Below are 55233 nucleotides of genomic sequence, written 5' to 3' on the forward strand. Positions count from 1 at the left end.
AGGGACTGAGCTCATGCCTCCCATCCCGGAAACCGCTGACGAGCATACGCCCAGTTGAACGGGCGGGGATAAGTTTCCCGACCCGGCCCCACGCACCGTCATCCTGACGAAAGTCAGGACCCAGATCGCAAAGGGAGATTTGGGCTGGAGGGCCTCAGATCGTACTGCGCCATCATGGGGGATAAGTGCGTATTCGCGACCACCCAGCCCTGTGAACTGGGCCCTGACCTTCGTCAGGGTGACGGTGTTTGGTGGAGCGTTGGTACCTTCTCTTCCAACTCTCTCTATTTTTCCCGGACGGAGGCCTGCGCAGGCAGGCCGCAGATCCGGGACCGACCGAAGATCATTTCAAGCGATGCGCTTCCCGCAGATCCCGGCACTCCGCCCGGCTCAGGGCCGGGCATTCGACCGGGAAAAACGGAGGGGAATTCAAAGAGAGGGGCGGCCGAGGAGCGGCCTACTCAAGATTCTTTGCAGCGCTGCCGCGCGCCCCTCATCCGCCCTGCGGGCACCTTCTCCCCGGTCGGGGAGAAGGAAGGCGGCTCTCAGGACAGGCCTTGGATCAGCCGATCCCCAGCTCGCTCCACATCGCGTCGACCCTTGCCTTGGTCGCGTCGTCCATGTCGAGCTTTTCGCCCCATTCGCGATTGGTCTCGCCGTCCATCTTGTTGGTGGCGTCCAGGCCGATTTTCGAACCCAGGCCGGAGACGGGGGAGGCGAAGTCGAGATAGTCGATCGGCGTATTCTCGACAGTGACGATATCGCGGGCCGGGTCCATGCGGGTGGAGACCGCCCACATCACATCCTTCCAGTCACGCGCGTCGATATCGTCGTCCACGACGATGATCCACTTGGTGTACATGAACTGGCGCAGATAGGACCAGGCGCCCATCATCACGCGCTTGGCATGACCGGCATAGGCCTTCTTCATCGAGATCACGGCGATGCGGTAGGAACAGCCTTCCGGCGGCAGCCAGAAGTCGGCGATCTCGGGGAATTGCTGCTGGATCAGCGGGATGAAGACCTCGTTCAGCGCCTCGCCCAGCACGGCGGGTTCGTCCGGCGGCCGGCCGGTATAGGTGGTCAGGTAGATCGGGTCTTTCCGCATGGTGATGGCGGAGATCTCGAAGACCGGGAATTGCTCGACGGAATTGTAATAGCCCGTGTGGTCGCCATAGGGGCCTTCCGGACCGTATTCGTCCAGGAGGACGTGGCCTTCCAGTACGATCTCGGCTTCCGCCGGCACTTTCAGCGGCACGGTCTTGCAGTCGACGAGTTCAGCCTTCCGGCCGCGCAATATGCCGGCGAACTGGTATTCCGACAGCGTGTCGGGCACGGGCGTAACGGCGGCGAGAATGGTGCCCGGATCGGCGCCGAGTACGACGGCGGCGGGCAGGGGTTCCGGGCGTTCCTTCTTCCAGCGTTGATAGTGCTGGGCGCCGCCGCGATGCTTCAGCCAGCGCATCAGCGTGCGCGTCTTGCCCAGCTTCTGCATGCGGTAGATGCCGAGATTGAAATCGTCCTGCTTGTCGTCGGACGGGCCCTTGGTGACGACCAGCGGCCAGGTGATGAGCGGCGCGGGCTCGCCGGGCCAGCAGGTCTGGATGGGCAGGCGATCAAGATCGATCTGGTCCCCGGTCAGCACCACGTCCTGGCAGGGGGCCTTCTTTACCGTCTTCGGCCGCATCGACATCACGGTCCTGGCCAGGGGCAGCATGTCGAGCGCATCCTTGACGCCGCGCGGCGGTTCCGGCTGGCGCAGGAAGGCGAGCAATTCACCGACCTCGCGCAGTTCCGCACCGGTCGTGCGGGCCTCGCCACCCAGCGTGACTGCTTGGGCGACGCGTTTCACCGTGCCGAACAGATTGACGAGGCAGGGCATCTCGCTCTTCTCGCCTTTTTCATTGACCACATTCTCGAACAGCAGGGCCGGACCGCCGGCGTGCAGGGTGCGGCGGTGGATCTCCGTCATTTCGCGATCCGTCGAGACGGGCGTGGTGATGCGCACGAGGTCGCCCTCGGCTTCCAACTGGTCGATGAAGTCGCGCAAGGATTTGTAGGCCATGCGGGTCTCGCTCCGGTGATATCGAATGACCGAAACTGCAACTTCACGGGCGAAAGTCCAGCGTCTGCTGCGTCGCACCTGCAGGCGAGCCGTGCTGGAGGGTATTTGAGTCAAGTTCGACTCGAATTTTGCGACACGTCTTGAGTCTTGCTTCAGACGCGGCTGCTAGAGCCCGCGGCCCGCTGGATGGAAGGTTGTCCGCATGCTTCACAGAATGGTTCTTGTCGCCCGCGCCCGTGTCGATCTCGGCGAAGGCGCGCTCAATGGCGATCTGGGACTGATGCTGGCAGCACACATGAAGGCAAGCGTGGAGCGGGAGATGACCGGCGGACTGGTCTGGCTCGACGGCTACTTCCTGGAAGTGCTGGAAGGCGATCGCGAGGCTTTGCGCGGCTTTTTCCTGGCGATTGCCGCGGATCCGCGGATCTCGGACCTGCGCAGCGAGGAGTTCCTGCCGATAGCCCGCCGTCAGTATGCGCGCTGGTCCGTCGCCCGGGGCGATGCGGCGATCTATGATACCTCCGCGTTGCGGGCATTGCGCGGGGGGCGTGCCAGCGCGGCGCAGGCGAGCGAGCTTGTCGCCCAGTGCCTGCGCAGCGCCACGCTGGCCGAAACGCCGCCGCTGGTCGCGGCCTAGCTGTTGGCCGCAGCCGCCTCGCCGACGGTGCGGAACTGCTGCAGGAACCAGCGCCAGCCCCAGGGATAGTCGGAGATGTCGACGGTGCGCGTGAAGCCGTCATGGACCAGATCGACCCGTGTTCCGGCACCGTCCTCGCTGAGCAGCCAGGTCACGCGCTGATGGGGAACGTCCGGATCGCCCCGCCAGTCCCGCCACTCCATCACCAGGCGCTCCGGTTCGGCGATCTCGAGCAATTGCATCGGCGGCACGACGACCTCCCGGCCGTTTTCCTCGTAGCGCCATCCGAAATCGAGCGTGCCGGCCGCAAGATCGATCACGGCCGCCTTGGTCAGCCATTGGTCGAGCAGGGCCGGGTCTGTCAGCGTACGCCAGACCGCCGCGCGCGGGGCATCGACATGGATGGAGAGTCTGACCTGCGGATGCGGGTCGGCGAAGTCGGGAAGCGTGACGGGCTGGCCGGACAGATGCGTGCCCAGGGCGCCCAGATGCATGCGCCAGAGATCGTCGACCAGCTCCCGGGCCCGTCCGATCGCGGGACTGTCGGCCAGCACGTGCCGTGCCGTGATTGCCGTGCCCTCATCCTTCGGTGCCAGGCTCAGCGTGACGCGGCCGGCCTGGCCTTCCAGCGGCCAGTCGAAGGCAATCTCCCGATCCGGCTCGAAAGTGTGCAGGCGGGTCTGGACCCCGGGGTGAGCCGGAGTGCCGTAGGTGTGGCGTCCCCAGAAGCTGAAGCCGCCGCCGGGGCGCGCATCGATCGCCACGCCCTCGGCAAACCAGACCGTCAGGTCGGCAGGGTCGGTCAGCGCCCGGAAGACGCGATCGGGCGGTGCGGCGATGGTGTGGGTGTAGCTGACATCGAGTGCAGTCATGAGCCGGTCTCCTCGTCCGGTAGCGATTCCGCGATCTGTTTGAGTCCCGTCAGGCGCGCGGACCAGTAAAGCCGGTAGGGCGCGATCCAGCGGTCGATCGCCGCCAGGCCCGCCGGGTCGAGCGCATAGATCCGGGCGCGTGACTCCCGGCGCTCGCGCACCAGGCCGGCGCGTTTGAGCACACCGACATGGCGGGCAATGGCCGGCCGGCTGACGGGGAAGTTTTCGGCAATGGCCCCGGCCTGCATCTCGCCCTGGCGGAGCAGGTCGAGAATCGCCCGTCGCGTCGGGTCGGCGATGGCGTGAAAGCCGGGATGATCTGTCTGGACTTTATCCGTAACCATACTGTTACGAATAAAGCGTGACGTGATTCAAGACAAGCCCGATCCTTCCCGGCGCCGGGGCACCGGGTTCGCAAAGGCGGTCATCGGATGTGTCAGCCTGGAGTGCCGATGTGCGGGGCGGGGCGGTCGCGCAGGGCTGCGGCGACGCCGGCCGCGAGTTCGCCGGCGCCGGAGGCAACCCGGTTGGTCGCGCCGAAGCGGACAATGACCAGGTCCTGCTGCGGCATGATATAGGCCAGCTGGGACTGGAAGCCGCGCATCATGAAGGTGCCGTCCGGCAGGTTCTCATGATCCTCCGGCAGCCAGAAGCCCATGCCATAGGCCCCGTCCGAGCCTTCCGTCGGCAGGCGGACCAGATCGACCCAGTCCTCGGGCAGGAGGCGCTGTCCGCCAACGATCCCGTCTTCGGCGTAGAGCCGGGCCAGCCGGGCCCAGTCATGCGCCGTGGCATACATGTAGGACGAGCCCTGGAACGTCCCGCTTTCGTCGGGTTCCAGGATGGCGGAGCGGATGCCCAGCGGTTCGAACAGGCGGGCGCGCAGCTCGGTGACCTGCTCGGGCAGGGTGTCGCCGAGTTGCTGCTGCATGGCGTGCGTCGCGAGGATCGTATTGCCGCTCATATACTGCCAGTGCTCGCCCGGCCCGTAGAGCCGTTCGCGCGTGGCGGCGAAGTGCGGCATGTCGGACTGGGTCATCAGCATCTGCGAGTTGGGGTCCCAGCCGTCATTGCGCTCGGCAATCGCCAGCCCGCCTGCCATGCGCAGCAGGTCCTCGATGGTGATGTCGGTCAGGCTGTCATCGATGGCGGCGAGCGCGGGAACCTCGCCCTCGGCCTCGATATCGATCAGTCCGTCGCGCTGCAGCACGCCGGCGAGCGTGGCCATCGTGCTCTTGGTCATCGACCAGCCGTGAAAGCGCGTCTCGCGGCTGGCGCCGGGCGCATAGCGTTCCGCGACCAGACGGCCCTGGTGCAGGACGGCGACGCCCAGCGTGTTGCGCAGATCGGTGTCCGGATCGCCGAAGGCACCGTCGACCGAGGCTTGCAGAGCGGTGACGTTGAAGTGCGTGTCGCGATGCTCCGTGTCGAGTTCCAGCGGTTCGAAGGGGGCAGCGAGGGGAACTTCCAGGTCCGGATCGAAATCGCCCCGGCCATGGACCAGCGTGCAGCCCAGACCCTCGCGATAGACGGCATGCTGGCGCCAGAACAGGCCGAACACGCCGGAGCGGACCTCGCGGGCCTCGGTGTCGATATCGTAGTGGATCAGGCTGCCGGCCCCGCCGAGCAGCGGGTCGATATAGATCGACTTGGCCAGATCGGTGTCGAGGCCGGACACGAAGGTCAGCGAACAGGTCTGCTTGGCGACAAGCCCGGTCCCCGACGGCAGGTAGCTGCGCCCGAGCGGCGAGAGATTGAGGGCGAGAAGCCCGCCTGCAACGACAATGGCTGCTGCACCGAGAAGAATACGTTTGGCCATGACGTCCCCCGTGATCCCGGTAGAAATCTAGAGCATTTTCAGCAAAAGTGGGCACCGGTTTTGCGGTTCGAAAATGCGACCACTCAAAAAGCCGCGCCGGGCGCCTTGTGCGAGTCCGGGGTGCCTCAGCCCAGCTTGTCGAAGTCCGGCGGACGCCGTTCCATGAAGGCGGCGGCGGCTTCGGCAAATTCCGGCGAGCGCAATTGTTCGGCGAACTGCCGGCCTTCCAGCGCGATCCGGTCGGGCAGCGGCTCCGGCGCGCGCCGCATCAGGGTCTTGGCCTTGGCCAGCGCGTCCGGTGCCTTGGCGGCAAGAATGCGGGCCGTGTTGCGCACGGTTTCCATCAGCGCATCCGGTGTGGTGACGGCGCCGACGAGGCCCGTCTGGACAGCCCGTTCCGCATTCCAGGTCGCACCCAGCAGCAGGAGTTCGGCTGCCACGACATGCCCGAAGGCGCGCGGCATGGTCTGGCTGGAGCCGTATTCCGGCGCCAGGGCCAGATCGACGAAGGGCGTCTTGAAGCTGGACCGGTCCGAACAATAGACGAGGTCGCAATGCATCAGCAGGGTGACGCCGATGCCGATGGCGAGCCCGTCGACGGCCGCGATCACCGGCTTTTTCGCATTCAGCAGCGCCTGCATGAAATGCTGGACCGGGGAGATCTCTTTCCCGTCCATCGCCGGCGGCTGTTCCATGAAGTCGACGATGTCATTGCCGGCGGTGAAGATGCCGCCTTCGCCGGTCAGGATGATGACCCGCACAGCCGGATCCCGGTCGCCATCCTCGATGGCTTCGGCAGCGGCGGAATACATGGCGCGTGTCAGCGCGTTCTTCTTGTCGGCGCGGTTGAAGGAAATCGTGCGGATACGCTCCGCGGTATCGACCAGAACCTGTTCGCTCACACGAGCCTCCCATGGATCGTTTTTCAGATGTTGTTGGCGGGCAGGTTAGAGCATCCGGTACGGTTATGGAAGGTCCGTTCCAGTTTACGTAAACGTCAAGAAGCATCAGCCGTCGCGGGTCACCAGACGGGTGAGTATGTCGTGCAGCCGGTCGGCATCGTCCGTTCCCAGCCAGGCCTCCAGCTCCAGATTGAGGTCGCGCAGCACATGGTCGGCGGCGTCGCCGACGGCGCGGCCCTTCTCGGTCAGGGATACGACGGCCGAGCGCTTGTCCGTCCGCGAGGCCGTCTTCACGACGAGGCCCAGGGCCTCCATGCGGTTGACCAGCCCGGTCACCGCCGGCGGGTTCAGTGACAGTGTCTCGCCGATATCGCCCATACGCCGCTCACCCTTGCGGGCCAGCAGGAACAGGACGGCGGTCTGGGCTGTTGTGACGCCGGCGGTTTTCTTCAGGCGCGCATCCGCATCCCGGTTCATCCGCCGGGCCGCGATTTCAAGCAGGAGGAAAAGCCGCCGGTCGACGGCACGCGCGCGAGCCATGACCCGAAAACTGCGCCGATTCTGAACTCGGGGGGAGATGAGTTGAAATACAATTTCAAATAGCATAATATGAAACTACACGAATAACATTCAGACTTCCCCCGTTTTTACGGGGGAAGTGGCCGACTCCGGCCCGCGGCCGGAGAAGGTCGAAGGGGGTGAGTCAAAAAATTGCGAGAGGACACGACAACATCACGCGCTCGGGCGCGCTCCATGAGGCGGTCAATGACCAAAGCGGAGCTCTGGCTTTGGCAGCGCCTGCGTGCCCGCCAGCTCTGCGGTCTCAAATTCAGGAGGCAGCACCCCATCGGGCCCTATATCGCCGATTTTGCATGTCTTCAGTGCCGGCTCGTCGTCGAGCTTGATGGCAACTCTCATTCAACCGACCAGGAAACTGCCCATGATCGAAGACGGACGGCATTCATGGAACGCGACGGCTGGCTCGTGCTCCGATTCTGGAACACCGACCTGTATGACGATATCGACGAGACATTGAACAGGATCGCGGAAGTCGCCAGCGCCCGGACGTCGTCTGCGCAGCGTGTGCGCTGAAGTTTCAAGCGCTGCTTCGCGCGCTCCCCCTCAGTCCGCTACGCGGACAGCTCCCCCGCAAGCGGGGTGAGCCCTTTCGGTGTGAAGCCGGGGGGTGGTGCCTGCGGTCAGGCGAAGCGCCAGACCTTTGCAAAGCGGTCTTCGCGGTCTTCCAGTTCGCGCTGGACGGGGACGGTGTAGCGGGCGACTTCCTCCAGCGCGCCCCTGGGCAGGAAGGCGCGGCCGGGATCGCCGATCAGCACGGTCGCGCCGCGCCGGTGCAGGGCGGCCAGCCAGTCACCGATGTGGATTGCGAGCTCGGCCTCGTAGAAGACATCGCCGGCAAGCACGACATCCCAGCCGTCATCCCGGCCGACAACATCTTCCAGCCGTGCCGTGACAATGACGTGGTTGGCGGCCGCATTGGCCTCGATCGCCGCGATGGCGAATGCGTCCAGCTCGCTGGCTTCGACCGCGCGGGCTCCGGCCTTGAGGGCCGCGATGCCGGTCAGGCCGCTGCCGGCGGCAAAGTCGAGGACATGCGCGCCGCGGACAATGTCCGGCTGATCCAGACAGTATCGTGCCAGCGCCTGGCCGCCGGCCCAGGCGAAGGCCCAGAAGGGGGGCGGCAGGCCCATTTCGCCGAGAGCCTCCTCGGTCTCCTGCCACAGCGCCACGGTTTCCACGGCAAGATGCAGCGGCACTTCCGGGACTAGTGGCGGTGGCATCAGGGCGGTGTGTTCGCGAACGAAGCGATGCGGGGCGCGGATAGCGGGGGTGTCGGCCACGGTTTTCCCTGTCACACTGGCTGCCGCGTCGATAGAGCGATGACAGGCCGGGGGGCAAGAATGACTGCGAAAATGACGGGCTGCACCTATGTGCTCGCTGTGCCGGATCTGGCACCGACCGCCCACTGGTGGACACAATGCATGGGGTTCCAGGCGTGGCTGGATGTGGAAGGCTGGGCCTTCCTGCGGCGCGACGGCTGTTATCTGCGCATCGGTGAATGTCCGGATGCGATCCCGCCCCGGGATCTGGGCGATCACCAATACTTTGCCTATGTCGAGCTGGACGATGTCGACGCCTATCACGCCGAGATCGCCGGACCGGGTGTGGACATCATCCATCCGCCCGAGGACCGCCCCTGGGGCATGCGCGAAATGGCGGTGCGCACACCGGACGGACACCGCATCATGTTTGCGACAGAGCTGTAAAAAAAGCGGCCGGACCCGAAAGGCCCGACCGCCAGCCATGGCAAATCCGTAGTCCGGTTATTCGCTGTCCGGTGTGATGATCCGTGCCCCTTCCAGTTCGGGCAGGGCCAGCACATCGGCCTGGATCGTTTCCAGATCGCCCACCAGCACCAGCGTCATCCGGTCCAGCGGCAGATAGGTGCGCGCCGTTTCCGAGATCTCTTCGTCGGACACCGCGAGGATGTTGGGCACATAGGCTTCCAGATAATCGTCCGGCAGTCCCCAGAAATCGCGCTGGGCGAGCTGGTTGATCAGCCCGCCGGTCGAGGCGTTCTGCAGGATGAAGATCCCGGCCAGCCAGTTGCGGATGCCCTGGGCTTCCTCATGCGGCGGCGTCTCGGTCTGCAGACGCTCGATTTCGTAGAAGGTCTCGCGCAGGGCGGCTGCCGTGTCGCCGGCGGTCACATCGGCATTGAAGGTCCACAGGCCGCCGTCCAGCATCCAGGTCTCACCGGAGCCGGGCGAGTAGGTATAGCCCTTGTCCTCGCGCAGATTGCGGGTGAGGCGCGATGTGAACGAACCGCCCAGAAGCGCATTCATGACTTCCATGGCGGGGGCGTCCGGATCGCCGATCGCAACACCGGGAAAGCCCAGGCGGATCGTGGTCTGCGGTGCACCGGGGCGGTCGATCAGCTGGACGACGGGGCCGGCTGACGCGGTCGCGCCTTCAACGCTGTCCGGCTCGCCGGTTTCCCAGTCACCGAAGGCCTCGCGCACGGCGGCTTCCATGGCGGCCTCGTCGAACCGGCCCGCGATATAGATCCGCGTCCGCCCTGCGCCGAAATGGTCGGCATAGAAGGCATTGACGTCTTCGATCGTGTAGCCGCGCAGCTGTTCTTCCGTCGGCAGGATATGGCCATAAGGGTGATCGCTGCCGAACAGCAGGTCACGGTAGGCCTCGTCGGCGATCGAGCCGGGCTGGGCGCGCGACACATCGACATCGCGCACGAGATTGGCGCGTACGCGCTCGAACTCGTCCGCATCGAGATTGGGATGGCGTACCACATCGGCCAGGAGTGCCACGGCGTCCGGTCCGTATTGCGACAGCACGCCGGTGGAGATGCCGGTCGTGTGTACGCCGACCTCGACATTGATATTGCCGCCCATGGAGGCAATCGTCTCGGCGAGCGCTTCCTTGGAACGGCCGCCGGCACCTTCTTCCATCATGGCGCCCGTCAGATCGGCGAGCCAGGTCTGGGCACCGTCATCGATATTGCCGGCCCGGACCTGCACCGAGATATCCACGGTCGGTGCTAGGCCGAAGGGGATGAAGGTGACCTCCAGCCCGTTATCCAGCGTGAAATGCCGGGTCTCCGGCAGTTCGAAGGCAACCGGTTCGCCGATCGGCGGCTGTTCGTGAATTTGTGCCTGCACCGTCGCTGCCGGCAGGAGGGCGAGGCTGGCCGCGGCCAGGGCCGCGCGGAGAGATGTCTTGGCCATGGGGCTCATTCCCTTTGCGATCCCGATCATTCTTCACCCTCCGGCGTGGTGCCGTCCGCGTCGGCGAGGCGCACTTCCAGAACGGTGCGGTTGCCCGGGCGCAGATATTCCTGGGCCGTCTGGCGGATCAGTTCCGGCGTGACCTGCTGGAAGCCTTCGGTGATGCGGTTGATCCGGCTCGGATCGTCGTCGAACAGCGCGAAGGAGGCGAGCAGGTCGACCAGGCCGAAGCGGGTCGAGGTGTCGACGGTGCCATAGAAGTCGGCCAGCAGCTTGGTGCGGGCGCGTTCCACATCGGCCTCCGAGACCGGTTCGGTGCGTATCTCCTCGATCGTGGCGTCCAGCGTCGTCATCACGTCGGACACGGTGAACTCGCTGTCGTGGATCAGGCCGACCGTCCACAGCATGGGGCCGTTATAGTTGAAGGCATTGCCCAAGAGGTTGATGCCGCCGAACACGCCGGACGCATAGCCTTCCTCATTGACGATGGCCTGGGTCAGACGGCTGTCATCGCCCTGGACCAGCAATTGGTCGATCACGGCCATGGCATAGTATTCCGGCGTACCGCGCGGGGGCATGTGATAGCCCACGGCGAGCGCCGGCTGGTTCGCCAGATCGTCCTCGATGAAGGCAAACTTCTCTTCGTCCTGGCGCGGTTCCGACGTGTCGATTTCGGGCAGGGGATCGCCGGCCGGAATGTGGCCGAACATCTCCTCGATCCAGCCCAGGGTCTCTTCGCGATCGAAATCGCCGGCCACGACGAGCACCGCATTGCTGGGGGCGTAGAACTGGTCGAAGAAGGTCTGGGCGTCCTCCAGGCTGGCGGCATCGAGATCCGACAGGTCGCCATAGAAATTATGCGCGTTGTGCCAGTTCTCGTTCGCCGCCATCGGCAGGTCGATCCAGATCCAGCCGCCATAGGGCTGGTTGATCACATTGACGAAGACCTCGTTGCGAACGACCTCGCGCTGATTGTTCAGCTGGTTCTCGTCGAGATCGGGAAAGGCCATCCGGTCGGCCTCGGCCCACAGCACAGCCTGCAGGGCATTGGACGGCACGACTTCGTAGTAGTTGGTGAAGTCGTAGCGCGTGGAGCCGTTATTCACGCCGCCGGATCCGTAGATCAGATTGTCGAATGCGCCGTGCGGCAGATTGCGCGAGCCCTGGAACATCAGATGCTCGAACAGGTGGGCAAAGCCGGTGCGGCCGCGCGGCTCGTTGCGGAAGCCGACGCCGTAATAGACGCCCACCGTCGCGGTCGGAACGGTGTGGTCCTGCGACAGCACGACACGCAGCCCGTTATCGAGCTGGTGATAGCTGACATCGACCGTGAAATCGGTCGAGACGCTGTTCGTCGTGCTGGAGCCGGTTTCGGCGGCGGCCGATGTATCGCCTGTTTCCGGCGGCGTGTCCGCAGGCTGGCAGGCTGCGAGAACGAGGGCGCCGATGCCGGCAGCCAGGCCTCGTTGGATGTCCATGATGTCCCCACCCGGTGCAATTGGTCCGAACGCATATCAGACGCTGCGGGGGCGTTCCGGTCAAACCGTCATGGAGAAGAATTAATCTTGGCCGCGGCTCAGATCAGTGCGCCCAGCGCCAGTGTCGCGACCAGCAGCAGGCCGCTGGTGCGGTTGGCCTTGAACAGGGCGAGACAGCGCGCGCCATCTTCGACGTCCAGCTTGCGGACCTGGTTGAACAGGTGCGCCGTATAGGCGGTGAACGGCAGGACCACCCAGGGCGAGGCGCCGCTCAGCCAGATCGCCAGGGCGACCAGAAGGGCATTGGCGCCGTAGAAGCCGGCCACCCAGTAGGGCGTGCTCTCGCCGAACAGGCGGGCGGTGGATTTCACACCGACCAAGGCGTCGTCCTCGACATCCTGGTGGGCGTAGATCGTGTCATAGCCGAGCGTCCAGAAGATCGCCGCGGCATAGAGCGCGATCATGGCGGGCTCGATGGCGCCGGCTGCTGCAGTGAAGGCAACCGGAATGCCCCAGTTGAAGGTCAGGCCCAGCCAGGCCTGCGGCCACCAGGTGATCCGCTTCATGAAAGGATAGGCGGCCACCAGGACCAGCGCCGCCAGACCGACCCCGATCGCCAGGAGCGGCAGCTGGATCAGGACCAGCAATCCCACCAGCGCCTGGCCGGTCAGGAAAAACCAGGCCTGGCGCAGCGAGACGGTTCCGGCGGCCAGCGGGCGGTTGGCGGTGCGGGCAACACGCGCATCCAGGTCGCGGTCGACAATGTCGTTATAGGTACAGCCCGCGCCGCGCATGGCGATGGCGCCGACGGCAAAGATCACCGCATACCAGAGATCGGTCCAGCCGAGGCCTTCGCCCGTGCGGGCCAGCATCAGGCCCATCCAGCACGGCAGGCCGAGCAGCCAGAACCCGATCGGACGATCATAGCGCGCCAGACGCAGATAGGGCCGCACGGCCGACGGTGCGCGATCCACCCAGGTCTTTGGAAGGCTGTCGGCGACTCGCCGGTCGAAGTTCAAAACCATATTCGCTGTGTGGCAAAACCGGCCGGGCAGTTCAAGCGGCACTTGACGCACCGGCGCAGCCCCGCCAAAGCGAAGACATGTCGACCGATCCCAGACTCTTCATCGGCCAGGATCTTGCCGCCGGACAGGCGGTCGCCCTGCCGAAGGAAGATACTCACTATCTCGTCAATGTGATGCGTCGCGCGGCGGGCGATACGGTGCGCCTGTTCAACGGCCGCGACGGCGAGTGGCGGGCGCAGATCGTGGAGACCGGCCGCAAGGCTGCGATTCTCGAACCGCTCGAACAGACGCGTATTCAGGCCGGCGTGCCCGATCTCTGGCTGCTCTTCGCGCCGGTCAAACGCCAGAAGACCGATCTGATGGTGGAAAAGGCAACCGAGCTGGGCGTGGCGCGGCTGTGTCCGGTTTCAACGGCGCGCACGCAGAGCGAGCGCGTCCGCATTGATCGTTTCCGCACGATCACCAAGGAAGCGGCCGAGCAGACCGAGCGCCTCGACCTGCCGGAAATTGACGAGCTGGAACGGCTGGACCGGGTGCTCGATGGCTGGGATCCGGCGCGGCGGCTGATCTATTGCGACGAGGCCGGTGACGAGGCGGGCGAACCCTGGGGTGGCGCGCGCGGGCGCGGCCAGCCGATGGCCGCCGTGCTGGCCGGGCTGGAAGCAGGACCGGCTGCAATCCTGATCGGACCCGAGGGCGGTTTTTCCGAAGCCGAGCGCACCCGGTTGCGGGATCACGATTTCGTCACCCCGGTGACGCTGGGGCCGCGCATCCTGCGCGCGGAAACCGCTGCCATGGCAGCACTGGTGCTCTGGCAATCCGTTCACGGCGACTGGCGTTGAGGCTGTATCCGCCAACGCATCGCGGCAATCCGCAGATACCGGCCCTTGTTCTCACCGGAACGCCCACATATCTGTTGCGGATATTGACGACAGAGCGGGGGCGCCTGGCATGAGCGGCACCTATAATCCGGGCGGCGAAGGCGCACCCGTCGAAAGTCTGGACCAGCTGACGGCCTATTTCGCGGCCGGCTGCAAGCCGGAAGCCGATTTCCGTATCGGCACCGAACACGAGAAATTCGGGTTCGCGCTCGAGGATCACACGCCCCTGCCTTACGAGAATGGCGGCGGTCCGAGCGTGAGAAAGATGCTGGAAGGCCTGGTCGCCTTCGGCTGGACGCCGATCGAGGAAGACGGGCATGTCGTGGCCCTCAAGCGCAAGGGCGCCTCGATCACGCTGGAGCCGGGTGGTCAGTTCGAACTCTCCGGTGCACCACTGGAAACCATTCACGAAACCTGTGCGGAAGTGAACGGCCATCTGCGCGAAGTGCGCGAGGTCGCCGACCGCATCGGTGCGGGCTTCCTGGGGCTGGGCTTCTCGCCCAAATGGTCCCTGGAAGAGACGCCGATGATGCCCAAGGCGCGCTACAAGCTGATGAAGGCCTACATGCCCAAGGTGGGCACGATGGGGCATCAGATGATGTTCCGCTCGTGCACGGTGCAGACCAATCTGGATTTCGCGTCCGAAGCCGACATGGCGAAGAAATTCCGGGTCTCACTGGCGCTGCAGCCGCTGGCGACGGCCCTGTTCGCCAATTCCCCGTTCAAGGATGGCGGGCTGAACGGTTTCCTGTCCTACCGGGCCCATGTCTGGACGGACACCGACAATAATCGCACCGGCATGCTGCCCTTCGTCTTCGACGAGGGCTTCGGCTTCGAGCAGTACCGCGACTGGGCGCTCGACGTGCCGATGTATTTCGTCAAGCGCAACAATGTCTATCTGGATGCCACCGGCCAGAGTTTCCGCGACTTCCTCGACGGCAAGCTGCCTGTCCTGCCGGGGGAGCGCCCGGTGCTGAGCGACTGGGAAGACCATCTCTCCACACTTTTCCCGGAAGTGCGTCTGAAGACCTTCCTGGAAATGCGTGGTGCCGATAGCGGGCCGTGGAACACGCTGTGCGCGCTGCCGGCCTTCTGGGTCGGTCTGCTGTACGACTCAACGGCGCTGGATGCGGCCTGGGATCTGGTGAAGGACTGGACGGCCGAGGAACGGACTGCATTGCGGCTCGGCGCGGCGCGCACGGGGCTGAAAACGCCCTTCCGCTCGGGCACGCTGCAGGATGTGGCCCGCGAGGTTCTGGCAATCAGCCGCAAGGGCCTGAATGCCCGCAAGCGTCTGAACGGTCATGGTGAAAACGAGTCGCTTTTCCTCGACGATCTGGACGAGATCGTGAAGACCGGCCGGACCCGCGCCGACGATCTGATCGATCGTTTCAATGGCGATTGGGGCGGTTCGATCGAACCGGTGTTTACCGAAGCCGCCTACTAGCGAACCGTTCCCGACCCCTCCTCATCGCGGGCAATTGATTGTCACAGCCGCGTCACGGGCTTGAGCCTGGATGCCGTGCATGGTCAATTGCAGGCCGGAAATTTGGCCCGCCGGTGGGGCGGGGACGGGGAGAACATGGTTATCAATCTGGTTGTTGCCATCGGCATTGTCGTGACCATCGCGACGGCAATTCCGGTGTTTCTCGAGATGCGCAATCACCCGAAAGGGCTGCACATCCTCTTCTTCGCCGAAATGTGGGAGCGCTTCTCCTACTACGGCATGCGCGGTCTGCTGATCTTCTATCTGACCCAGCATTTCCTGTTCGACGACGCCTTCTCCAGCTCGCAATACGGCGCCTATACCGCCCTGGTCTATCTGCTGCCGCTGGTCGGCGGCTATCTGGCCGATAAGTATCTGGGTAACCGCAAGGCCATCGCCTTCGGAGCGCTGCTGCTGGTCGCGGGTCACTTCACGATGGGGATTGAAGGCGAGCCTGCGCGCGAAGCGATTGTCTATGATGGCGGCCAGTACGAGCTCGTGGCCGAAGGCCGCGGCGCGGCGCGGACCGTGCTGCTGGAAGTCGGCGACGCCACCTATGACTTCTCCGCCAATTCCGCAGGCGATCTGGTGATCGAGGGCCTGCCGGCGAGCGCGGCTATCCCGGCGACCCTGCCGGCCGGCTCGTTCGAAACGCAGATCATCGAGCGCGACCGGATGTTCGTGAACATCTTCTACCTCGCCCTGGCCCTGATCATCATGGGTGTCGGCTTCCTGAAGGCCAACATCTCCTCGATCGTCGGCCAGCTCTACGAAGAAAACGACCCGCGCCGCGACGGTGGTTTCACCCTCTATTATTACGGCATCAATCTGGGGTCCTTCTGGGCGGCCATCCTGTGCGGTCTGCTCGGCGAGACCGTGGGCTGGTGGGCCGGCTTCGGCCTGGCCGGGGTGGGCATGCTGCTCGGCTGGCTGGTCTTTGTCCGTGGCCGTGCGCTGTTCTTCATGCCGGGCACCAACCTGATCGGCCATGTCGGCAATCCGCCGGAGCCGGAGAAGCTGAAGCAGAAGGTCTTCGGACCGCTCAGCCGTGAAGGCCTGATCTATCTGCTTGGCGTTGCCGGCGTGCTGGTCGTCTGGTTCATGGTGCAGGCCCACACGATCATGTTTGCGGGCACCGACCTGCTGGCGGTCCTGCTGATCATCGGCGGTCTGCTCTTCGTCGGCTACATGATCTACTACATGGTCACCGAGTGTACGGCGGTCGAGGCCCAGCGCCTGATCCTGGCGATCTTCCTGATCGTGACATCGGTCGTGTTCTGGGCCCTGTTCGAACAGGCCGGCTCGTCGATGAACCTGTTCGCTGCCCGCAATACCGACCTGTCGGTGGCCGAAGCCGCAGTCTGGAACCTCGGCCCGATCGGCATCGAGATGAGCCTGACGGCGTCTCAGACGCAGTCGTTCAATGCCGGCTTCATCCTGATTTTCGCGCCGGTCTTCGCCGCGCTCTGGGCTTTCCTGGCCAAGCTTCAGAAGAACCCGAACACGGTTCTGAAGTTTGCGCTGGCGCTGGTCCAGGTCGGCCTGGGCTTCATGCTGCTGGTCTGGGGCGTGAACTTTGCCGATGACAGCTATCGCGTGCCGCTGATCTTCCTGGCGGGTGCCTATCTGCTGCACACCACCGGTGAGCTCTGCCTGTCGCCGGTCGGCCTCTCGGCCATCACCAAACTGTCTCCGGCAGCCGTGGTGTCCTTCATGATGGCGGGCTGGTTCCTCTCCAGCTCCTTCGCCCAATATGTGGCAGGCATCATTGCGACCTTTACCGCGACCGACACGGTTGCCGGCCAGGTGCTGGATCCGGAAGCGGCGCTCAGCGGCTATGCCTCGGTCTTCCAGGCGATTGGCATTGTGGCAATCGTGCTGGGTATCGTGGTCGGTGTGTTCAGCTTCCTCCTGAAGAAGCTGGGTCATGGCCGCGCCGAGGATCAGGTCATGATCCCGGCGGCTGCCGAAGCGGCAGGCCCGGAACAGGATGCGCATCCCAAGGCGTGATGCAGTCCTGACACCGACATAAAGAAGGCCGCGGAGCTGATTGCTCCGCGGCCTTTTTCTTTACGCCGTCCCTGTCGCGCTACTCCTCGCAGGCATAGTCCGGCACGGCTGCGTCGATCTGGAAACTGCCGGTCTCGCGATCGACAGTCACCTCGGCATATTGCAGCAGGTCCATGCCCAGCACGATGGCGGGTTCGTTCTCCCAGCCGAGGTGCTCGAAGATGTCGAGATCCGCGTTCAGCACGCGGAGTGACGGGAAGCACAGACCACCCATGCGGAACTGCCGGATCGACAGCAGGCTGGCCTCTTCCACCTCGCGGCCGTCAATGCCGCCGACCGTCATCGCCCGCATGACCATGTGACGGCTGCCGACCAGGCGATCGAGCGGAACATTCGCGATCGTCCGCGCGCTGCCGCTGTCGAGCATCACCCTCACCGGACGGCTGGCGCGAAGCATGGCGGCGTCGCCGACCAGCAGGCCGGCCGGATCGATCCGGCCATCGGCGCGGGATGCGGGTGAGGGGGCGAGTTCCAGCCGGGCGGCGGCGAAGTCGACACGGTACCGGTCGGTGCGAATGGCGTCGACACCGAGAAGGCCGGCGACGGGGATGGGTTGCCCTTCTTCAACGGGAATGATCACACTCAGGAGGTCGATCGGGGACTGGTCTCCGAAATTCAGGCTGTGTAGCGCGAAGCGTTCGGCTTCGAAGCGTGTTGTCAGCGCCTGGACATCGTCGACATGCTCCCATCGCGACTGGAAGCCCAGCTGCTCTGCGATGGGGGCGGCTATGGCCGTGTGACTGGCGCCGGTGTCGAGAATGAAAGGGAAGGGTCCCGCGTTACCGATGGTCACCGGGAGCAGAAGGTGACCGCTGGGTGTGCGTTCGAGCGGGATGTCATCTCCGGCAAGAGCCTCGCTGGAATGCGCAGCTCCCGTCGCAAGAACGGCAGCGGCAGCCAGAGCGGCGCCGGACGCTTTTCGTAGTCTACGGGCATGCGACATGGTCCTGCCTCCCTGCAGGTTGGCCAGCAGCCCCTCGCTGGTCTGTGGTTCCGGATTCCGGCGCCTGTGCGGCGCTCTCATATTGTCTTGATAGTGTCACGATACGCCGCCCCGGCGCGCGGCTGCAAACGGGACCCGGACGTTTCCGGGTCCCGCTGCGATCACTAAAACGTGTCCTGGAACCGCAGATAGGCGATCTGGCCGTTCGAGATGTTGCGGTACTCGATGGCGTCGATCACGCCGTCTGCACGCGAGCCGTCATAGAAGACCCGCCGACGGTCGTCGCCATTGTTGAAGACACCGTCCACCCCGGCGCGCACGGTCATGCCGAACCAGCGTGTTGTCTCAACGTAGATGTCGAAATCGCCATCGGTGTTGTCAAAGAGCCGGTATTCCTGGGCGAGAAACTCCTCGCCATCGGTGAACCAGTGATAATCCCAGCCCCAGGCGAGTCGTTGCTGCGGGAAGGTCTGCCGGAAATCCAGGCTGAGTTCCCATTCGCGAATACCCGACCAGTGACGGCTTTCGCCGGTGAGCGGGTCGTCCACCTTGGTGTCGTACCATTCCAGGAAGACATCGATCACGGCATTGCTCAGCCCGAACCGGTCCAGCGGCGAAGTCAGATTGCCGGTGACGCGCAGATTGGTGCCGTCGCCGATATTGCCCGGTGCGTCGAAGACACCGTCATCGGTGATGATCGGCACCCAGCCGTCGAGGTCCTGGATCCAGTCATAGCCGACCTGTAGCGAGAAGGAGCCGTCTTCGCCGAACCGCCGTTCCCATTCGGCCTCAATGGTCCAGGTCCGCTGGGGCACATAGTCAGGATTGCCGAGAACGGGATTGTCGTCGGCAACGTCGATGGAGCTGGCAAACTTGTCGAATTCCAGCTGGTCGACATCCCGCCGCGCCGTGAAGCGCAGCCGGTTTCGCTCGTCCTGGCGCCAGTTCAGCGTCACGCTGGGCTTGGCATAGGTGAAGCTGCGCGACTGTTCCGCATCGCCTGTCTGGGTGATTTCGGAGAATTCGTAGCGCAGCCCTGTTTCCACGCTCAGCCGGTCACTGGCCGCCCAGACATGATTGGCGAATATCTCGCTGCGGGTCTCCTCGACCCGCGTCGACGAGACCGGCAGCGGGATGGGCGTGACAACCGTGCCGTCATCCTCGAACAGGTCCAGGTCGGTATCGCGGGCATTGATCGCGGTTTCCGCCCCGATCTCGAAAGAATGGGTCGGGTTCGGATTCCAGGACAGCGTCTGGCGAAGCGCGGTTTCCTCGTAGTCGCCCTCAAAGCTGACTATGGTTGCGCCGACGAATCCTGTCTCGGCGTCGTAGAGCTCATAGGGCTCCGGCCCGTCCTCCCAGCTCTCGCGGCTGACCAGCAGGATTGTGCTGGAAGACAGGGTGTCGGTGAAATCGCGGTTATAGGTCAGCGTCGCCGATGCTTCCCGGCCCTCATCCTGCGTCTGGTTCCGCTCGATGGCGACAAGGGAACCGGACGTGTCGCTTATGAAGTCGATCGCACCCCGGTGCCAGGACCGGGCTTCGATCCGGCCGTCGAAACGCAGGCGCGACCGCTCGTCGATGGCCCAGTTCACCGAGACCGTTGGAATGATCTCGGAATAGGCACGCTGATCGGAAACCCGAGAATAGAATTCCGGTTCGTCATTGCCGTTGTGGAAGGCGTGGTGCCGGCGCACACGATTGCCATCGAAGCCCCCTTCGAGGCCGAGCACGATGTCGGCCGTCCCGACCGGCATGGAATAGGATATCTCGCTCCAATTCCCTGCGCGTCCTGAATCCGACAGGACAAAGCGTGATGCCCAGGAGCCCGAGCGTCCCGCGCCCTCGCGCAGAATGACATTCACCAGGCGCGGATGACCGCGCATATCGTATTGCGGCAGGGCCTCCTGGATCAGCTCGACCCGGGCGACATCCTCTGTCGGGATGCGCTGCAGGACGGTCTCCAGCGACAGCGACTTGTTGGATGGCCGCTGACCGTTGATCAGAAGATTGCCGAAACTGTCGCCCAGGCCGCGGCGGTCGGTATCGCCGCCCGAAAGCGAGAAACCGGGCACCCGGCTGACCATGTCCAGCGCCGTGACCGGCGAATATGTGGCAAAGAAGGCCGGTGCGTAGATCGCTATCCCGGCTTGCGTTTCGATAATGGTGTCCGCAGTCCCAGCATCTGCGTCATCCCGGAATGCCCAGGCTGAATCACCAAATAGTGCGGCTGTCGCGGCCCCTGCGACCACGCCGATAACTGTCCCTCGCATTGTACCCCTGACGAGTTGTGCCAACCCAGCGTCCCTTGACTACTGGGGTAGTACATGGCGGGGGTCTATAATACGTAAGCTTTCGTAAGGTGCATCACGCGCCTGTTATGCGGCCGTGTTGCTGCGGTGCGGCATCAGCTGCCGGCGCCGCCCACCGTCAGGCCCGAGATCTTCAGGCTGGGCTGGCCGACACCGACGGGTACGCCCTGGCCGGCCTTGCCGCACACACCGACGCCCGGATCCATCTCGAAATCGTCGCCGATCATCTCGATGCGGGTGAGGGCGGTCGGCCCGTCGCCGATCAGCGTGGCGCCCTTCACCGGCGCAACCACTTTCCCGTCCTTGACGCGATAGGCCTCGGTACACTGGAAGACGAACTTGCCGGAGGTGATGTCGACCTGGCCGCCGCCGAAATTGACGGCATAGATGCCGTCTTTCAGGCTTTCGAGCATTTCCTCGCGCTTGTGATTGCCGGCCAGCATGTAGGTGTTCGTCATGCGCGGCATGGGCGGATGGGCATAGGATTGCCGGCGGCCATTGCCGGTCGGCTTGTGGCCCATGAGGCGGGCATTCATGCGGTCCTGCATGTAGCCGGTCAGGATGCCGTCCTCGATCAGCACGGTGCGCTCGGTCGGCGTGCCTTCATCGTCGATGGTCAGCGAGCCGCGGCGCTTCTCCATCGTGCCGTCATCGATCACGGTGACGCCCTTGGCGGCGACCTGCTGGCCCATGCGTCCGGCAAAGGCGGATGTGCCCTTGCGGTTGAAATCGCCTTCCAGGCCGTGGCCGACGGCCTCGTGCAGCAGCACGGCCGGCCAGCCGGGGCCCAGCACGACGTCGAACACACCGGCCGGCGCGTCGACGGCGTCCAGATTGACCCGGGCGATCCGCAGCGCCTCGTCCGCCAGCGGCTTCCAGGCGTCCGGCGCAATCCAGCGGTCGAACTCGGCGCGACCGCCGGCACCGGCAGAACCGGTCTCGCGGCGGCCGTCACGTTCTACGGTGACCTGGACGTTCAGGCGCACCAGCGGCCGGATATCGGTCTTGATGTCGCCATCGGCGCGGATGATCGAGATATTGCGCTTGGCGCCGGCGATCGAGGCGGAGACCTGCACCACACTGGCGTCCTTGGTGCGGCAATAGGCGTCGATCTCCTGCAGCAGCTTCACCTTGGTGTCGAAGGCGGGATGCGCGACCGGGTCGACGGCGTCGTAGAGCTTGCGATTGGTGCCCGCCGGCGGCGGCGCCAGAACACCGGCATGACCGCGCTTGACGGCGCTGGCGGTTTCCGCAGCGCGCTTGACGGCATCCAGCGTCGGGTCGGAGGAGTGCGCATAACCGAAAGCCTCGCCCGCCACGCAGCGCAGTCCGAAGCCGCGGTTGGAGTCGAAGCTCGCCGACTTCAGACGCCCGTCGTCGAAGACGAGCGATTCCGAAACGGCCGTCTCCAGGAAGAGCTCGCCATCGTCGGCGCCGGACATCGTGTCGGCAAGGACCGGTGTAACGTCCTCGACGTCGAATTCGAATTGTTCGATCGGTTCGTCAGACATGGCGGCACTCCAGAAGCGGTTTCACGAGCATGACATAGTCGACCGGGGAGGACGAGGGAACACGCGCAGGTCAGCGAAGCCGCAGCCGCGGCGGGCAATACCCGAGCAATTCGTTGCGGGCGGCTGAGACGTTTGGCCGCATACTGAGTCGGTGCCAGCGGCCTATAGTCGCATCACCAATCGGGGCTTTGTCGCGCGAATGCTTCGCAGTTTCGGTTGGTCGGGGAGTGTAGGGCGTTTCAAATCAATAGCTTGCCGGCTATTCGGATATCATGTGCGAATGCCGGTACAAAAAATGCCGTTGACGGCCTGACACGGCCGTGACCGGGCTCTATATTCCGCCGCCATCGGCGGGGGATTCCTGCCTTAATGCCTGACTTGTATGGGGAAGCCATGCGATTCCTGACCGCACTCGTGCTTACTTGGACAACCGCCGCTGCCGGCGCACTCGCAACGCCCGGCCAGCCGACGGACGGCCATCTGGGCTTTCAGCCGGCCGTCACGCCGATCATGGAACGCGTGACCAGTTTCCATAACATCCTGCTCTGGATCATCATTCCGATCACGATCTTCGTGATGGGTCTGCTGCTGTGGGTGATGATCCGCTACAACCGCAAAGCCAATCCGCAAGCCAGCAAGAACAGCCATAACACGCTGCTCGAAGTGGTCTGGACGGCGGTGCCGGTCATGATCCTGATCGTGATCTCGGTCTTCTCCTTCCCGCTCCTGTACTTCCAGGACGAGATTCCGGAAGCCGACTTCACCATCAAGGCGACGGGCTATCAGTGGTATTGGGGCTATGAGTATCCCGACCACGAAGTGCCGCAATACATCTCCACGATGGTCGCGGAAGAGGATCTGTCCGAAGGCCAGCTGCGCAATCTGTCGGTCGACTATCCGCTGGTCGTTCCGGTTGATGCCGTCGTTCGCCTGCAGGTGACTGCGGCCGACGTGATCCACAACTGGGCGATGCCGTCCTTCGGCACCAAGATGGATGCCATTCCGGGCCGCATCAACGAAGCCTGGTTCCAGGTGACCGAAGAGGGCACCTATTACGGCCAGTGCTCGGAGCTGTGCGGCATCCGCCACGCTTTCATGCCGATCGAGGTTCACGTCGTGTCGCAGGACACGTTCGACGCCTGGGTCGAGGCCGGTCCGGGTTCGGACGAGGCCAATGCCGTGATTGCTGAATATTCCGCCGCGCGGGAAACGCGCCTGGCGCAACTCGACTAGGGATGGGCTGAACCATGTCTGCTGACGCCGCTACGCACGACGATCACACCCCGAGCATGTGGGACTGGCGCCGCTGGGTGCTGTCCACCAACCACAAGGACATCGGCACGATGTACCTGGTCTTCGCGATCTTCGCGGGGATCATCGGCGGTGCCCTGTCCGGCCTGATGCGCTGGGAACTCATGGAGCCGGGCCTGCAGGTCTTCAACAACGGCTTCTGGGGCAACGAGCACAATTACAACGTCGCCACGACGATGCACGGCCTGATCATGATCTTCTTCATGGTCATGCCGGCGATGATCGGCGGTTTCGGCAACTGGTTCGTGCCGCTGATGATCGGCGCGCCGGACATGGCCTTCCCGCGGATGAACAACATCTCGTTCTGGCTGCTGCCCTTCGCTTTCGCGCTGGCGGTGATGTCGATGTTCGTGCCGGGTGCCGGTGGCGACATGGGTTTCGGCGGTGGCTGGGTGCTCTACCCGCCGCTCTCGACTTCGGGCCATAACGGTCCGGCGATGGATCTTTTGATCCTGTCCCTGCACATCGCGGGTGTCAGCTCGATCCTGGGAGCCATCAACTTCATCACCACGATCTTCAACATGCGCGCTCCGGGCATGACGATCCACAAGATGCCGCTCTTCGTGTGGTCGGTGCTGGTGACCGTCTTCCTGCTGCTGCTGTCGCTGCCGGTCCTGGCCGGCGCCCTGACCATGCTGCTGACCGACCGCAATTTCGGCACGACCTTCTTCGATCCGATGGGCGGCGGCGATCCGGTGATGTACCAGCACCTGTTCTGGTTCTTCGGCCACCCGGAAGTCTACATCCTGATCCTGCCGGGCTTCGGCATCATCTCGCACATCGTGTCGACCTTCTCGCGCAAGCCGATCTTCGGCTATCTCGGGATGGCCTACGCCATGGTGGCGATCGGCTTCATCGGCTTCATCGTGTGGGCGCACCACATGTACACGGTCGGCATGCCGGTCGATCTGAAGGCTTACTTCATTGCGGCCACGATGGTGATCGCGGTGCCCACGGGCATCAAGATCTTCTCCTGGATCGCGACGATGTGGGGCGGCTCGATCGAGTTCCGCACACCGATGATGTGGGCGATCGGTTTCATCTTCCTGTTCACCGTGGGCGGCGTGACGGGCGTCGTGCTGGCCAATGCCGGCGTCGACCAGTCCCTGCACGACACCTACTACGTCGTGGCGCACTTCCACTACGTGCTGTCTCTGGGTGCCGTCTTCGCGATCTTCGCAGGCTGGTACTACTGGTTCGAGAAAATCTTCGGTGTGAAGTACAACTCGATCCTGGCGCGTCTGCAGTTCGCCTTCTTCTTCATCGGCGCGAACGTGATCTTCTTCCCGCAGCACTTCCTGGGTCTGCAGGGCATGCCGCGCCGCTATGTCGACTATGCCGACGGGTTCGCCCTGTGGAACTACGTGTCCACGGTCGGCTACATGATCATGCTGGTGGGTATGGTGCTGTTCTTCCTGGTGCTCATCGATGCGATGATCCGCCGCCGGAAGGCCGACGCCAATCCGTGGGGCGAAGGCGCCACGACGCTGGAGTGGACCCTGTCTTCTCCGCCGCCTTTCCACCAGTTCAACGAGCTGCCGAAGATCAAGTAGGTGGCATGTTGGACACGCTGACCCAAACCGGCGTTACGCACGCAGAGGGCGGGGCTGTTTCGACAGCCTCGCCCCGCGACTTTTTCGACCTGATGAAACCGCGGGTGATGACGCTGGTCGTCTTCACTGCCTTCTCCGGTCTGGTCGCGGCCCCGGTCGACATGGACCCGTTCCTGGCCTTCATGTCGATCCTGTGCGTGGCCATGGGCGCCGGCGCTGCCGGTGCCCTCAACATGGCCTATGACGCGGATATCGACGCCACGATGAAGCGCACCCGCAAGCGGCCCGTGCCGCGTGGTGCGGTCTCGGTGTCGAATGCCTACGGGTTCGGCGTGGTGGCTGCCGTGCTGTCGGTCCTCTTGATGGCGCTGTCGAGCAATTATCTCGCGGCAGGCCTGCTGGCCTTCTCGATCTTCTTCTACTCGGTCATCTACACGATGATCCTGAAGCGTTCGACGCCGCAGAATATCGTGATCGGCGGGGCTGCCGGTGCCTTCCCGCCCATGATCGGCTGGGTCGCGGCGACGGGTGAAGTCTCGCTCGACGCGGTCATCCTGTTCATGATCATCTTCCTGTGGACGCCGCCGCACTCCTGGGCGCTGGCACTCTACAAGTCCGGCGACTATGCCGCGGCCGGCGTGCCGATGATGCCGGTGGCCAAGGGTCCCAAATCGACCCGGCTGCAGATCCTGCTCTATTCGATCGTCATGGTCGTGTTCGCCGGCGCGCCCGTCCTGACCGGGCTCGGCGGTCTGGCCTATGCCGCGACCTCGCTGGGCGGCGGTGCGCTGTTCATGCTGCTGGCCTGGCGCGTCTTCGCATCGCGGGCCGGTGAAGCCGGTTCGGCCGAAGAGGGTGAGCTTTACGCCGTTCGCGCCGGCGACAAGGCCGCTCGCGATCTCTTCGCCTATTCGATCGGCTATCTGGCCGCGCTGTTCGCGGCGCTGATTGCCGAACACGGGCTGGGCGCCTATCTCGCTGTTCCGGGAGTAACGGGATGAGCGATCGCGACGACAATTTCGGTTTCCATCATCGTGAAGGCCAGGCGACGGGCGAGCATGTCCGTCTGACGCCGGAACAGGAAAAGGCCCGCAAGCGCCGCAATGTCTACATTGCCTGGGGCCTGGTGGCCTTCATGGTCGCGGTCTTCCTGATCACGGTTGTGCGCCTGAGCCAGAATATTGCGGGAGCGGCCGGATGAAGCGTCTTTGGCAGAATGCGAACACGCGCGTCGCGCTGATGGCCGGCACCACGGCGGTCGTGATGGTTGGCGCGGCCTTTGCCGCCGTGCCGCTCTACAACCTGTTCTGCAAGGTCACCGGGTATGGCGGCACGACGACGGTCGCCATGGGCGAGGCCGGTGCGATCCTCGATCGTGAAGTGACCGTGCTGTTCGACGCCAATATCAGCCGCGATCTGCCCTGGGAGTTCCATCCCGTGCAGCGCTCGATGACGGTGCGGATCGGCGAGACGGCGCTGGCCTATTACACGGCCACCAACACGTCCGACCATCCGATCACCGGCGTGGCGACCTACAATGTCGCGCCCTTCAAGGCCGCGTCTTATTTCTCGAAGCTGGAATGTTTCTGCTTCACCGAACAGACCCTGGAACCGGGTGAGAGCGTCGAAATGCCGGTACTGTTCTTTGTCGATCCGCTGCTCGACGAGGAAAGCCGACTGGACGACATCACGACACTTACCTTGTCCTACACGTTTTTTGAAACCGAGGGGGATGCGGCCTCGTCCGACGCCGCGCCTTAGCATTGAACCTTGACGCCCCGCCCTGTAATCAGGGCGCATCAAGGGGCTGATTTGAAATCGCAGGAGATTCGCGATGGCTGGGCATGCCGCAAAGCACGACTATCACCTGGTTGATCCGAGCCCGTGGCCGTTTGTGGGCTCGCTCGGCGCCTTCCTGCTGGCCGTGGGTGCGGTCGGCAATATGAAGGGCCTTGTCGGCGCGGATCACCCGCTGGCCTTCATGTATGGCGACGGGGCCTTCGGCGGCCTGATCCTCGGCTTTGCTGTGGTCCTGTATACGATGATCGGCTGGTGGGGCGACGTGATCAAGGAGTCGCGCCGCGGTGACCACACGCCGGTCGTCGACCTGCACCTGCGCTACGGCATGATCATGTTCATCGCCTCCGAAGTGATGTTCTTCGTGGCGTGGTTCTGGATCTTCTTCGAATACGCCATCTTCCACGAAGTCCGCACGGGCTGGGACGGTGCAACGCTGGCTGCCGATTTCCAGGGCCTGGGCACTTGGCCGCCGGTCGGTGTGGAAACCTTCAATCCGTGGCACATCCCGCTGATGAACACGCTGATCCTGCTGCTCTCGGGCACCACGGTCACCTGGGCGCACCACGCCCTGCAGCATGGCGATCGCAAGGGGGCCACGCTGGGCCTGATCTTCACGGTCATTCTCGGTGTGTGCTTCACGTCGCTGCAGGTGGTCGAATACATGGAAGCGCACTTCGCCTTCTCGATCGCCGATGGCGGCAATCTCTACGGTTCGGCCTTCTTCATGGCGACGGGCTTCCACGGTGCACACGTGGTGATCGGGACGATCTTCCTGGCCGTCTGCCTGTTCCGTCTGCTGGCCGGCCAGTTCACGCCGGAGAAGCATTTCGGGCTCGAAGCCGCCGCCTGGTACTGGCACTTCGTCGACGTGGTCTGGCTGTTCCTGTTCGCCTTCGTCTACGTCACATTCGGCTAGGAGCCGGACCGTCATGACCAAACCCTCCCCGTTCCAGGCCGGCGTCTCAGGACACTGTCCGAAGTGCGGGGAGGGGGCCATGTTCGATGGCCTCCTGAAGATCGCGCCGCGCTGTGATGTGTGCGGCGCGGACTTCGACAAGGCGGATGTCGGCGACGGGGCCTCCGTCTTCGTGATGTTCATCGTCGGCTTTCTTGCCGTCATTCTCTACCTGCTGGTCGAGGTCGCCTTCTCGCCGCCCTGGTGGGTGCACCTGATCTTCCAGATCCCTTTCATCCCCGTCGTCTCGATCCTGCTGCTCCGGCCGATCAAGGGACTGCTCTTCGCGCTGCAGTTCGAACACGACGCCCAGGAAGCCCGGCTCGACGACTAGACGGGCTGCCTTCCGGCCGCAGACATTCACGCTTCCCGGAGGGACCGGGCATCCCATGCCGCACTTCCGACCGCTGCCGCTACTCACCCTGTTCAGCCTGCCGGCGCTGGCTCTGTTGCTCACCCTGGGCACCTGGCAGATGCAGCGCATGTCCTGGAAGGCCGACCGGATCGATGCCTTCGAGGCTCGCGGCGAGGTGGCGAGCTTCCAGGCCGCATTGTGCAACGGATTCGAAGGCGACTTCGGACCGAGTGTCACCGGCCCCGCGCCGCTGACGGGGGAAACCCTCAGGGTCTACACGCTGCGCGACGCGCCGGGCTGGGCCCGCGTCGGCCTGATGGCGGTCCCGGCCTGCCAGACAGGAGAGCCGGACCGGCTGGTCTTCGTGGAAACCGGGTTTGAAACCCTGATGCGTGGCGACCGCACGCCGGTCTCGCGATGGCGCATCGAACCCCTGCCGGCTGCAGGCGTTTTCAGTGGACGCAACGATCCGGATACCAATCAGTGGTACCGTTTCGATGTAGACGCCATGGCTGCGGCGCTGGATGCCGATCCGGCGCGCATTGCACCGGTGTGGGCGCGGGCCGATCTCGGCCTGCCGCAGAGCCTGGCCCAGACCCCGCCTTCGCGGCACCTGGGCTATGCGCTGACTTGGTACGGGCTGGCGCTGGCGCTGGTCGGTGTCTACGCAGCTTTCCACGTCGCGCGTGGCCGGCTGCGTCTTTGATGCGGCACACGCCGGTCGAATGATGTAGAGAGAAGGCGGACAACAAGCCGCCCGGACGGGAGAATGGACTGGTGGCAGTTTGGCGCGAAACCCCGTGGGACGATCCGCTGATCGGCGAAGGCATCCGGCTGCGCATGCCGCAGCTGGAGGATTACGAGGCCTGGGCCCGCCTGCGCAGCGCAAGCCGTGCGCACACGGAGCCGTGGGAACCGGCCTGGACCCAGGACGAGTTGTCCAAGGGGGCCTTCCGTCGCCGTATCGAACGCTATGACGCCGACCGCAATGCCGGCACGGGCTATCCCTTCTTCGTCATGCGCGCCCGCGACAATGTGCTGCTGGGTGCCTGCAATCTGAACAATGTCCGCCGCGGCGTGCTGCAGAGTGCGGATATCGGCTACTGGATCGGCAGCCCCTATGTGCGCCAGGGCCACACCCGCGCCGCGGTGCGCCGTGTCCTGGCCTTTGCCTTCGACGAGCTGCGCCTGCACCGGATCGAGGCGGCCTGCCAGCCGGCGAACACGGCCTCCCGCACGCTTCTAGAGGCTGTCGGCTTTACCCATGAAGGGCTCGCCCGCGCCTATCTGAATATCGCCGGGGAGTGGCGCGACCACGAGCGCTACGCCATCCTCTCAACCGATCCGCGGTCATGACGGGCACCGGCTTCGAAGCGGGCGCACGGGCGGCCGGTGCGGTTGCCTTCGCCTGCGACACGGCTGCGGGCCGGGTGCGTTTTACAGGTGATTTCGCCCGCTTCGGTCTGGATGCAGCCGAGCTGGCCTGGACCGGTTTTCTCGATCGTCTCGGCCCGGCCGACCAGTCGCGCCTGACGGCGGCGCTGGAGCGCGAGCACATTGATATCCGCCTGCGACTGATCGGTGACAAGGGGCAGCTTGCCTATGTCCGCCTGCTCGGCCGCCGCAATGGCGAGGGGCGGGTCGAGGGCCTGATGACGCCCGCCGGGAGCACCGCCGACGGTGCCGGCCGGATCAGCGAGGAACATGCGCTGGCAAACGGTGTCGGGAACGGGGAGGTGCTGGCCTGGTACCAGCCGGTGATCGATCTTTCCACGGGCCGGCTGGCGGGGTTCGAGGCGCTGGCGCGCTGGGAGCGCCCGGGCGTGGGCGTGCTGGCGCCGGATGATTTTCTGGACATGGCGCAGGATCTCGATCTGCTTGAGCACATCTCCGACCAGGTGCGCAGCAGTGCTGTCGCGGACCTGTCGTCCTGGCGTACCGCTCATGTGACATCCGGCACTCTTTTCGTAGCCGCCAATGCAACAGTTTCCGAACTTGTCGACCCGGTTTTCTGCGACCGCCTGATTGCGGCGGTGAAGGAGGCGCAGCTGCCGGACGGGGCGTTCAAGCTGGAAATCGCGGAAACCGAGATCATGCGCGATCCGGAGCAGGCGGCGGGCGCGATGAAGCGTCTGTCCGAGGCGGGGATTGCCCTCGCGCTGGATGATTTCGGCACCGGCTATTCCTCGCTCGCGCGGCTCGACATGCTGCCCTTCGACGTCGTCAAGATCGACCGCTATTTCATCCGCGCCATGACCGCCGACGAAAGTGCGGGAACGGTCGTGAAATCGGTGATCCAGCTGGCGACGCATTTCGGGATGAAAGTCGTGGCCGAGGGTGTCGAAAGCACCGAGGCTGCGGATCGGTTGCGCGAGATGGGCTGCCAGTTCGTGCAGGGCTATCGCTATGCCGGCGCCCTCTCGCCGGATGCGGCGGCTGACGCTGTCGCCAACGGTATCGCCGGGCGCTTTGCGGCGCCGGGCGTCTAGGCCAGGGCGCGCAGTGTGAAGATCGCTGTCATTATGCCGCCCGTCGCGATGATCACCCCGCGCACCACGCTGTCGGGCAGGGCCCGCGCCAGCGGCGCGCCGAGATAGCCGCCGGCGGTCGCTGCGGCCATCATCGCCAGCGCCGGCGTCCAGGCGACCAGTCCGGCCAGCGCAAAGGCGGCAACCGAGATTGCCGAGACGATCAGCGAGATAGCAGTCTTCAGCCCGTTCATCCTATGCAGGCCCGTCATGCCCTGCAGCGCAAACAGCGCCAGCAGCATGATGCCCAGCCCGCCATTGAAATAGCCGCCATAGACACAGACCAGAAAAAGCCCGGCCGCGCTGGCGAGCGGGCCGGCGGCGGTGGTGCCAGCCAGCCGGGCCCGCAGGGTGTCGCCGAAAGCAAAGGCGAGGGTGGCGACAAGCATCAGCGCAGGGATGATGCGTGTGAAGGCCGCGTCGGGCGTGACCAGCAGGAGGCCGGCACCGGCGAGACCTCCGGCCAGCGCCGTGCCGGCCTGACGCAGCAATTGCGCACGCGGCAGGGTGCCGAGTTCGCGGCGATAGCCGGCCATGCCGCCGGCATAGCCCGGCAGGACGGCGACCGCGCTGGTCGCATTGGCGGTGACAGGCGGCATGCCGGTCAGCACCAGTGCGGGGAAGGTGAGGAAAGTGCCGCCGCCGGCCAGCGTGTTCAGAACACCGGCGGCGAACGCGGCGGCGACGAGAATCAGGATGTCGGGCATGGCGCCGGCAGCCTAGCGTTCGCGCAGCCGCTTGATCGTGCCGGAGAAGTTCAGGCAGGGCTTGCCCTCGGCCGTGACCACTCCGCGCACGAAGATCAGCGATCCGCCGGCGCGCAGCACCTCGCCGCGGGCCTCCATGTAGTCGCCCTCGCGCGCACTGCCGAGAAACTCGGAGGTAAAGGCGACCGTGACGCCGTAGCCGGACGGTCCCATCTCTTCATGCGCGATGCCGAAGAGGGCAAAGTCGGCGAAGCTCATCAGGCAGCCGCCATGAATAATGCCCATGCCGTTCAGCTGCTTCTTCTGCACCCGGAAGGCACAGACCGCCTCACCCTCGGCGTGGCGATAGAAGAAGGGGCCGGCGGCCTGCTCGAAAGGATCGGTCGGCCAGTAGTGCCAGCCGGCGAATTCGCCGCTTTCAACGATATGCGCATTCATGAGTGGGTCTTTTCGCTAGGGGAGGCCCGGCGGCTCAGGCGTGGCCGGATATCATGGAGAGGTGTTCGGGCGTTACGCCGATCAGGTCAAGGGCGGCCTCCCACTTGCCGGCATCCTCGGTGTCGAAGATCAGCCCTTCGTCCGGATCGGTGACCAGCCAGGCATTGGCCGCCAGCTCGTTCTCCAGCTGGCCGGCGCCCCAGCCGGCATAGCCCAGCGCCATCAGGCTGCGCCGCGGCGGATGGTCGGACGCGATGGCTTCAAGCACGTCGCGCGTGGCGGTCAGCAGGATGCCGTCGCATACGGGCAGGGTGGAGTCCTCTGCGTGGAAGTCCGTCGAGTGCAGGACAAAGCCGCGATCACGATCCACCGGACCGCCCAGCAGGACCGGCCGGTCAGGCGCGCCCTTGCCGCCCGCGATGTCGAGCTGCTGAAACAGCTCGGGCATGCGCAGGCCTTCGACCGGTTTGTTGATGACAATGCCCATGGCGTGATCGGCGGCGTGATCGCACATCAGGATCACGGCGCGGTCAAAGCGCGGATCGCCGATGCTCGGCGTGGCGACGAGAAGCTTGCCGTTGAGGAAACTCTCGTCCACATCTGTGTCGGTCGCACGGTCCATGGCCGCCATGTTCGCCGCAAAGAGGGGATGCGTCCAGCCAGGTTCCCGCTATCTTGCCGTGCGTGTTTACATGAATACTAACTCACAGGAGAACTGACATGACCCTTTCGGTCGGAGATCGCCTTCCCGAAGCCAGCTTCATGACGATGACGGCGGACGGGCCGACGAAGCTGTCGATGGACGATGTGTTCGCGGGCAAGACCGTGGCGCTGTTTGCAGTGCCGGGCGCCTTCACGCCGACCTGCTCGGCCAAGCACCTGCCGGGCTTCGTCGAAAAAGCGTCCGAGATCAAGGCGAAGGGCGTCGATACGATCGCCTGCGTGTCGGTGAACGACGTGTTCGTCATGGACGCCTGGGGCAAGTCCCAGAATGCCGGCGAAGACGTGGTGATGCTGGCCGACGGCAATGGCGAGTTCGCCAAGGCTGCCGGCCTGGAAATGGACGGATCCGGTTTCGGCATGGGCACGCGCTCGCAGCGCTTCTCCATGATCGTGAAGGACGGCGTCGTGTCCGAACTGAACGTCGAGGCACCCGGCGAATTCAAGGTGTCATCCGCTGACCATATTCTCGGTCAGCTCTAGGGATCTGCCCTGGACCGGCCCGGGCGGCATGGCGCCGCCCGGCCGCCGGCAAGACAAACAAGAAAGGGGTTCCGCATGGATTTCGGTCTGATCGGTATTGGCGTTTTCTTCCTTTTGGCGCTCTTCATCATCGCTTCGGTGATCAAGACGGTACCACAGGGGCGTGAGTTCACGGTCGAACGCTTCGGACGGTTCACGCGGACCCTGAAGCCGGGCCTCCACTTCCTCGTGCCCTTCATCGACTCCATCGGCTACAAGATGAATATGCGCGAGCGCGTGCTGGACGTGCCCAACCAGGATGTGATCACCCGCGACAATGCGACGGTGTCCGTCGATGCGGTCGTGTTCATCCAGGTGCTCGATGCACCGCGCGCGGCCTATGAGGTCGACAATCTGGAATTCGCCATCATCAACCTGGCCCTGACCAATGTGCGGACCGTGATCGGCGCCATGGACCTGGACGAGACCTTGTCCAAGCGCGACGAGATCAATGCGCGCCTGCTGGGCGTGATTGATGCCGCCACCAATCCCTGGGGCGTGAAGGTCACCCGGATCGAGATCCGCGACCTGTCGCCGCCCGTCGACATTACCGAAGCCATGGCGCGCCAGATGAAGGCGGAACGCCTGAAGCGTGCCGAGATCCTCGAGGCGGAAGGCGCCAAGCAGTCCGCCATCCTGCGCGCCGAGGGCGAAAAGGAAGCGGCCATCCGCGAGGCCGAGGGCCGCAAGGAAAGTGCCTTCCTGGACGCCGAGGCCCGCGAGCGTGAAGCCGAAGCCGAAGCCAAGGCGACCCAGCTGGTGTCCGACGCGATCGCCAAGGGCGATGTGTCCGCCATCAACTACTTCCTGGGTCAGAAATATGTCGAGGCCTTCGGCAAGCTGGCGACCAGCGAGCAACAGCGCACCGTCATCATTCCGGCCGAGTTCTCCAACATCATCGGCACGATCACCGGTGTGGGCGAGCTGGGCAAGGCGGCGCACGACGCCATCAGCGAAGCGACCCGCAAGGGTCAGGGCTGAGCAGACAGGCGATAGGAGGTTTTTGTCATGGATATCCTCTTTTCAGTCTTCGACCGCATGAACATGTGGGCCTGGTGGGCGATTGCCGGCGTCATCCTGATCGCCGAACTGCTCACCGGCACCACCTACCTTCTATGGCCGGCGGCCGCGGCTTTCCTGACCGGTTTTGTCGCGATGGAGGCCTTCGGTATCAGCTGGCCGATCCAGCTGGGTGTGTTCATCGTTCTGACCCTGCCGCTCCTCTGGGCCGGCGACCGCTGGGTGCGTCCGGCGCTGAAGTCGGGATCGGACAGCGGTCTCAATGACCGGTCGAGCCGCATGGTCGGACAGCGGGTGACCGTGGTTGGTGCTTTCTCGGCAGGACAAGGGCGAGTGCGTTATGGCGATACGGAATGGTCGGCCCAGACGGCAGACGGGTCCGATCCGGAAGCCGGTGCGCACTGGTTCGTGACCGAAGTTCGCGGTGTGATCCTGACGATCGCCCCGGCAGCGGCCGCATCCGATGCGCAGGCCACTGCATAAAGTTTCGGGTTCGATCAAAATTTAGGGATTCCGGAAGCGAGGTGGCAAGACACAGGCCCTAAACGTTCGCTCGCAAACGCACCTAACCTCGCTGAGTGAACACCATGAACAAGAACATCCTCTCCGCCTGCCTGTGCCTTTCCATGATCGCTGCTCCGGTGGCCCTGACCGGCGCTGCTGCCGCTGCCGACGCGCCGGAGCGCGAAGCGATCGAGCGCGTTGCCCCGGAATATCCGCGTGGCGCCGAACGCCGCGGTATCGAAGGCTCGGTCCGCGTGACCTATTCGGTCGCCCCGACCGGTGAAGTCGTCAATGCCGAGATCGCCGAAGCTACGCCGGCCGGCGTGTTCGACCGTGCCGCCCTGTCGGCCATCGAAGCCTGGCGCTTTGCGCCGGCCGCGACCCAGACCGACGGTCATTCCTACGAGCTGGAATTCCGTCTGAACTAGTCTCCGCCTTCGGGGGACGGCAAAGCCGTCCTGGGGCCGCGGCATCACTGCCGCGGCCCTTTGTCTTTGCGATTCGAAGTATTTGTTGCAATGCAGCGAATATTCGTATTCGAACGCAAGTGCACAATATCCGCCTTTAAATCCATCGTAACGCGCAGATCCTAGACTTGCGGAAAATTGGGGCGCGCAATAACAGGCCGCCCGCTTGTCCGGGGGTAGGATTGGCTGACCGTCACAGCACACCAGCACTGGAAAACGCCGATATCGCGACGGCCAATGAAGTCCTCGCCGCGATCGCACGCGTGCAGAGTGTATTCATTTCCGGCGAGGGCGCCGAGCGCGAAGCGTTCGACGATCTGCTGGAGACGGTGCTGCGCCTGACCAAGAGCGAGTACGGCTTTATCGGTGAAGTGCTGCAGGACGCCGGCCGGCCCTATCTCAAGACCTGGGCGATCACCGATATCTCCTGGAATGCCCAGACCCGCGAGTTCTACGAGACGAATGCGGCAAACGGTCTGGAATTCCGCAATCTCGACACCCTGTTCGGCTACAGCCTGAAGACCGGCGACCGGGTCATCGCCAATACGCCGGTGGAACATGCTGCAGTAGGCGGATTGCCACCCGGGCATCCGCCGCTCAACGCCTATGCCGGTATTCCGCTTCACTCGCATGGCGAGTTCGTTGCCCTTCTGGGTCTCGCCAACCGGCCGGATGGATATACGGATGCGGCGTTGAAGGATATTTCACCGCTGCTGCAGACCATCGGCGATATCATCTATGCACGCCGCACTTCCCGCGACCGGGACAATGTTCTGCAGCGGCTGGCTGAGTCCGAGCGCCGCTTCAGCCTGGCCATCGCCGGCATGACGGCCGGCATCTGGGAAGTCGATCTCGTCAACAACGAGCTGTTCACCTCGAACCGCCTGCTCGAGATTATCGGCCGTCCGCCCAGTGCCGAGGATCGCGGCACCTATGCCCGTGACGGTCTGGACCTGCTGCTCTCGCGGATCCATCCGGACGACCGGACGCGGGTCCACGAGGCCCTGCAACACGCCTGGACGACCTGCGAGCCGCTGGAGATTGCCTACCGTTTCCAGCATGCCGACGGGCACTACTTGCATCTGCATGTGCGCGGACAGGCCCAGCAGGACATGTCCGGATGCGCGATCCGCATGGCCGGTTCGGCAGAGGACATCACCGAAAAGATGCGCCTCGTCGATGTTGAGGAGCGCACGCGCGCCCGGCTTGCCGCCGTCACCGAGCTGAGCGGGATCGGCAGCTGGGAAGTGGATCTTGTGACCGGCGCTGTGGAGTGGGACGCAACCACCCGTCGGATCCTCGACGTGTCGCCGAATCACGAGATCACGCGCGAGGATCTCATCTCCTTCATCGCGGAAGAGGCGCGCGCTGACGTCCGCACGACCGTTGACGGATTTATCGGCGATCTGGGCAGCTGGGACATGGAAGTCCCGATGGTCACGGCCGCCGGCCGCCGCATCTGGGTGCAGGTGGTCGGCAAGCCGGTGATTGCCGATGGCCGGGCGATCAAGCTGATCGGGTCCTATCGCGACGTGACGGAACGCCGCTCACGCGAGGCGGAGATGGCGACCCTGTCGAGCCGTCTGTCCATGGCGCTGGAGGCCTCGGCGGTGGGCGTCTGGGAATTCGGCATCGACACACCTCACTTCTGGTGGGACGAGGCCTGCAACCGCATCTTCGGGCGCGAGGGTTTCGATGAGGAGATGACCTTCCAGAAGTGGCGCGAGTGCGTGCACCCCGAGGACTTCCATCAGGTCATGGCGGTTGTCGACGAGGCGATCGAAAGCGGCGGACCGGCGATGTTCGAATACCGCGTCATCCTGCCGGACGACAGTATACGCCATGTCCGCGTGAGCGCGTCGATTGTCCGCCGCTATGACGGGAGCCGGGTTATCTCCGGCACCAATTTCGACATTACCGACGATGTAAACACGGCCCGCGAGCTGGACCGCCGCCGCAAGGAGGCCGAACAGGCCAACGCGGCCAAGTCGCAATTCCTGGCCAATATGAGCCACGAGATCCGCACGCCGCTCAATGGCGTTCTGGGCATGGCGCAATTGCTGAAGATGACGCATCTAGACGGGGTGCAGGCGAACTATGTCGAGACGCTGCAATCCTCCGGCCGGGCATTGCTCAGCCTGATCGAGGACGTGCTGGATATCTCCAAGATCGAGTCAGGGGTGGCTGAAGCGGCCTTCGAGCCGTTCGACCTGCACGACATGGTTGCCGACGCGCTGCGTGTGGTCGAGCCGATGGCGCGCGAGAAGGGCCTGGCCGTCGGTTGCGACATGGCGGCCGACATTCCCGCCCGGGTCGGGGGTGACGAGGCGCGGCTGCGCCAGGTGCTGATCAACATCGCCGGCAATGCCGTCAAGTTCACCGATGCGGGCCATGTCGACGTAAGAATCTACCGAACAGAGGGCGACCGGATCCGGTTCGAGGTCCAGGACAGCGGCCCGGGTATTCCGCAAGACCGGCTGGAGCATGTCTTCGACCGCTTCGCCCAGGTCGATGCGTCCGTGACGCGCAAGCATGGCGGCTCCGGGCTGGGCCTGACCATCTGCCGGGAAATCGTCCGGCAAGCCGGCGGCGAGATCGGGGTCGACAGCCGTCTGGGCGAGGGCGCCTGCTTCTGGTTCGAACTGCCGCTGCCGGAAATGGCCGCTGTCGAGGACGAGGACGTGCGCAAGGAGCGGCCGGCGCTGCCGGTGGCGCCGGGCCGGATTCTCGTGGTGGACGACGTCGAGACCAATCGCGTCGTCGCCGCTGCGCTGGTGCGCTCGCTGGGTCACGAGGTGGATACCGCCGCTGACGGGCTGGAGGCGATCGAAGCCCTGGCGAACACGCCCTACGACGCCGTGCTGATGGATATCCAGATGCCCGTCATGTCCGGCGAGGACACCATCATCCAGATCCGCAGTTCGAGCGAACGCTGGGCCAATCTACCGGTCTTTGCCGTCACGGCTGATGCCACGGCCGGTGCGCGCGAGCGCTATCTCGATATCGGTGCCACGGACTATCTGTCCAAGCCGCTCGATCTGGAAAGCGTGCGCCGTGTGCTCGATGCGGCCTTGTCTGCCGAGCGGGAATCTGCGGAGCCGGGCAGTGGCGAGACCGGCGGCCGGGCCGCAGCCGGCTAGCGCGCTTCGGCGAGACCCTCGCGGGCGAGCTCGTCGGCCCGTTCGTTCTCGGGGTGGCCGGCATGGCCCTTGATCCACTGCCAGTCGATATCGTGCTTCTGTGTCAGCGTGTCGAGGCGCTGCCAGAGATCGACATTCTTGACCGGCTTCTTGCCGGCGGTCTTCCAGCCGCGCTTCTTCCAGCCGTGGATCCATTTGGTGATGCCGTCGCGCAGATAGACGCTGTCGGTGACCAGCTTCACTGTCTGGCCGGGACGCTTGAGCGCTTCGAGCGCCTGGATCGCCGCCATCATCTCCATGCGGTTATTGGTCGTGTCGCGCTCACCGCCCTTCAGCTCCTTGCGGTGGCCATTCCATTCCAGGATGGCGCCCCAGCCGCCGGGTCCCGGATTGCCGGAGCAGGCGCCGTCGGTGTGGATCACGATCAGGGTCATTCGGGATATTTTTCCGCCATGTCGGCCAGGCCGGCCCGGATCAGCTCTTCGAGCACGTCCAGATCGACATCGGCCAGCTTGTTGATGTTGAGGCAGGACTTGCCGGACTTGTGCTTGCCCAGGCGGGCAAGGATGGCACTGTGATCGGAATAGCCGGGCATGATGTAGACGGCCATGTTCGCCTTGCGGGGCGAGAAGCCGGTGCGCATGAAATCGCCTTCCCGGCCGCTGTCATAGCGATAATGGTATTGTCCGAAACCGATGATGGCCGGGCCCCACATCCTCGGCTCCTCGCCGGTAATGCGGGTCATCATGGCCAAGAGGGTTTCCGCGTCGGCGCGCCGGACCGGATGCTCGATCGATGCGATGAAGTCTGCGGGGGAAGCGCCGGTCGGCTGCGTCTTGTTCTCGCTCATCGCAAGTGTCCTCAGGCCACGGCACGCGGCAGTTTGAACACGACGTCTTCCTTGGTCACGCTGACATGCTCGACGGTCACATCATAGCGCTCGCCGAACGCTTCGATCAGACCCTGCACGAGGTCCTCTGGCGCCGAAGCGCCGGCCGTGATGCCGACGCTGGCAATCCCGGCCAGCGCATCCCAGTCGACATCGGCGGCGCAGGAGACCAGTTCGGCCCGCGGCGCACCGGCGCGTCTGGCGACCTCGACGAGGCGAACGGAGTTGGACGAGTTGGGCGCACCGATCACGAAGACGATGTCTGACCGCGAGGCGACCGCCTTCACGGCATTCTGGCGGTTGGTGGTGGCGTAGCAGATGTCTTCCTTGTGCGGCGCCTTCATCTGCGGGAAGCGCGCCTGCAGCACCTCGACGATCGCCGACGTGTCGTCCACAGACAGCGTGGTCTGGGTGACAAAGGCGAGTTGTGCCGCGTCGCGCGGGGTGAAGCTCTGCGCGTCCTCGACGGTTTCCACCAGGGTGATGGCGCCGTCCGGCAATTGTCCCATCGTGCCGACGACTTCGGGGTGGCCGGCATGGCCGATCAGCACGATCTCGTCGCCATTGGTGAAGTGGCGCTGGGCCTCGACATGGACCTTGGAGACGAGCGGGCAAGTGGCATCGACATAGATCATCTCGCGCCGCTGCGCTTCTGCCGGCACGCGCTTGGGCACGCCATGAGCGGAAAACACCACCGGCCGGTCGTCCGGGCACTGGTCCAGCTCCTCCACAAAGACGGCGCCCATGGCTTCCAGGCGTTCGACGACATGCCGGTTATGCACGATCTCGTGGCGCACATAGACCGGCGCGCCGAAGCGCTCGAGGGCGCGTTCGACGATCTGGATCGCCCGGTCCACACCGGCGCAGAAACCGCGCGGCGCGGTCAAGAGAAGGGTGAGTGGCGGTCGGGGCGCGCTCATCGGCTCGCAATCTCCTTCAGCGATGCCGTTGCGGAAGCCGCATGTGCATCGTATGACCGTCCTAACAAAGTGCCCGGCCGCTATCCAGTGGCGGGGTCCGTTTCCAGGACAGGTAGTGCACAATGTATTTCACTCGGGCGTTCTCCAGTCACGTGCGGTCCATCGCCGCCCTCGCTGTCACAGCAGGCCTGCTGAGCGGCTGCCAGTCGGTGTCCGATGCCCTCTCGTCGCCGGAGCCGAATGCCGGACCGTGCCCGTCGGCCCTGTCGCTGTACGAAGCGCAGCGCCTGGTCGAGCTGGAAGGCGGCGAAGTGGCCTACGAGAATGTCGGCTTTACCGGCGAGATTCTCGCCGTGCGCTCGCTGTGCAGCTATTACGGCGAACGTCCGATCCTGGCGAATCTCGAGATCGATATGGGCTTCGGCCGCGGTCCCGCCGCACGCGGCGATGCGCGCACCTATGAGTATTTCGTCGCCATTACCCGCCGTGACTACGACGTGATCCACAAGGAAGTCTTCCCGATCCGCGTCGAATTCGACGCCGGTGAGGACCGCGTCTACCTGACCGAGGAGATCGACGCGATTTCGATCCCGCGGGCAGACGAGGGTACGTCGGGCGTGAACTTCGAGATCATCGTCGGCTTCGAGCTGACCCCGGAACAGATCGCCTTCAACCGCTCCGGTCAGCGCTTCCGCGTGGCAGCCGGCCAGGACTAGAAACATGCCTTCGATTGCCGAACAGCTCAGCCGTGTGCTGGGCGACGCGTTTGCTTCCCTCGAGCTTCCGCGGGAGCTGGGCCGTGTCACCCCGTCCAAGCAGAACCCGGAACGCTTTCCCTTTCAGTGCAATGGCGCCATGCCGGCGGCCAAGCAGGCGGGCAAGCCGCCGCGCGAGATCGCCCAGGCCGTGCTGGACCGGATCGCCGGTGATGCGCTGATCGAAAAGGCGGAAATCGCCGGACCGGGCTTCATCAACCTCCTGCCGGCCGCCGCGGCGATCAATGCCCGCGCTGCCGAGATCGCGTCGGATGACCGCGCCGGTGCGCCGCAAGTTTCCGAACCGCGCAAGGTGATGATCGATTTCGGCGGGCCGAATGTGGCCAAGCCGATGCATGTCGGCCATCTGCGCTCTTCTGTGCTGGGCGACAGCCTGCAGCGCCTGTTCCGCTTCCGCGGCGACACCGTGATCTCCGACATCCACCTCGGCGACTGGGGTCTGCAGATGGGCCACCTGATCACCGAGCTGGAAGAAGAACAGCCCGATCTTCCCTATTTCGACGCCGCGATCACGGAGGGCTACCCGTCCGAACCGCCGGTCGATATCGAGGATCTGGCGCGGCTCTATCCGCAGGCCTCCAGAAAGGCCAAGGAAGATGCCGACCGGCTGGCAAAGTCGCGCCGAGCAACGGCCGAGCTGCAGGCGGGCCGGGCCGGCTATCGCGCCCTGCTGCGCCACTTCATCGACGTTTCCGTTGCGGCGCTGAAGAAGGATTTCGGCGATCTGGGTGTCCATTTCGACCTGTGGAAGGGCGAAAGCGACGTTAATGATCTGATCGACGGGCTGGTGGCCGACTTCAAGGCACGCGGCGTGGCCGAGGAAAGCGAGGGCGCCTGGGTCGTCCGGGTCGCCCGCGACGGCGACAAGAAAGAGCTGGCGCCGCTGATCCTGGTGACGTCGGAAGGCTCTTCGCTCTACGGCACGACCGATCTCGCCACCATTCTCGACCGCAAGCAGTCGGTCGGCCCCGACCTGACGCTCTACGTCGTCGACCTGGCGCAATCGGACCATTTCGAACAGGTCTTCCGCGCCGCCGACAAGGCCGGCCTGGCACCGGAAGGATCGCTGGAGCACGTCAAGTTCGGCACGGTCAACGGCACTGACGGCAAGCGTCTGCGTACGCGCGACGGCGGGACTTTCCGCCTGGCCGATCTGATCGCCAGCGCCATCGAGCGGGCGGACCAGCGCCTCAAGGAAGCCGGTCTCGCCGCCGATGTCGGTGCGGAAGAGCATGACCGGGTGGCGCGCATGGTGGGCCTTGCCGCGATCAAGTTCGCCGACCTGCAGAACTACCGCACGACCAACTATGTCTTCGACCTGGATCGTTTCACCAGTTTCGAGGGCAAGACCGGTCCCTACCTGCTCTATGCCGCGGTGCGGGTGAAATCGCTGATGCGCCGGGCGGCCGAGGCGGGGGTCGAGCCGGGGCCGATTTCGGCCGAGGCGGCCGAGGAGCGCGATCTCGTTCTGGCGCTGGACGCCTTCGGCGCGGCGCTGGAGCAGGCCTGCGAGAACCGGGCGCCCAACGCGATCTGCGACCACGCTTTCACGCTGGCCCAGGCCTTCTCGAAATTCTATTCGGCCTGCCCGATCCTGTCGGCAGAGACTGAAGCCGTGAAGCGTTCGCGTCTGGCGCTGGCCGAAGCCACGCTGAAACAGCTGGAGCTGTGTCTCGGCCTGCTCGGCCTGGAAGCGCCGGAACGGATGTAGCGCTCTCCCCCGAACGGGGGAGGTTGCCCGCACGGCAATCGGTTAGGGTGGTGAAAACTAGGAGTTTTCACATGATCCTGACCGTCCTAGCCGCGCTTCTCGTGGCGTCTGAACCTTCGACCTTCTCCGGCGATCCGGCGGATCACTCTGCCTGGATGCAGCATGCCTGCCGAATCCAGCAGGTCGACCGTAGCGGTGGTGTGCCCGAGGATCACGACGCGTTCTGTTCCTGTCTCGATAGCTATCTGCAGGAGAACGCCAGCCCCGAGGTCTACCGCCTCTTCGCACTCGGCTCCCAGGGCGCCATCCAGGACCGCTCCGTACTGCCCGACTGGGAGGCGGCCCGCGATACATCTGCGGCCGAGGCGGCAGCGCTTCCTGCTGAGGAGCAGGCTGGCCTGATGGGGCTTCTGCAGGGCGGCCTGGGTACCTGTGTGAGCTATTCCTATCAGGGCGATTGACCGGGCGCGGATTAATCGCCCTGGCAAGGCGCAGACAGCTTGAGCTCAGCCTCCTCCTTGCCGCTTGAAGGCGCCGGAACGGATGTAGAGGCCGTTGTTATTGCGCAGCGGTTTCCAGTTCGGCGATACGGGTCCGGGCATTCTCGCACCAGCTACATCCGCCGTCGTCCGGCGCGAGCGCCAGCGATGTGCGGAAGGCCGCCAGCGCCGCCTCGGTATTGCCCAGTGCGAATTGTCCCTCACCGAGGCTGTCGTACAAATTTCCATCGCCCGGGAAGAGCGTGGTGTTCAATTCGAACAGGGCGACAGCCCAGTCTCCGCGTTCTTCACTCAGCAGATGAAAGCCGACCCGGTTGAGAATGCGGCGGTCGCTGAGCGCGCGGCTGGTCATCATTTCCAGGTGCGCGGGCAGTTCGGTGACCCGTTCAACTGGCTGGCTCTGACTGAACTGGTTGATCAGCGTATAGGGCGAGGCGTGAACCGGGGTGGCCTCGTAGGCCGGGTCTACCAGCATGCGACGCACCACCGCGCCCATGCGATCCACGGCGGGGCGGCTTTCATTGGTCCAGTGCATGATCAGAATGTCATCTGCTGGATAGCGGCGGATCGTGGCATTGAAGAGCCCGTTCGAGCCGGCGTGATTGACGGGCATCCCCTCGGATCCGGTTTCCACGATCCAGCCATAGCCATAATGGTCCGGGTCTCCTTCTTCCCACCGGATGTGCGGCGCATGCATCTGTGCGGTGGACTCCGCTGACAGAATAGTGCCGTCCTGCAGCGCGCGATGCCATTTGCCCATGTCGACAAGCGTTGTGTAGAGGCCGCCATTGCCCAACATGTGCCAGGAGACTTCCTCGTCCCGCCAGCGATCGATGAAGCTGCCGATATCCGCCTGTTCGGGGTCCAGGAAGCCATGGAAATACATGTGCGCCAGGTCCTCATCATCCCAGTCGCGCAGGCGGTAACCGGTCTGGTCCATGCCGGCCGGGTCCAGCACAGCCTCGATCAGGAAATGTTCGTAATCCATGCCGCTGACGTCCTCGATAATCGCGGCGAGAACGGTGTAGCCGCCATTGCTGTATTCCAGCGACGTGCCCGGTTGTCGGCTCAGCGGACTGGCGAACAGTGCGGCAAAGAAATCCTCGCGCGACTTGTAGGGGCTGTGATCGCTGCCTTCATAACCGCCGGTATGGTCCGACAGGCCGGACGTGTGCGTCAGCAGCTGGTGGATGGTGATGCCGGTCTTGTCGGCAGGCAGATCGGCAAAATACTGATCCAGTGTGTCGGATACGCTCAGCTGGCCGCGCTCCTGGAGCACGAGTATGGCCGCCGCGGTGAACTGCTTGGTCAGCGAGCCCATGTCGAACACGCTTTCAGGCGTTGCCGGATATTGGGCGCCACGATTGGCCAGTCCGTATCCGGTCGAAATGAGGGTTTCATCACCGATCGTGACCAACAGGCCGCCGGCCGAACCAACCGCCTCTGCCGTGGCGATATAATCCGTGATGCGTTGCTGTGTGTCCTCGTTGATCGTAACGATCTGGGCGAATGCGGACGTGGAAATGAGTGACGTGGCCGCCAGAAGACTGGCAGCGAAAATCTTGAAAGGCATGAATATATCCCGAGCTAGTTCGTGGTTGGGATGCGGGCTGGGTGCGATTCGGATGCAATCGGGGTTCAGCGGGCTGCAGTCGCCGCACCCTGTCTGGGGGCGCAGTGTTCTCCCCATCCAGTACCGGCCTGTCCCTGTCCTGTTACGGCGGGTTACGCCCCACGAATTAACCGCCTTGTGACATTGACTCTTCGCCATGGATTCATAGAGTCCGCCGCAATCGCGAGACGGGCGCAGTGTGCGTCTTGCGGGACCAAACTCCCCGCGGGAGAGACCGGCGAATAAGCCGGCGCCGAAGGCGCAACCGCCCCGGAAACGCTCAGGCCGAAGGACCGCGGGAGAGATAAACGCTGGAAAGTGGATGGGGTTCGCCTTCATCCCACCGACGGAGCAAGCGACTTCCGCCGTGATCGGACGGCATGAGGAAGGTCGCGGAATCTCTCAGGTTATCGGGACAGCGGGGGCGAAGGCTTGCAGGCACACGGGCTTGCAGGATCGCCCCCATGCAAGGACCCGATCGATGACCGGCACGCTTTTCAAGACACCCCTTCACGCGCTCCATGTCGAGCTGGGCGGCAAGATGGTGCCGTTCGCCGGCTATGACATGCCCGTCCAGTATCCGCTGGGGATCATGGGCGAGCACAAGCACACGCGCGAAAAGGCCGGCCTGTTCGACGTCTCTCATATGGGCCAGGCCCGCTACATCGGCGATGAAGCGGCGCTGGAAGCACTGCTGACGGCGGACCTGTCGGCGATCAGCGCCGGCGAACAGAAATACACCCTGCTGCTGAACGAGACCGGCGGTATCCGCGACGACCTGATGGTGTCGCGTCCGGACGGGGAGGGGATTTTCCTCGTCGTGAACGCAGCCACCAAGGACAATGATTTCGCGCTCATCGAGAACGCGACGAAGGGCAAGGGTACGCTGACCCGCATCGAGGACCGCGCGCTGCTGGCGCTGCAGGGCCCGGCGGCGAAGGATGTGATGAAACGCCTGTGCCCGGACGCCTGCGAGATGGTGTTCATGCAATGCGGTGCCTTCACGCTGGACGGCACGCACGTGCTGATCTCCCGGTCCGGCTATACCGGCGAGGACGGGTTCGAGATCTCCATTCCCGAAGACGATGCGGAACGGATCGCCCGCCTGCTGCTCGACCAGCCGGAAGTCGAGGCGATCGGTCTGGGCGCGCGCGACTCGCTGCGTCTGGAAGCCGGGCTTTGCCTCTATGGCCATGACATGGACGAGACGCGGACGCCGGTCGAAGCCTCACTGATCTGGGCCCTGTCGAAGACACGGCGCGAGCGCGGGGATTTCCCGGGCGCCGACGTGATCGCGGCGCAGATCGATGCGAAGACCTGCCAGAAGCGGATCGGCCTCACCCTGTCCGGCGCCCCGGCGCGCGAGGGTGCCGAGATTGCGTCCAAGGACGGCACCGTGATCGGCATCGTCACGTCGGGCGGCTTCGGCCCGACCGTGAACGGTCCGGTCGCCATGGGCTATATCGACCGCGACTTCATGCAGCCCGGCACCGAGGTCGACATCCTCGTGCGCGGCAAGCCGCGGGCTGCGAAAGTGGTGAAAATGCCGTTCGTGACGGCGAATTTCTATCGGGGCTGATGCTTTGGGCCGGGCAACCGGACGGGCAGCTGCCAGGCGTTATTCAGGCTTTTATTCTGGGGCAGGAGACAATCATGACCACCCGCTATACCGAAGACCATGAGTGGATTTCTCTCGACGGCGACATCGCCACGATCGGCATCACGGCCTATGCGGCCGGCCAGCTGGGCGACGTGGTTTTCGTGGAACTGCCGGATGTCGGCAAATCCCTGAAGAAGGGCGACGAGTTTGCCGTCGTCGAATCCGTCAAGGCAGCCTCCGAGGTCTATGCTCCCGTGGATGGCGAGATCGTCGAGATCAATGACGCGCTGGAGAACGAGCCGGCGAAGGTCAATGAAGACCCGGCTGGCGACGGCTGGTTCGTGAAGATCAAGGTGTCCGACACGTCCCAGCTCGACGGGCTGATGGACGAGGCTGCCTACAAGGATCACACGGCCTAGGAGGCCTTGATGGCGCAGACACCCAGGCAGAGAATTCTGGCCATTGCGAGCATGCTCGCGCTTGCGGCGGTGCTTGGCAAGAACGGGCTCGAGCCAGATGCAAGCCGGTGGACGATCTTCTTCTCAGGCATGATGTCTGGAGGTGCGCTGGCGCATGCCGGGCTGGCCGTCGCGGCGATTTTCTCCTCTGATCGCGGCGGGGAGATCGCGTCGGCATTGTTGCGCCTGGAACAGAAGGTGCTGCCCTTTGTTCTGGGCGGCATCGCTGTGGGCACGGTGCTGCTGCTCGGGTTCTGGTCGCTTCGGGCCGGCTGGACGGGCTGGCTGTTGTTCGGCGCTATTCTGATCCTCGTCTGTACGACTGTTTTTGGACTGGGCGGCCACCGGCCCCTGATCAACTGGTTCCACGCTGTTCGCAGGAAAACCTGATGCGTTACCTCCCCCATACCGATACCGATCGAAAGGCGATGCTCGAGGCCATCGGCGTCGCTTCCATCGACGATCTGTTCCAGGACGTGCCCGAAGCGGCGCGGCTGGACGGGCTGATCGACCTGCCGACCCGGCAGGGCGAGCTGCAGGTCGAACGGGCGCTCAGCGCCATGGCATCGAAGAATATATCGGCCGGTCAGGCGCCCTTCTTTGTGGGGGGCGGCGCCTACAAGCACCATATTCCGGCGACCGTGGATCACCTGATCCAGCGCTCCGAATTCCTGACGGCCTATACGCCGTACCAGCCGGAGATCTCCCAGGGCACGCTGCAGACCCTGTTTGAATTCCAGACCCAGGTTGCACTCCTGACCGGCATGGATGTGGCCAATGCCTCCATGTATGATGGCTCCACGGCCTGTGCCGAGGCGGTGATGATGGCCGCCCGCGTGACCCGCCGGAACAAGGCCGTGATGGCTGGCGGCGTGCACCCGCACTATGTCGAAGCGTCCAAAACGCTGGCGAAATACTCCGACGTGAAGATCTCGGTCACCGATCCGGACGTCGCCGACCTGTCCGCCGTGATGGCAGCCATCGATGAGGAGACCGCCTGCGTCGTCGTCCAGACGCCGGACGTGTTCGGTCGCCTGCACGATCTGCGGGCCCTGTCCGAAGCCGCCCACGAAAAGGGTGCGCTGGTGATCGCCGCCTTCACCGAATGCGTCTCGCTGGGTCTCGTCGAGAGCCCGGGCGCCATGGGTGCCGACATCGCCGTGGGCGAGGGCCAGTCGATCGGTGTCGGCCTGAATTTCGGCGGACCCTATGTCGGCCTGTTCGCCTGCAAGGACGATCGCCGCTTCATCCGTCAGATGCCGGGCCGCCTGGCCGGCGAGACGGTCGATGCCGATGGCCGCCGCGGCTATGTGCTCACCCTGTCGACGCGCGAACAGCATATCCGCCGCGACAAGGCGACGTCGAACATCTGCACCAATTCCGGCCTGTGCTCGCTGGCCTGGACGATCCACATGACCCTGCTGGGCGAGCGTGGCATCACCCGCCTGGCCCGTCTCAATCATGAGATGGCCTGCGCCCTGGCCGACCGCCTCTCGGCGATCGAGGGTGTGGAACTGGTCACCGACACTTTCTTCAACGAATTCACCCTGCGCCTGCCCAGGCCGGCAGCACAGGTAGTCGACGATCTGGCCAGGATCGGCGTGCTCGGCGGCGTTCCCGCCAGCCGGCTCTATCCCGGCAAGTTCGAGGACCTGCTGATCGTGGCGGCTACGGAAACCAATACGGATGGCGATCTCGTCGCCTTCGAAAAAGCGCTGCGCGGAGTACTGTAAGATGGGCATGAACACGCAAGGCCGTCCCACCCGCATGGCCGAGAACATCCAGACCGGTGGCTATGCCGACACGGTCTCGGGCAGCCGCGGTCTCGATCAGGCCGAACCGCTGATCTTCGAGCGCGGCAATCTGGAGCATTGCGGCGTCGACCTGCCGGAGCCCCGGGGTACCGCATCCCGTCTGGGCGGTCTGGAACGCCAGGGCCAGATCGGCCTGCCGGGCCTCGCCGAGCCGGAAACCATGCGCCACTATGTGCGCCTGTCGCGGAAGAATTACGCCATCGATCTGGGCCTCTACCCGCTCGGCTCGTGCACGATGAAGCACAATCCGCGGCTCAACGAGAAGATCGCCCGCCTGCCGGGCTTCGCCGATGTGCACCCGCTGCAGCCGGCCTCGACGGTGCAGGGCGCCTATGAGCTGATGGGCGAACTGGCCCACTGGCTGATGACGCTGACGAACATGCCGGCCGTGGCACTGTCGCCCAAGGCCGGCGCCCATGGCGAGTTCTGCGGTATGATGGCGATCCGGGCCAAGCTGGATGCCGACGGGCAGACCCATCGCCGCCGCGTACTGGTGCCGGAAAGTGCCCACGGCACCAATCCGGCAACAGCCGTGCAATGCGGTTTCGTGTGCGACGAAATCCCCGCCGACAAGACCGGCCGGGTCGACATGGAGGCCTTCAAGGCCAAGCTGGGCGACGATGTCGCCGGCATCATGCTGACCAACCCCAATACCTGCGGCCTGTTCGAGCGGGATATCCGCGAGATCGCCGACCTGATCCACGCGGCAGGTGGCTATTTCTACTGCGACGGGGCGAATTTCAACGCCATTGTCGGCCGGGTGCGCCCGGGCGATCTCGGCGTCGATGCGATGCACATCAACCTGCACAAGACCTTCTCCACACCGCACGGCGGTGGCGGTCCCGGTTCGGGCCCGACCGTGCTGTCGGACGCGCTCGCGGCTTTCGCGCCGGTGCCCTACGTCGTCAAGGACGGTGAGACCTGGAAAATGGTCGAGCACGCTGCCGAAGCCGAGGGCGAGCCCTTCGGCCGGATGGCGGCTTTCCACGGCCAGATGGGCATGTTCACCCGCGCGCTCACCTACATGATGAGCCATGGCTCTGACGGTCTGAAGCGCGTTGCCGAGGATGCGGTGCTCAACGCCAACTACATCCTCGCCCGGCTTAAACATGTGATGACGCCGGCCTTCGAGGGCAGCTGCATGCACGAAGCCCTGTTCGACGACCGCTTCCTCAAGGATACGGGCGTCTCCACGCTCGACTTCGCCAAGGCGATGATCGACGAGGGCTATCACCCGATGACCATGTATTTCCCGCTGGTCGTCCATGGTGCGATGCTGATCGAGCCGACCGAGACCGAATCGAAGGGCGGGCTCGACCGTTTCGTCGACGTGCTTGAGGCGCTGGCTATGGCCGCGAAGTCGGGCGAGAGCGAGCGCTTCCTGGCGGCTCCGGTTCACGCCCCGACCAAGCGTCTGGACGAGACCCGTGCGGCCCGCCAGCCGGTGCTGCGCTGGGCGCCGGACAGCGGCGAGGCCGCAGCCGCGGAGTAGTCCTGCCCCGTGGCAGAATGTCGCGGCCCTTCCCCGGTGGGGGCTGACACTGAAAAAACACGGACGCCCCCGCTGACATCCGGCGGGGGCGTTACTATTTTATGCCTGCAGTTTCGTTCCAGACGGGCCCGCCCGTGAGTGTGCGCTGCAACACGCGGCAAGATACCAAGCCGCCAAGGAAATGCCGCCCCGGCGTGAGAACCGGTGCGCAGATGCAACAACCCGCTGCAGACTCCGGGCCGCTGCCTGAATTTCGGCTTTTTTGTCTCGCATTGGGGTCATGTTTACGCGTTTAGTGTTGTCTGTCCCGATGGGTGCCTCTCCCTCACGCGGCACCCCAGAACGGGACGGGTTGGAAGATGGTCACGGCGATGAATGAATCCCTCAATGGATGGGCCCAGCGGAATGCCTTCGGTGCGATTGTCGTGCTGATCATCCGCACTGTCTGCGTCGCCGTCGGGCTGGCGCTGATCGCGCTCGCCGTGCCGATCGGCTTCCTGACGCCCTTCATCCCGATCGGTCTGCCGATGGGTCTGCTCGGCCTGGTGCTGGTGGCGGCCGCGTCGAAGACGCTGCACACCTATATCACCAACACGCTGCGCCGCTTCCCCTGGGTGTGGAAACGCGTCCGCTTCGCCTTCGGCGAGAAGGAACCGGCAGAATAGATCTGCCGCCCCTCATTCGAATTCCAGTCTGAAACCATTGTGCGCCCGGCGTGAGAGATCGCGCGGGACCCCGGCCTCGTCGGAATACTCGTCCCAGCGCGCAGCGGCCTGCAGGATATCGTCCAGCATGCCGCGCAGCTGTGCCGGTTTGAGGTCGGCATAGCGGCCGAACTCGACGAGATCTGCGAGCGTGAAACCGTCGGTCTTTCCCGCGAGCGACATCTGGTGCTCTGACGTCCAGGGTCCGCCGGGATTATAGGCGTAGACGACGTCGAAGGCCGGTGCGAGCGACCAGTTGCCACCCTTGTCCATCAGGAAGGCGATATTCTTCACATGGTCGTCCTGATTGCGGATGACGATGTTGAGGAGGGCCCGGCGCACCATCTGCTCCATCGCCGCGCGGCCCAGTCCCAGAAGGCGCAGGGTTTCGATGGCCTGCTCATAGGCATAGGCACGCGGCTGGTTGTAGTCGAAATGGCGCATCGCCCCCAGCGACTGCATGTGCAGCTTGCCGCCGCCGGGTGTGCGATCGAAGCGCCGTGTCATGAAGTGGGCGCGGCCGCCCTCCTCGTGCAGCCGGCATTCGCTCATTTCGATCCCGGCATCCACGGCCAGACGATAGCAGGCGTATTCCAGCCGGCCATAGCCTTGCGGATCGGCGATCTCCTTGTCGGCATTGCCGCTGACCCCGTCGAACTTCAACAGCCAGTGTTCAAATCCGTCCGGCAGGTCGAGCTGGCCCGAGCGGAACGCCCCGCTATCCCGGTTCCAGGCGAGCACGGCCTTGGCACGCGCGCCACCGGCCGAGGTGCCGACGCGCAGGATGTCCTCCATCACCCGGTGATCGTCTGTCCCGGTGAGCCGGCCTTTAACCTCCAGGCGGCTGGAGGTCATCCGGTCGGCCAGTTCGACGAGTGCGTCGATTTCCAGCGGCCGGCCGCGGCCGGACGGAGCGCTGCTGGATGGCTCGAACTCCAGCGCACCCATGCCGCGGCGGCCGGTATAGCAAAGCCGCTCAACCGGATCGAAATCCCCCGGTGCGCGGCCCTGTTCAGCGAGCCAGCGATCGATCAGCAGATTGCCGAACTTGTCCGGCAGACTGTCGGCCAGCAGGCCGGGAAGGCCCTTGAAGGTGTCACGGGGCAGGGCGGGGAATTCGAACACGCCCGTGCGCAGCGGCATGGTCAGTGGCGCGACTTCGATCCCCGAACGGGTAAAGGCGGGGACGTATTCGAACGTACCGATCTGCCGCCGGTCGTCCCACAGCACGGCGCCGATCCGGCGGCCCCACAGGATCACGTCGGCGCGCGTCATGTCTCGTCAGTCTCGTCGCCCCAGGTCCAGGGCGTATCGGGTTCTTCGGCGCGGTGCCGCACCCGCTGCCGCGGCGCCTGTGCCGTGCTTCTCGTGTCGAGCGGGCTCACTGTGGCGTCGGGGATGATATCCAGCAGGCGGTGGTCGAGATCGAGGGCGCGGAGCAGGCGGGCAAACGTATCCAGCGTGCCGTTCCCGTCGGCCTCCAGCCGGCGGAGGGTGCGCGCGGAAATGCCGGCTCTGTCGGCAAGCTCTTCCTGCTTCAGCTGCCGTGATATCCGGTAGGCTTCCATTCTGAGGCCCAATTGCCCCAGCAGGCTGGAGATCGGGCCCGTGTCAGTCTCGTCCAGAACGGACATAATTGTCCTCTAATCGCCGATTGAAACGATAAACGGACAAATATGTCCTTTTACTCGAGATGTCAATAACCGGACAAAAATGTCCGTTGAAGCTGCTTGACAGCGATAACGGGACAAATTTGTCCGCTTTTATGCGTGGGCAAGAAAAAGCCCGCGGGAGACCCGCGGGCTTTGCAATCTCGAAATTCAAAGAGAGCCTAGTTCAGCTGTTCGCCAACGGCCTTGATGTCGGCATCGACGATCTTGTTCAGATCGGTCTTCTTCAGCTTGGTCTTCAGGATTTCCTCGGCCGCGCTGGCCGCCAGCTCGGCGGCCGCAGCCTTCACCTCGGCAGCGGCGTGAGCCTCGGCCTGGGCAATACGCTGCTCGGCAAGCACCGTGCGGCGCTCCAGGCGCTCGGTCATGTCCTTGCGCGCTTCCGCCTTCAGCGTCTTCGCTTCGGACTTGGCCTGGGCGATAATGGCCTCGGCCTCGGCCTCGGCTTCGCGCTGCTTGCGCTGATAGGAGGCCAGCATTTCCTGGGCTTCCTCACGCAGGCGCTTGGCTTCTTCCAGCTCCGACTTGATCGCATCGGCGCGGTCGTCCAGCGTCTTGGCAATCGTCTTGTGGACGCCGAAATAACCCAGCACCGCGAAGAAGGCGATGAAGGCCAGGAAGGCGTAGAAGGTCGGATCCGACGGCTGGGCCGCGAACCATTCACCCGAGAACAGGGCCGGGCCGTGGCTGGTAGCACCGTGAGCGGCGTCTTCAGCGAACAGGGTCATCTTATGCCTCCTTCGCCTTGATCAGGCCGTCCACCGTCTTGCCGGCATCGGCTTCGGTGATTTCGACACCCGCCAGCGCTTCGACAGCGGCCGCCGTGGCGGTCGCCGCGATACCGCGGACTTCGGCGAACGCCTTGTCCTTGGCCTTGCGGATGGCAGCCTCGGAGGCTTCCTGCTTGGAGGCCAGCTCGGCTTCCACTTCAGCAGTCTCCTTGGCGATCTCGGCATCGAGCGCCTTGCGCGTATCGGCCGCAATCACGTGCGCCTTGGCACGCGCTTCGGCCAGCGCCTTCTCATAGGCTTCACCCGCGGCTTCGGCATCGGCCTTGGCCTGGGCAGCAGCATCGAGATCGTCGGCGATACGGTCGCGACGGTCTTCGATCGTCGTCTTGATCTTCGGCAGGATAAAGCGATCAAGCGCGACGTAGAGAATCACGAAGAAGATCGCCAGCCAGAAGAGCTGGGACGCGAAATAGGTCGGGTCGAACGGCGGGAACACAGCTTCCGCAGCGCCGTGCGCTGCTTCGGCCGCGTGCTGTGCGACGTCAGAATGCGGTGCATGCGTCATGGGACGCGGGCTCCCTTGGAAAGGTGGAGCGAAAACGGGAGCGGCCGGATCCGGATGAGCCGGCCGCCTCCGGTATGATTTAGGCCACGAACAGCAGGATCAGCGCGACCAGCAGGGAGAAGATGCCCAGCGCTTCCGTCACGGCGAAGCCGAAGATCAGGTTGCCGAACTGCGACTGAGCCGCAGACGGGTTGCGCATGGCGCCTTGCAGGAAGGAACCAAAGATGTTGCCCACGCCGACAGCAGCACCCAGCATGCCGAGGCAAGCGAGACCGGCGCCGATGTATTTGCCCATTTCTTCCATTTGAAAACTCCTTCGAGGATATGTCTGGCAGTTGGTTGGGTTGGACTGTGACGTCTGCGGTCTAGTGACCCGGGTGCAGAGCGTCGGAAAGGTAGATGCAGGTCAGGATGGCGAACACGTAAGCCTGCAGGAAGGCGACCAGGAACTCCAGCGCCGTCAGGCCCAGCGTCATCGCGAACGGTGCGATGCCGAGGACATAGCCGCCCACGCCGAGACCGGCGCCGAGCATCACGATGAAGCCCGCGAAGACTTTCAGCAGGATGTGGCCGGCCAGCATGTTGGCGAACAGACGCACCGAGTGGCTGATCGGACGCGAGATAAAGGAGATCACCTCGATCAGCGACACGAAGGGCAGGATGTAGCCCGGAACGCCGGACGGTACGAACAGTTTGAGGAATTTCGGGCCGTTCTTGAACACGCCATAGATAATGACGGTCAGCCAGACCAGCATCGCCAGAGCCACCGTCACGATCAGGTGGCTGGTGATGGTAAAGGAGTGCAGGCCCGGTCCCGGGAAGTACGGGAACATGCCCAGCATGTTGGCGACCAGGATAAAGATGAAGAGCGTGAAGACGAACGGGAAGAAGCGCAGCGCGTCCGGACCGGCGGTCGAGCGCAGCATGTCCGCCACAAAGCCGTAGATGATCTCGGCCACCGACTGGGCGCGGTTCGGCACCAGGGCGCGGCTGGACATCGCCAGCGTGAAGAGCAGGACGGTCAGGACCGTCGTCAGCATCATGAAGAAGCTGGAATTGGTGAAGGCCAGATTCAGGCCGAAAGCTTCGAACGGAACCAGCTCGTGAACTTCGAACTGCTTGATCGGGTTGGTGTCTGCCACGCCCGGCCTCTCTTCAATCGTTATTGCGGCCAGGGCCGCGATTCTTCCGGCAGAGCCCGGTGCGCCTAGCGCTCCTGCGACTCCGAACTGATTTCCTGCGCAGCCCTTACGACATTCAGCGTGCCGGCTGCAAACCCAAACATCGTTCCGGCAATCAGGCCCCAGGGCGAAATGCCGGCGAAATGGTCCAGGGCAAAGCCCAGACCTCCGCCAACCAGAACCCCGCCAAAGAATTCCGAGCCATAGCGCATCCCCAGCTGCCAGGCAGATCGCTGGGCGTTATCCGGTTTCGGTCTGTACTTCTCGCGCCGCGCATCGATGCGCTGCTGCAGGGAGTCCAGATCGGCTTTGGATGGGTCGCGCGGGCTTTCGTCTTTGCGTGACATGACTGACCGGTCTGCCAACGGAAGAACAGCCCCCCGCAGGCGCGCGCACACTATCCACGGCCCCCCGGCAAGTCAAGCAAGGGTGCAGGCGATTTAACTTGCTGAAATAGAAAGATAAAATGCCTATTCGGCGGCGATGAGTTGTTCCGCACCCACCAGGTCGACCGAGACCAGCTGGGAAACGCCGCGCTCGGCCATGGTGACGCCGTAGAGCCGGTCCATGCGCGACATGGTCAGGGCATTGTGGGTGATCACCAGGAAACGCGTCTCGGTCAGCCGGCGCATCTCGGCCAGCATACGGCAATAGCGGTCGACATTGGCATCGTCGAGCGGTGCATCGACCTCGTCGAGCACGCAGACCGGTGCCGGATTGGACAGGAAGACCGCAAAGATAAGCGCCGACGCTGTCAGCGCCTGCTCGCCGCCGGACATCAGCGACATGTTCTCCATCTTCTTGCCCGGCGGGCAGGCCATGATT

At 64.3% G+C, this 55233-nt stretch carries 58 protein-coding genes and 2 riboswitches (1 of these 60 only partly in view); of the genes, 30 read left to right on the top strand and 28 right to left on the bottom strand.

Going from position 1 to position 55233, the window contains the following annotated elements; translation table 11 throughout:
* Positions 1-562 precede the first annotated feature (562 nt).
* Positions 563-2065, bottom strand: coding sequence for a UbiD family decarboxylase (locus JJ918_RS07065; RefSeq protein WP_291885093.1), 1503 nt, complete (start codon positions 2063-2065; stop codon positions 563-565).
* A gap of 202 nt (positions 2066-2267) precedes the next feature.
* Between JJ918_RS07065 and JJ918_RS07070 the strand changes: the two genes are divergently transcribed.
* Positions 2268-2702 (top strand): BLUF domain-containing protein, encoded by a 435-nt coding sequence (locus JJ918_RS07070; RefSeq protein WP_291885096.1) that lies wholly within the window; start codon positions 2268-2270, stop codon positions 2700-2702.
* Here the strand turns inward: JJ918_RS07070 and JJ918_RS07075 are convergent.
* From JJ918_RS07075 to JJ918_RS07095, 5 genes are all read right to left on the bottom strand, one after another.
* Positions 2699-3574 (bottom strand): SRPBCC domain-containing protein, encoded by an 876-nt coding sequence (locus JJ918_RS07075; protein WP_291885099.1) that lies wholly within the window; start codon positions 3572-3574, stop codon positions 2699-2701. The two genes, JJ918_RS07070 and JJ918_RS07075, sit on opposite strands and share 4 nt — an antisense overlap.
* A complete protein-coding gene (locus JJ918_RS07080; protein ID WP_271187364.1) occupies positions 3571-3918 on the bottom strand; it encodes a helix-turn-helix transcriptional regulator in 348 nt (115 codons plus the stop codon). The genes JJ918_RS07075 and JJ918_RS07080 overlap by 4 nt, the downstream gene beginning before the upstream one ends.
* Positions 3919-4010: 92 nt before the next feature.
* Positions 4011-5393 (bottom strand): serine hydrolase, encoded by a 1383-nt coding sequence (locus JJ918_RS07085; protein WP_291885103.1) that lies wholly within the window; start codon positions 5391-5393, stop codon positions 4011-4013.
* Positions 5394-5518: 125 nt separating this feature from the next.
* Positions 5519-6295: an enoyl-CoA hydratase-related protein gene (locus JJ918_RS07090; protein ID WP_291885106.1), complete on the bottom strand. Its 777-nt coding sequence runs from the start codon at positions 6293-6295 to the stop codon at positions 5519-5521.
* Between the two features lie 105 nt (positions 6296-6400).
* The gene (locus JJ918_RS07095; RefSeq protein WP_291885109.1) at positions 6401-6835 is read right to left on the bottom strand and encodes a MarR family transcriptional regulator; all 435 of its coding nucleotides are present in this window, start codon (positions 6833-6835) and stop codon (positions 6401-6403) included.
* Between the two features lie 171 nt (positions 6836-7006).
* Between JJ918_RS07095 and JJ918_RS07100 the strand changes: the two genes are divergently transcribed.
* Positions 7007-7387, top strand: coding sequence for an endonuclease domain-containing protein (locus JJ918_RS07100; RefSeq protein WP_291885111.1), 381 nt, complete (start codon positions 7007-7009; stop codon positions 7385-7387).
* Between the two features lie 107 nt (positions 7388-7494).
* Here JJ918_RS07100 and JJ918_RS07105 read toward each other — a convergent pair whose 3' ends face one another.
* Entirely contained in the window at positions 7495-8094 is a 600-nt protein-coding gene (locus JJ918_RS07105) for a methyltransferase (protein ID WP_367277667.1), read from the bottom strand.
* A 120-nt stretch (positions 8095-8214) separates the two neighbouring features.
* Between JJ918_RS07105 and JJ918_RS07110 the strand changes: the two genes are divergently transcribed.
* Positions 8215-8580, top strand: coding sequence for a VOC family protein (locus JJ918_RS07110; RefSeq protein ID WP_291885116.1), 366 nt, complete (start codon positions 8215-8217; stop codon positions 8578-8580).
* A 57-nt stretch (positions 8581-8637) separates the two neighbouring features.
* Here the strand turns inward: JJ918_RS07110 and JJ918_RS07115 are convergent, their stop codons facing one another.
* From JJ918_RS07115 to ubiA, 3 genes are all read right to left on the bottom strand, one after another.
* Positions 8638-10059 (bottom strand): pitrilysin family protein, encoded by a 1422-nt coding sequence (locus tag JJ918_RS07115; RefSeq protein WP_291885119.1) that lies wholly within the window; start codon positions 10057-10059, stop codon positions 8638-8640.
* 26 nt (positions 10060-10085) lie between these two features.
* Positions 10086-11537 carry a pitrilysin family protein gene (locus JJ918_RS07120; RefSeq protein ID WP_291885122.1) on the bottom strand — a complete coding sequence of 484 codons (1452 nt, stop codon included), beginning with the start codon at positions 11535-11537 and terminating at the stop codon, positions 10086-10088.
* A 98-nt stretch (positions 11538-11635) separates the two neighbouring features.
* On the bottom strand, positions 11636-12562 hold the full coding sequence (ubiA, locus tag JJ918_RS07125) for a 4-hydroxybenzoate octaprenyltransferase (protein WP_367277661.1): 927 nt from the start codon (positions 12560-12562) through the stop codon (positions 11636-11638).
* A 77-nt stretch (positions 12563-12639) separates the two neighbouring features.
* Between ubiA and JJ918_RS07130 the strand changes: the two genes are divergently transcribed.
* From JJ918_RS07130 to JJ918_RS07140, 3 genes are all read left to right on the top strand, one after another.
* Positions 12640-13404: a 16S rRNA (uracil(1498)-N(3))-methyltransferase gene (locus tag JJ918_RS07130; protein WP_291885127.1), complete on the top strand. Its 765-nt coding sequence runs from the start codon at positions 12640-12642 to the stop codon at positions 13402-13404.
* Between the two features lie 109 nt (positions 13405-13513).
* Positions 13514-14890, top strand: a complete 1377-nt coding sequence (locus JJ918_RS07135; protein ID WP_291885130.1) for a glutamate--cysteine ligase — start codon at positions 13514-13516, stop codon at positions 14888-14890.
* 141 nt (positions 14891-15031) lie between these two features.
* Positions 15032-16939, top strand: a complete 1908-nt coding sequence (locus JJ918_RS07140; protein WP_367277668.1) for a peptide MFS transporter — start codon at positions 15032-15034, stop codon at positions 16937-16939.
* Between the two features lie 79 nt (positions 16940-17018).
* On the opposite strand, the gene JJ918_RS07145 is transcribed toward JJ918_RS07140, so the two are convergent.
* From JJ918_RS07145 to tldD, 3 genes are all read right to left on the bottom strand, one after another.
* The gene (locus tag JJ918_RS07145) at positions 17019-17942 is read right to left on the bottom strand and encodes an aspartyl protease family protein (protein WP_291885136.1); all 924 of its coding nucleotides are present in this window, start codon (positions 17940-17942) and stop codon (positions 17019-17021) included.
* Positions 17943-18106: 164 nt separating this feature from the next.
* Complete coding sequence (locus tag JJ918_RS07150; protein ID WP_291885138.1) at positions 18107-20215, bottom strand: TonB-dependent siderophore receptor; 2109 nt, start codon at positions 20213-20215, stop codon at positions 18107-18109.
* Between the two features lie 134 nt (positions 20216-20349).
* The gene (gene tldD, locus JJ918_RS07155; RefSeq protein WP_291885140.1) at positions 20350-21765 is read right to left on the bottom strand and encodes a metalloprotease TldD; all 1416 of its coding nucleotides are present in this window, start codon (positions 21763-21765) and stop codon (positions 20350-20352) included.
* 393 nt (positions 21766-22158) lie between these two features.
* Here tldD and coxB point away from each other — a divergent pair, with 393 nt between their 5' ends.
* From coxB to JJ918_RS07205, 10 genes are all read left to right on the top strand, one after another.
* A complete protein-coding gene (gene coxB / locus JJ918_RS07160) occupies positions 22159-22998 on the top strand; it encodes a cytochrome c oxidase subunit II (protein WP_291885142.1) in 840 nt (279 codons plus the stop codon).
* Between the two features lie 14 nt (positions 22999-23012).
* The gene (gene ctaD / locus JJ918_RS07165) at positions 23013-24629 is read left to right on the top strand and encodes a cytochrome c oxidase subunit I (RefSeq protein WP_291885145.1); all 1617 of its coding nucleotides are present in this window, start codon (positions 23013-23015) and stop codon (positions 24627-24629) included.
* Between the two features lie 5 nt (positions 24630-24634).
* The gene (locus JJ918_RS07170; RefSeq protein WP_291885147.1) at positions 24635-25630 is read left to right on the top strand and encodes a heme o synthase; all 996 of its coding nucleotides are present in this window, start codon (positions 24635-24637) and stop codon (positions 25628-25630) included.
* Positions 25627-25830: a protoheme IX farnesyltransferase gene (locus JJ918_RS07175; protein ID WP_271187345.1), complete on the top strand. Its 204-nt coding sequence runs from the start codon at positions 25627-25629 to the stop codon at positions 25828-25830. Before JJ918_RS07170 ends, JJ918_RS07175 begins: the two co-directional genes overlap by 4 nt.
* Positions 25827-26390, top strand: a complete 564-nt coding sequence (locus JJ918_RS07180; RefSeq protein ID WP_291885150.1) for a cytochrome c oxidase assembly protein — start codon at positions 25827-25829, stop codon at positions 26388-26390. Before JJ918_RS07175 ends, JJ918_RS07180 begins: the two co-directional genes overlap by 4 nt.
* A gap of 73 nt (positions 26391-26463) precedes the next feature.
* Complete coding sequence (locus JJ918_RS07185; protein ID WP_291885153.1) at positions 26464-27345, top strand: cytochrome c oxidase subunit 3; 882 nt, start codon at positions 26464-26466, stop codon at positions 27343-27345.
* Between the two features lie 79 nt (positions 27346-27424).
* Positions 27425-27718: a DUF983 domain-containing protein gene (locus JJ918_RS07190; RefSeq protein ID WP_271187342.1), complete on the top strand. Its 294-nt coding sequence runs from the start codon at positions 27425-27427 to the stop codon at positions 27716-27718.
* Positions 27719-27773: 55 nt separating this feature from the next.
* On the top strand, positions 27774-28445 hold the full coding sequence (locus JJ918_RS07195; protein WP_291885157.1) for an SURF1 family cytochrome oxidase biogenesis protein: 672 nt from the start codon (positions 27774-27776) through the stop codon (positions 28443-28445).
* Between the two features lie 71 nt (positions 28446-28516).
* Complete coding sequence (locus JJ918_RS07200; protein WP_271187340.1) at positions 28517-29095, top strand: GNAT family protein; 579 nt, start codon at positions 28517-28519, stop codon at positions 29093-29095.
* Positions 29092-30228 (top strand): EAL domain-containing protein, encoded by a 1137-nt coding sequence (locus JJ918_RS07205; protein ID WP_291885162.1) that lies wholly within the window; start codon positions 29092-29094, stop codon positions 30226-30228. Before JJ918_RS07200 ends, JJ918_RS07205 begins: the two co-directional genes overlap by 4 nt.
* Here JJ918_RS07205 and JJ918_RS07210 read toward each other — a convergent pair.
* From JJ918_RS07210 to JJ918_RS07220, 3 genes are read right to left on the bottom strand one after another with little or no spacing between them, the layout of a single operon-like run.
* Positions 30225-30974, bottom strand: coding sequence for a sulfite exporter TauE/SafE family protein (locus tag JJ918_RS07210; RefSeq protein WP_291885164.1), 750 nt, complete (start codon positions 30972-30974; stop codon positions 30225-30227). The two genes, JJ918_RS07205 and JJ918_RS07210, sit on opposite strands and share 4 nt — an antisense overlap.
* A gap of 12 nt (positions 30975-30986) precedes the next feature.
* Positions 30987-31412: a PaaI family thioesterase gene (locus JJ918_RS07215; protein WP_291885166.1), complete on the bottom strand. Its 426-nt coding sequence runs from the start codon at positions 31410-31412 to the stop codon at positions 30987-30989.
* A 34-nt stretch (positions 31413-31446) separates the two neighbouring features.
* Complete coding sequence (locus JJ918_RS07220) at positions 31447-32034, bottom strand: YqgE/AlgH family protein (protein ID WP_291885168.1); 588 nt, start codon at positions 32032-32034, stop codon at positions 31447-31449.
* A gap of 98 nt (positions 32035-32132) precedes the next feature.
* Here JJ918_RS07220 and JJ918_RS07225 point away from each other — a divergent pair, with 98 nt between their 5' ends.
* The 5 genes from JJ918_RS07225 (at position 32133) to JJ918_RS07245 (ending at position 37785) form a co-directional block, all read left to right on the top strand.
* Positions 32133-32615, top strand: coding sequence for a peroxiredoxin (locus tag JJ918_RS07225; protein WP_291885171.1), 483 nt, complete (start codon positions 32133-32135; stop codon positions 32613-32615).
* A gap of 75 nt (positions 32616-32690) precedes the next feature.
* Positions 32691-33635 carry an SPFH domain-containing protein gene (locus JJ918_RS07230; RefSeq protein WP_291885174.1) on the top strand — a complete coding sequence of 315 codons (945 nt, stop codon included), beginning with the start codon at positions 32691-32693 and terminating at the stop codon, positions 33633-33635.
* Between the two features lie 27 nt (positions 33636-33662).
* The gene (locus JJ918_RS07235; RefSeq protein WP_291885177.1) at positions 33663-34157 is read left to right on the top strand and encodes an NfeD family protein; all 495 of its coding nucleotides are present in this window, start codon (positions 33663-33665) and stop codon (positions 34155-34157) included.
* Between the two features lie 104 nt (positions 34158-34261).
* Entirely contained in the window at positions 34262-34606 is a 345-nt protein-coding gene (locus tag JJ918_RS07240) for an energy transducer TonB (protein ID WP_291885180.1), read from the top strand.
* A 221-nt stretch (positions 34607-34827) separates the two neighbouring features.
* Positions 34828-37785, top strand: coding sequence for a PAS domain-containing protein (locus tag JJ918_RS07245; protein WP_291885183.1), 2958 nt, complete (start codon positions 34828-34830; stop codon positions 37783-37785).
* On the opposite strand, the gene rnhA is transcribed toward JJ918_RS07245, so the two are convergent.
* The 3 genes from rnhA to ispH are packed head-to-tail and all read right to left on the bottom strand — an operon-like array spanning position 37782 to position 39594.
* Positions 37782-38219 (bottom strand): ribonuclease HI, encoded by a 438-nt coding sequence (gene rnhA, locus JJ918_RS07250; RefSeq protein WP_291885186.1) that lies wholly within the window; start codon positions 38217-38219, stop codon positions 37782-37784. The two genes, JJ918_RS07245 and rnhA, sit on opposite strands and share 4 nt — an antisense overlap.
* Positions 38216-38635, bottom strand: a complete 420-nt coding sequence (locus JJ918_RS07255) for a DUF1801 domain-containing protein (protein ID WP_291885188.1) — start codon at positions 38633-38635, stop codon at positions 38216-38218. The genes rnhA and JJ918_RS07255 overlap by 4 nt, the downstream gene beginning before the upstream one ends.
* 11 nt (positions 38636-38646) lie before the next feature.
* Positions 38647-39594: a 4-hydroxy-3-methylbut-2-enyl diphosphate reductase gene (ispH, locus tag JJ918_RS07260; RefSeq protein ID WP_291885192.1), complete on the bottom strand. Its 948-nt coding sequence runs from the start codon at positions 39592-39594 to the stop codon at positions 38647-38649.
* Positions 39595-39746: 152 nt separating this feature from the next.
* Between ispH and JJ918_RS07265 the strand changes: the two genes are divergently transcribed.
* The 3 genes from JJ918_RS07265 to JJ918_RS07275 all read left to right on the top strand — a co-directional run bounded on the left by JJ918_RS07265 (position 39747) and on the right by JJ918_RS07275 (position 42542).
* A complete protein-coding gene (locus JJ918_RS07265; RefSeq protein WP_291885194.1) occupies positions 39747-40310 on the top strand; it encodes a hypothetical protein in 564 nt (187 codons plus the stop codon).
* Positions 40311-40314: 4 nt separating this feature from the next.
* Positions 40315-42081, top strand: a complete 1767-nt coding sequence (argS, locus tag JJ918_RS07270; RefSeq protein ID WP_291885197.1) for an arginine--tRNA ligase — start codon at positions 40315-40317, stop codon at positions 42079-42081.
* Between the two features lie 71 nt (positions 42082-42152).
* Complete coding sequence (locus JJ918_RS07275; RefSeq protein WP_291885199.1) at positions 42153-42542, top strand: hypothetical protein; 390 nt, start codon at positions 42153-42155, stop codon at positions 42540-42542.
* Positions 42543-42639: 97 nt separating this feature from the next.
* On the opposite strand, the gene JJ918_RS07280 is transcribed toward JJ918_RS07275, so the two are convergent.
* Positions 42640-44154, bottom strand: coding sequence for a serine hydrolase domain-containing protein (locus JJ918_RS07280; protein WP_291885202.1), 1515 nt, complete (start codon positions 44152-44154; stop codon positions 42640-42642).
* Positions 44155-44409: 255 nt separating this feature from the next.
* A riboswitch (glycine riboswitch) is annotated at positions 44410-44499 on the top strand.
* Positions 44500-44502: 3 nt separating this feature from the next.
* Positions 44503-44614, top strand: a riboswitch (glycine riboswitch).
* Between the two features lie 60 nt (positions 44615-44674).
* Here JJ918_RS07280 and gcvT point away from each other — a divergent pair.
* The 6 genes from gcvT to JJ918_RS07310 all read left to right on the top strand — a co-directional run bounded on the left by gcvT (position 44675) and on the right by JJ918_RS07310 (position 50222).
* Complete coding sequence (gene gcvT, locus JJ918_RS07285; RefSeq protein WP_291885205.1) at positions 44675-45772, top strand: glycine cleavage system aminomethyltransferase GcvT; 1098 nt, start codon at positions 44675-44677, stop codon at positions 45770-45772.
* Between the two features lie 74 nt (positions 45773-45846).
* Positions 45847-46212 carry a glycine cleavage system protein GcvH gene (gene gcvH, locus JJ918_RS07290; RefSeq protein ID WP_291885207.1) on the top strand — a complete coding sequence of 122 codons (366 nt, stop codon included), beginning with the start codon at positions 45847-45849 and terminating at the stop codon, positions 46210-46212.
* A 9-nt stretch (positions 46213-46221) separates the two neighbouring features.
* Positions 46222-46641 (top strand): hypothetical protein, encoded by a 420-nt coding sequence (locus tag JJ918_RS07295; RefSeq protein ID WP_291885208.1) that lies wholly within the window; start codon positions 46222-46224, stop codon positions 46639-46641.
* Entirely contained in the window at positions 46641-47984 is a 1344-nt protein-coding gene (gene gcvPA, locus JJ918_RS07300) for an aminomethyl-transferring glycine dehydrogenase subunit GcvPA (RefSeq protein ID WP_291885211.1), read from the top strand. Before JJ918_RS07295 ends, gcvPA begins: the two co-directional genes overlap by 1 nt.
* A 1-nt stretch (position 47985) precedes the next feature.
* On the top strand, positions 47986-49557 hold the full coding sequence (gcvPB, locus tag JJ918_RS07305) for an aminomethyl-transferring glycine dehydrogenase subunit GcvPB (RefSeq protein WP_367277664.1): 1572 nt from the start codon (positions 47986-47988) through the stop codon (positions 49555-49557).
* 371 nt (positions 49558-49928) lie between these two features.
* A complete protein-coding gene (locus tag JJ918_RS07310; protein WP_271187319.1) occupies positions 49929-50222 on the top strand; it encodes a hypothetical protein in 294 nt (97 codons plus the stop codon).
* A 12-nt stretch (positions 50223-50234) separates the two neighbouring features.
* Here the strand turns inward: JJ918_RS07310 and JJ918_RS07315 are convergent, their stop codons facing one another.
* The 8 genes from JJ918_RS07315 to smc form a co-directional block, all read right to left on the bottom strand.
* Positions 50235-51536 carry a type II toxin-antitoxin system HipA family toxin gene (locus JJ918_RS07315; RefSeq protein ID WP_291885216.1) on the bottom strand — a complete coding sequence of 434 codons (1302 nt, stop codon included), beginning with the start codon at positions 51534-51536 and terminating at the stop codon, positions 50235-50237.
* The gene (locus tag JJ918_RS07320; protein ID WP_291885218.1) at positions 51533-51895 is read right to left on the bottom strand and encodes a helix-turn-helix domain-containing protein; all 363 of its coding nucleotides are present in this window, start codon (positions 51893-51895) and stop codon (positions 51533-51535) included. Before JJ918_RS07320 ends, JJ918_RS07315 begins: the two co-directional genes overlap by 4 nt.
* Positions 51896-52092: 197 nt before the next feature.
* Positions 52093-52659 (bottom strand): F0F1 ATP synthase subunit B, encoded by a 567-nt coding sequence (locus JJ918_RS07325; RefSeq protein ID WP_291885221.1) that lies wholly within the window; start codon positions 52657-52659, stop codon positions 52093-52095.
* A gap of 1 nt (position 52660) precedes the next feature.
* Complete coding sequence (locus JJ918_RS07330; protein ID WP_291885224.1) at positions 52661-53227, bottom strand: F0F1 ATP synthase subunit B'; 567 nt, start codon at positions 53225-53227, stop codon at positions 52661-52663.
* A gap of 79 nt (positions 53228-53306) precedes the next feature.
* Entirely contained in the window at positions 53307-53531 is a 225-nt protein-coding gene (locus JJ918_RS07335) for a F0F1 ATP synthase subunit C (protein ID WP_203294954.1), read from the bottom strand.
* 61 nt (positions 53532-53592) lie between these two features.
* A complete protein-coding gene (locus JJ918_RS07340) occupies positions 53593-54369 on the bottom strand; it encodes a F0F1 ATP synthase subunit A (protein ID WP_291885229.1) in 777 nt (258 codons plus the stop codon).
* 65 nt (positions 54370-54434) lie between these two features.
* Entirely contained in the window at positions 54435-54755 is a 321-nt protein-coding gene (locus JJ918_RS07345) for an AtpZ/AtpI family protein (RefSeq protein WP_291885230.1), read from the bottom strand.
* Positions 54756-54878: 123 nt separating this feature from the next.
* Positions 54879-55233, bottom strand: partial view of a chromosome segregation protein SMC gene (gene smc, locus JJ918_RS07350; RefSeq protein ID WP_291885232.1) — the final stretch only. 3092 nt of this gene lie beyond the right edge of the window; 355 of the gene's 3447 nt are visible here — the last part of the coding sequence; its start codon lies beyond the right edge, outside the window; its stop codon occupies positions 54879-54881.

Source organism: Maricaulis sp. (assembly GCF_017642925.1).
Classification (GTDB): domain Bacteria; phylum Pseudomonadota; class Alphaproteobacteria; order Caulobacterales; family Maricaulaceae; genus Maricaulis.

Bases quoted from the DNA above. Each gene is read 5' to 3' on its own strand.
- JJ918_RS07065 (WP_291885093.1), bottom strand. From the start codon at position 2,065: ATGGCCTACAAATCCTTGCGCGACTTCATCGACCAGTTGGAAGCCGAG.
- JJ918_RS07070 (WP_291885096.1), top strand. From the start codon at position 2,268: ATGCTTCACAGAATGGTTCTTGTCGCCCGCGCCCGTGTCGATCTCGGC.
- JJ918_RS07075 (WP_291885099.1), bottom strand. From the start codon at position 3,574: ATGACTGCACTCGATGTCAGCTACACCCACACCATCGCCGCACCGCCC.
- JJ918_RS07080 (WP_271187364.1), bottom strand. From the start codon at position 3,918: ATGGTTACGGATAAAGTCCAGACAGATCATCCCGGCTTTCACGCCATC.
- JJ918_RS07085 (WP_291885103.1), bottom strand. From the start codon at position 5,393: ATGGCCAAACGTATTCTTCTCGGTGCAGCAGCCATTGTCGTTGCAGGC.
- JJ918_RS07095 (WP_291885109.1), bottom strand. From the start codon at position 6,835: ATGGCTCGCGCGCGTGCCGTCGACCGGCGGCTTTTCCTCCTGCTTGAA.
- JJ918_RS07105 (WP_367277667.1), bottom strand. From the start codon at position 8,094: ATGCCACCGCCACTAGTCCCGGAAGTGCCGCTGCATCTTGCCGTGGAA.
- JJ918_RS07110 (WP_291885116.1), top strand. From the start codon at position 8,215: ATGACTGCGAAAATGACGGGCTGCACCTATGTGCTCGCTGTGCCGGAT.
- JJ918_RS07115 (WP_291885119.1), bottom strand. From the start codon at position 10,059: ATGGCCAAGACATCTCTCCGCGCGGCCCTGGCCGCGGCCAGCCTCGCC.
- JJ918_RS07120 (WP_291885122.1), bottom strand. From the start codon at position 11,537: ATGGACATCCAACGAGGCCTGGCTGCCGGCATCGGCGCCCTCGTTCTC.
- ubiA (WP_367277661.1), bottom strand. From the start codon at position 12,562: ATGGTTTTGAACTTCGACCGGCGAGTCGCCGACAGCCTTCCAAAGACC.
- JJ918_RS07130 (WP_291885127.1), top strand. From the start codon at position 12,640: ATGTCGACCGATCCCAGACTCTTCATCGGCCAGGATCTTGCCGCCGGA.
- JJ918_RS07135 (WP_291885130.1), top strand. From the start codon at position 13,514: ATGAGCGGCACCTATAATCCGGGCGGCGAAGGCGCACCCGTCGAAAGT.
- JJ918_RS07145 (WP_291885136.1), bottom strand. From the start codon at position 17,942: ATGTCGCATGCCCGTAGACTACGAAAAGCGTCCGGCGCCGCTCTGGCT.
- JJ918_RS07150 (WP_291885138.1), bottom strand. From the start codon at position 20,215: ATGCGAGGGACAGTTATCGGCGTGGTCGCAGGGGCCGCGACAGCCGCA.
- tldD (WP_291885140.1), bottom strand. From the start codon at position 21,765: ATGTCTGACGAACCGATCGAACAATTCGAATTCGACGTCGAGGACGTT.
- coxB (WP_291885142.1), top strand. From the start codon at position 22,159: ATGCGATTCCTGACCGCACTCGTGCTTACTTGGACAACCGCCGCTGCC.
- ctaD (WP_291885145.1), top strand. From the start codon at position 23,013: ATGTCTGCTGACGCCGCTACGCACGACGATCACACCCCGAGCATGTGG.
- JJ918_RS07170 (WP_291885147.1), top strand. From the start codon at position 24,635: ATGTTGGACACGCTGACCCAAACCGGCGTTACGCACGCAGAGGGCGGG.
- JJ918_RS07175 (WP_271187345.1), top strand. From the start codon at position 25,627: ATGAGCGATCGCGACGACAATTTCGGTTTCCATCATCGTGAAGGCCAG.
- JJ918_RS07180 (WP_291885150.1), top strand. From the start codon at position 25,827: ATGAAGCGTCTTTGGCAGAATGCGAACACGCGCGTCGCGCTGATGGCC.
- JJ918_RS07185 (WP_291885153.1), top strand. From the start codon at position 26,464: ATGGCTGGGCATGCCGCAAAGCACGACTATCACCTGGTTGATCCGAGC.
- JJ918_RS07190 (WP_271187342.1), top strand. From the start codon at position 27,425: ATGTTCGATGGCCTCCTGAAGATCGCGCCGCGCTGTGATGTGTGCGGC.
- JJ918_RS07195 (WP_291885157.1), top strand. From the start codon at position 27,774: ATGCCGCACTTCCGACCGCTGCCGCTACTCACCCTGTTCAGCCTGCCG.
- JJ918_RS07205 (WP_291885162.1), top strand. From the start codon at position 29,092: ATGACGGGCACCGGCTTCGAAGCGGGCGCACGGGCGGCCGGTGCGGTT.
- JJ918_RS07210 (WP_291885164.1), bottom strand. From the start codon at position 30,974: ATGCCCGACATCCTGATTCTCGTCGCCGCCGCGTTCGCCGCCGGTGTT.
- JJ918_RS07215 (WP_291885166.1), bottom strand. From the start codon at position 31,412: ATGAATGCGCATATCGTTGAAAGCGGCGAATTCGCCGGCTGGCACTAC.
- JJ918_RS07220 (WP_291885168.1), bottom strand. From the start codon at position 32,034: ATGGACCGTGCGACCGACACAGATGTGGACGAGAGTTTCCTCAACGGC.
- JJ918_RS07225 (WP_291885171.1), top strand. From the start codon at position 32,133: ATGACCCTTTCGGTCGGAGATCGCCTTCCCGAAGCCAGCTTCATGACG.
- JJ918_RS07230 (WP_291885174.1), top strand. From the start codon at position 32,691: ATGGATTTCGGTCTGATCGGTATTGGCGTTTTCTTCCTTTTGGCGCTC.
- JJ918_RS07235 (WP_291885177.1), top strand. From the start codon at position 33,663: ATGGATATCCTCTTTTCAGTCTTCGACCGCATGAACATGTGGGCCTGG.
- JJ918_RS07240 (WP_291885180.1), top strand. From the start codon at position 34,262: ATGAACAAGAACATCCTCTCCGCCTGCCTGTGCCTTTCCATGATCGCT.
- rnhA (WP_291885186.1), bottom strand. From the start codon at position 38,219: ATGACCCTGATCGTGATCCACACCGACGGCGCCTGCTCCGGCAATCCG.
- JJ918_RS07255 (WP_291885188.1), bottom strand. From the start codon at position 38,635: ATGAGCGAGAACAAGACGCAGCCGACCGGCGCTTCCCCCGCAGACTTC.
- ispH (WP_291885192.1), bottom strand. From the start codon at position 39,594: ATGAGCGCGCCCCGACCGCCACTCACCCTTCTCTTGACCGCGCCGCGC.
- argS (WP_291885197.1), top strand. From the start codon at position 40,315: ATGCCTTCGATTGCCGAACAGCTCAGCCGTGTGCTGGGCGACGCGTTT.
- JJ918_RS07275 (WP_291885199.1), top strand. From the start codon at position 42,153: ATGATCCTGACCGTCCTAGCCGCGCTTCTCGTGGCGTCTGAACCTTCG.
- JJ918_RS07280 (WP_291885202.1), bottom strand. From the start codon at position 44,154: ATGCCTTTCAAGATTTTCGCTGCCAGTCTTCTGGCGGCCACGTCACTC.
- gcvT (WP_291885205.1), top strand. From the start codon at position 44,675: ATGACCGGCACGCTTTTCAAGACACCCCTTCACGCGCTCCATGTCGAG.
- gcvH (WP_291885207.1), top strand. From the start codon at position 45,847: ATGACCACCCGCTATACCGAAGACCATGAGTGGATTTCTCTCGACGGC.
- JJ918_RS07295 (WP_291885208.1), top strand. From the start codon at position 46,222: ATGGCGCAGACACCCAGGCAGAGAATTCTGGCCATTGCGAGCATGCTC.
- gcvPA (WP_291885211.1), top strand. From the start codon at position 46,641: ATGCGTTACCTCCCCCATACCGATACCGATCGAAAGGCGATGCTCGAG.
- gcvPB (WP_367277664.1), top strand. From the start codon at position 47,986: ATGGGCATGAACACGCAAGGCCGTCCCACCCGCATGGCCGAGAACATC.
- JJ918_RS07310 (WP_271187319.1), top strand. From the start codon at position 49,929: ATGAATGAATCCCTCAATGGATGGGCCCAGCGGAATGCCTTCGGTGCG.
- JJ918_RS07315 (WP_291885216.1), bottom strand. From the start codon at position 51,536: ATGACGCGCGCCGACGTGATCCTGTGGGGCCGCCGGATCGGCGCCGTG.
- JJ918_RS07320 (WP_291885218.1), bottom strand. From the start codon at position 51,895: ATGTCCGTTCTGGACGAGACTGACACGGGCCCGATCTCCAGCCTGCTG.
- JJ918_RS07325 (WP_291885221.1), bottom strand. From the start codon at position 52,659: ATGACCCTGTTCGCTGAAGACGCCGCTCACGGTGCTACCAGCCACGGC.
- JJ918_RS07330 (WP_291885224.1), bottom strand. From the start codon at position 53,227: ATGACGCATGCACCGCATTCTGACGTCGCACAGCACGCGGCCGAAGCA.
- JJ918_RS07335 (WP_203294954.1), bottom strand. From the start codon at position 53,531: ATGGAAGAAATGGGCAAATACATCGGCGCCGGTCTCGCTTGCCTCGGC.
- JJ918_RS07345 (WP_291885230.1), bottom strand. From the start codon at position 54,755: ATGTCACGCAAAGACGAAAGCCCGCGCGACCCATCCAAAGCCGATCTG.